Source organism: Streptomyces sp. NPDC048417, from assembly GCF_040651615.1.
Lineage (GTDB): Bacteria > Actinomycetota > Actinomycetes > Streptomycetales > Streptomycetaceae > Streptomyces.
In genome coordinates, this window is record NZ_JBEZKI010000049.1 from 1 (window position 1) to 56,345 (window position 56,345).

The 56,345-nt window shown below is 68.9% G+C and carries 50 protein-coding genes and 6 pseudogenes (1 of these 56 running past the window's edge); 22 read left to right on the plus strand and 34 right to left on the minus strand.

The window, feature by feature from the left end; translation table 11 throughout:
* The 3 pseudogenes from AB0D59_RS47150 to AB0D59_RS47160 all read left to right on the plus strand — a co-directional run.
* Positions 1-198: pseudogene (locus tag AB0D59_RS47150) on the plus strand (transcriptional regulator); the annotation flags it as partial.
* Between the two features lie 303 nt (positions 199-501).
* Positions 502-1,152: pseudogene (locus AB0D59_RS47155) on the plus strand (helicase associated domain-containing protein); the annotation flags it as partial.
* 142 nt (positions 1,153-1,294) lie between these two features.
* Positions 1,295-1,417 (plus strand): annotated as a pseudogene (locus AB0D59_RS47160) (LysR family transcriptional regulator); the annotation flags it as partial.
* 28 nt (positions 1,418-1,445) lie between these two features.
* Here the strand turns inward: AB0D59_RS47160 and AB0D59_RS47165 are convergent.
* The 5 genes from AB0D59_RS47165 to AB0D59_RS47185 form a co-directional block, all read right to left on the minus strand.
* Positions 1,446-3,938, minus strand: a complete 2,493-nt coding sequence (locus AB0D59_RS47165; protein WP_362578109.1) for a SpoIIE family protein phosphatase — start codon at positions 3,936-3,938, stop codon at positions 1,446-1,448.
* Positions 3,939-4,350: 412 nt separating this feature from the next.
* Positions 4,351-4,893 (minus strand): transposase, encoded by a 543-nt coding sequence (locus AB0D59_RS47170; protein WP_362578111.1) that lies wholly within the window; start codon positions 4,891-4,893, stop codon positions 4,351-4,353.
* Positions 4,890-5,177, minus strand: coding sequence for a winged helix-turn-helix domain-containing protein (locus AB0D59_RS47175; RefSeq protein ID WP_362578113.1), 288 nt, complete (start codon positions 5,175-5,177; stop codon positions 4,890-4,892). Before AB0D59_RS47175 ends, AB0D59_RS47170 begins: the two co-directional genes overlap by 4 nt.
* A 357-nt stretch (positions 5,178-5,534) precedes the next feature.
* Entirely contained in the window at positions 5,535-6,308 is a 774-nt protein-coding gene (locus AB0D59_RS47180; RefSeq protein WP_362578115.1) for an SDR family oxidoreductase, read from the minus strand.
* A 72-nt stretch (positions 6,309-6,380) separates the two neighbouring features.
* Complete coding sequence (locus AB0D59_RS47185) at positions 6,381-7,367, minus strand: alpha/beta hydrolase (protein ID WP_362578117.1); 987 nt, start codon at positions 7,365-7,367, stop codon at positions 6,381-6,383.
* A 143-nt stretch (positions 7,368-7,510) separates the two neighbouring features.
* Between AB0D59_RS47185 and AB0D59_RS47190 the strand changes: the two genes are divergently transcribed.
* Complete coding sequence (locus AB0D59_RS47190; RefSeq protein WP_362578119.1) at positions 7,511-8,116, plus strand: helix-turn-helix transcriptional regulator; 606 nt, start codon at positions 7,511-7,513, stop codon at positions 8,114-8,116.
* Positions 8,117-8,157: 41 nt separating this feature from the next.
* Here the strand turns inward: AB0D59_RS47190 and AB0D59_RS47195 are convergent, their stop codons facing one another.
* From AB0D59_RS47195 to AB0D59_RS47205, 3 genes are read right to left on the minus strand one after another with little or no spacing between them, the layout of a single operon-like run.
* Positions 8,158-8,673: a DUF6262 family protein gene (locus tag AB0D59_RS47195; protein ID WP_362578121.1), complete on the minus strand. Its 516-nt coding sequence runs from the start codon at positions 8,671-8,673 to the stop codon at positions 8,158-8,160.
* The gene (locus AB0D59_RS47200) at positions 8,670-11,081 is read right to left on the minus strand and encodes a tyrosine-type recombinase/integrase (protein WP_362578123.1); all 2,412 of its coding nucleotides are present in this window, start codon (positions 11,079-11,081) and stop codon (positions 8,670-8,672) included. The genes AB0D59_RS47195 and AB0D59_RS47200 overlap by 4 nt, the downstream gene beginning before the upstream one ends.
* 59 nt (positions 11,082-11,140) lie before the next feature.
* On the minus strand, positions 11,141-12,250 hold the full coding sequence (locus AB0D59_RS47205) for a tyrosine-type recombinase/integrase (RefSeq protein ID WP_362578125.1): 1,110 nt from the start codon (positions 12,248-12,250) through the stop codon (positions 11,141-11,143).
* A gap of 151 nt (positions 12,251-12,401) precedes the next feature.
* Between AB0D59_RS47205 and AB0D59_RS47210 the strand changes: the two genes are divergently transcribed.
* The gene (locus tag AB0D59_RS47210; RefSeq protein ID WP_362578127.1) at positions 12,402-12,776 is read left to right on the plus strand and encodes a nucleic acid-binding protein; all 375 of its coding nucleotides are present in this window, start codon (positions 12,402-12,404) and stop codon (positions 12,774-12,776) included.
* A 24-nt stretch (positions 12,777-12,800) separates the two neighbouring features.
* On the opposite strand, the gene AB0D59_RS47215 is transcribed toward AB0D59_RS47210, so the two are convergent.
* From AB0D59_RS47215 to AB0D59_RS47225, 3 genes are all read right to left on the minus strand, one after another.
* Positions 12,801-13,409: a hypothetical protein gene (locus AB0D59_RS47215; RefSeq protein WP_362578129.1), complete on the minus strand. Its 609-nt coding sequence runs from the start codon at positions 13,407-13,409 to the stop codon at positions 12,801-12,803.
* The gene (locus AB0D59_RS47220) at positions 13,410-14,183 is read right to left on the minus strand and encodes a competence protein CoiA family protein (RefSeq protein ID WP_362578131.1); all 774 of its coding nucleotides are present in this window, start codon (positions 14,181-14,183) and stop codon (positions 13,410-13,412) included. It abuts the gene before it with no gap.
* Positions 14,184-15,062: 879 nt separating this feature from the next.
* Positions 15,063-17,264: an NACHT domain-containing protein gene (locus AB0D59_RS47225; protein WP_362578133.1), complete on the minus strand. Its 2,202-nt coding sequence runs from the start codon at positions 17,262-17,264 to the stop codon at positions 15,063-15,065.
* Between the two features lie 409 nt (positions 17,265-17,673).
* Between AB0D59_RS47225 and AB0D59_RS47230 the strand changes: the two genes are divergently transcribed.
* Positions 17,674-17,811, plus strand: coding sequence for a hypothetical protein (locus AB0D59_RS47230; protein WP_362578135.1), 138 nt, complete (start codon positions 17,674-17,676; stop codon positions 17,809-17,811).
* A gap of 552 nt (positions 17,812-18,363) precedes the next feature.
* On the opposite strand, the gene AB0D59_RS47235 is transcribed toward AB0D59_RS47230, so the two are convergent.
* From AB0D59_RS47235 to AB0D59_RS47265, 7 genes are all read right to left on the minus strand, one after another.
* Positions 18,364-22,542, minus strand: a complete 4,179-nt coding sequence (locus AB0D59_RS47235) for a hypothetical protein (RefSeq protein ID WP_362578137.1) — start codon at positions 22,540-22,542, stop codon at positions 18,364-18,366.
* A 238-nt stretch (positions 22,543-22,780) separates the two neighbouring features.
* Positions 22,781-23,197, minus strand: a complete 417-nt coding sequence (locus tag AB0D59_RS47240; RefSeq protein ID WP_362578139.1) for a trypco2 family protein — start codon at positions 23,195-23,197, stop codon at positions 22,781-22,783.
* Positions 23,198-23,550: 353 nt separating this feature from the next.
* Positions 23,551-24,102, minus strand: coding sequence for a hypothetical protein (locus tag AB0D59_RS47245; RefSeq protein WP_362578141.1), 552 nt, complete (start codon positions 24,100-24,102; stop codon positions 23,551-23,553).
* A gap of 132 nt (positions 24,103-24,234) precedes the next feature.
* A complete protein-coding gene (locus AB0D59_RS47250) occupies positions 24,235-24,792 on the minus strand; it encodes an XRE family transcriptional regulator (protein WP_362578143.1) in 558 nt (185 codons plus the stop codon).
* Positions 24,793-24,798: 6 nt separating this feature from the next.
* Positions 24,799-27,039 carry a helix-turn-helix transcriptional regulator gene (locus AB0D59_RS47255; protein ID WP_362578145.1) on the minus strand — a complete coding sequence of 747 codons (2,241 nt, stop codon included), beginning with the start codon at positions 27,037-27,039 and terminating at the stop codon, positions 24,799-24,801.
* A 99-nt stretch (positions 27,040-27,138) separates the two neighbouring features.
* Positions 27,139-27,606, minus strand: a complete 468-nt coding sequence (locus AB0D59_RS47260) for a hypothetical protein (protein ID WP_362578146.1) — start codon at positions 27,604-27,606, stop codon at positions 27,139-27,141.
* A 125-nt stretch (positions 27,607-27,731) separates the two neighbouring features.
* Positions 27,732-28,448: a hypothetical protein gene (locus tag AB0D59_RS47265; protein WP_362578147.1), complete on the minus strand. Its 717-nt coding sequence runs from the start codon at positions 28,446-28,448 to the stop codon at positions 27,732-27,734.
* A gap of 89 nt (positions 28,449-28,537) precedes the next feature.
* Here AB0D59_RS47265 and AB0D59_RS47270 point away from each other — a divergent pair, with 89 nt between their 5' ends.
* A complete protein-coding gene (locus AB0D59_RS47270) occupies positions 28,538-28,801 on the plus strand; it encodes a hypothetical protein (RefSeq protein WP_362578148.1) in 264 nt (87 codons plus the stop codon).
* A complete protein-coding gene (locus AB0D59_RS47275; RefSeq protein ID WP_362578150.1) occupies positions 28,798-30,627 on the plus strand; it encodes a zeta toxin family protein in 1,830 nt (609 codons plus the stop codon). The genes AB0D59_RS47270 and AB0D59_RS47275 overlap by 4 nt, the downstream gene beginning before the upstream one ends.
* On the opposite strand, the gene AB0D59_RS47280 is transcribed toward AB0D59_RS47275, so the two are convergent.
* Positions 30,594-30,869, minus strand: a complete 276-nt coding sequence (locus AB0D59_RS47280; RefSeq protein WP_362578151.1) for a hypothetical protein — start codon at positions 30,867-30,869, stop codon at positions 30,594-30,596. The genes AB0D59_RS47275 and AB0D59_RS47280 overlap by 34 nt on opposite strands.
* Before the next feature lie 205 nt (positions 30,870-31,074).
* On the opposite strand from AB0D59_RS47280, the gene AB0D59_RS47285 reads away from it, so the two are divergent.
* Positions 31,075-33,747, plus strand: coding sequence for an ATP/GTP-binding protein (locus AB0D59_RS47285; protein ID WP_362578281.1), 2,673 nt, complete (start codon positions 31,075-31,077; stop codon positions 33,745-33,747).
* Between the two features lie 200 nt (positions 33,748-33,947).
* Here the strand turns inward: AB0D59_RS47285 and AB0D59_RS47290 are convergent.
* Positions 33,948-34,925: pseudogene (locus tag AB0D59_RS47290) on the minus strand (IS481 family transposase); the annotation flags it as partial.
* A 308-nt stretch (positions 34,926-35,233) separates the two neighbouring features.
* Here AB0D59_RS47290 and AB0D59_RS47295 point away from each other — a divergent pair.
* From AB0D59_RS47295 to AB0D59_RS47305, 3 genes are read left to right on the plus strand one after another with little or no spacing between them, the layout of a single operon-like run.
* The gene (locus tag AB0D59_RS47295; protein WP_362578152.1) at positions 35,234-35,479 is read left to right on the plus strand and encodes a hypothetical protein; all 246 of its coding nucleotides are present in this window, start codon (positions 35,234-35,236) and stop codon (positions 35,477-35,479) included.
* Between the two features lie 52 nt (positions 35,480-35,531).
* A complete protein-coding gene (locus tag AB0D59_RS47300; protein ID WP_362578153.1) occupies positions 35,532-35,792 on the plus strand; it encodes a hypothetical protein in 261 nt (86 codons plus the stop codon).
* A gap of 27 nt (positions 35,793-35,819) precedes the next feature.
* A complete protein-coding gene (locus AB0D59_RS47305; protein WP_362578155.1) occupies positions 35,820-36,176 on the plus strand; it encodes a hypothetical protein in 357 nt (118 codons plus the stop codon).
* A gap of 115 nt (positions 36,177-36,291) precedes the next feature.
* On the opposite strand, the gene AB0D59_RS47310 is transcribed toward AB0D59_RS47305, so the two are convergent.
* The 10 genes from AB0D59_RS47310 to AB0D59_RS47355 all read right to left on the minus strand — a co-directional run bounded on the left by AB0D59_RS47310 (position 36,292) and on the right by AB0D59_RS47355 (position 43,448).
* On the minus strand, positions 36,292-36,588 hold the full coding sequence (locus AB0D59_RS47310; protein WP_362578157.1) for a hypothetical protein: 297 nt from the start codon (positions 36,586-36,588) through the stop codon (positions 36,292-36,294).
* Positions 36,585-36,782 (minus strand): toxin-antitoxin system HicB family antitoxin, encoded by a 198-nt coding sequence (locus AB0D59_RS47315; protein WP_362578159.1) that lies wholly within the window; start codon positions 36,780-36,782, stop codon positions 36,585-36,587. The genes AB0D59_RS47310 and AB0D59_RS47315 overlap by 4 nt, the downstream gene beginning before the upstream one ends.
* A gap of 428 nt (positions 36,783-37,210) precedes the next feature.
* A complete protein-coding gene (locus tag AB0D59_RS47320) occupies positions 37,211-37,363 on the minus strand; it encodes a hypothetical protein (RefSeq protein WP_362578161.1) in 153 nt (50 codons plus the stop codon).
* Positions 37,364-37,407: 44 nt separating this feature from the next.
* Positions 37,408-37,782, minus strand: a complete 375-nt coding sequence (locus AB0D59_RS47325) for a PIN domain-containing protein (protein ID WP_362578163.1) — start codon at positions 37,780-37,782, stop codon at positions 37,408-37,410.
* Positions 37,779-38,033 (minus strand): hypothetical protein, encoded by a 255-nt coding sequence (locus AB0D59_RS47330; RefSeq protein WP_362578165.1) that lies wholly within the window; start codon positions 38,031-38,033, stop codon positions 37,779-37,781. The genes AB0D59_RS47325 and AB0D59_RS47330 overlap by 4 nt, the downstream gene beginning before the upstream one ends.
* A 142-nt stretch (positions 38,034-38,175) precedes the next feature.
* The gene (locus tag AB0D59_RS47335; RefSeq protein ID WP_362578167.1) at positions 38,176-38,988 is read right to left on the minus strand and encodes a hypothetical protein; all 813 of its coding nucleotides are present in this window, start codon (positions 38,986-38,988) and stop codon (positions 38,176-38,178) included.
* A 1,154-nt stretch (positions 38,989-40,142) separates the two neighbouring features.
* Positions 40,143-40,802 carry a DUF742 domain-containing protein gene (locus tag AB0D59_RS47340; protein WP_362578168.1) on the minus strand — a complete coding sequence of 220 codons (660 nt, stop codon included), beginning with the start codon at positions 40,800-40,802 and terminating at the stop codon, positions 40,143-40,145.
* Positions 40,799-41,311 (minus strand): sigma-70 family RNA polymerase sigma factor, encoded by a 513-nt coding sequence (locus tag AB0D59_RS47345; protein WP_362578170.1) that lies wholly within the window; start codon positions 41,309-41,311, stop codon positions 40,799-40,801. The genes AB0D59_RS47340 and AB0D59_RS47345 overlap by 4 nt, the downstream gene beginning before the upstream one ends.
* Positions 41,312-42,153: 842 nt before the next feature.
* A complete protein-coding gene (locus AB0D59_RS47350; RefSeq protein WP_362578172.1) occupies positions 42,154-42,828 on the minus strand; it encodes a hypothetical protein in 675 nt (224 codons plus the stop codon).
* Complete coding sequence (locus AB0D59_RS47355; protein WP_362578173.1) at positions 42,825-43,448, minus strand: sigma-70 family RNA polymerase sigma factor; 624 nt, start codon at positions 43,446-43,448, stop codon at positions 42,825-42,827. The genes AB0D59_RS47350 and AB0D59_RS47355 overlap by 4 nt, the downstream gene beginning before the upstream one ends.
* 729 nt (positions 43,449-44,177) lie before the next feature.
* Between AB0D59_RS47355 and AB0D59_RS47360 the strand changes: the two genes are divergently transcribed.
* The 5 genes and pseudogenes from AB0D59_RS47360 to AB0D59_RS47380 all read left to right on the plus strand — a co-directional run bounded on the left by AB0D59_RS47360 (position 44,178) and on the right by AB0D59_RS47380 (position 46,614).
* Entirely contained in the window at positions 44,178-44,774 is a 597-nt protein-coding gene (locus tag AB0D59_RS47360; protein WP_362578284.1) for an HNH endonuclease family protein, read from the plus strand.
* Between the two features lie 105 nt (positions 44,775-44,879).
* Positions 44,880-45,185: pseudogene (locus AB0D59_RS47365) on the plus strand (undecaprenyl diphosphate synthase family protein); the annotation flags it as partial.
* Positions 45,167-45,304: pseudogene (locus AB0D59_RS47370) on the plus strand (hypothetical protein); the annotation flags it as partial. The pseudogenes AB0D59_RS47365 and AB0D59_RS47370, both read left to right, overlap by 19 nt.
* A gap of 17 nt (positions 45,305-45,321) precedes the next feature.
* Complete coding sequence (locus AB0D59_RS47375) at positions 45,322-45,447, plus strand: undecaprenyl diphosphate synthase family protein (RefSeq protein WP_362578287.1); 126 nt, start codon at positions 45,322-45,324, stop codon at positions 45,445-45,447.
* Positions 45,448-45,552: 105 nt separating this feature from the next.
* Positions 45,553-46,614 (plus strand): hypothetical protein, encoded by a 1,062-nt coding sequence (locus AB0D59_RS47380; protein ID WP_362578175.1) that lies wholly within the window; start codon positions 45,553-45,555, stop codon positions 46,612-46,614.
* A gap of 600 nt (positions 46,615-47,214) precedes the next feature.
* Here AB0D59_RS47380 and AB0D59_RS47385 read toward each other — a convergent pair.
* Positions 47,215-49,353, minus strand: a complete 2,139-nt coding sequence (locus AB0D59_RS47385) for a hypothetical protein (RefSeq protein WP_362578177.1) — start codon at positions 49,351-49,353, stop codon at positions 47,215-47,217.
* Between the two features lie 1,238 nt (positions 49,354-50,591).
* Here AB0D59_RS47385 and AB0D59_RS47390 point away from each other — a divergent pair.
* Positions 50,592-51,239 (plus strand): HAD family hydrolase, encoded by a 648-nt coding sequence (locus AB0D59_RS47390; protein WP_362578179.1) that lies wholly within the window; start codon positions 50,592-50,594, stop codon positions 51,237-51,239.
* 4 nt (positions 51,240-51,243) lie between these two features.
* The gene (locus AB0D59_RS47395) at positions 51,244-52,083 is read left to right on the plus strand and encodes a DUF1932 domain-containing protein (RefSeq protein ID WP_362578180.1); all 840 of its coding nucleotides are present in this window, start codon (positions 51,244-51,246) and stop codon (positions 52,081-52,083) included.
* 7 nt (positions 52,084-52,090) lie between these two features.
* On the opposite strand, the gene AB0D59_RS47400 is transcribed toward AB0D59_RS47395, so the two are convergent.
* From AB0D59_RS47400 to AB0D59_RS47410, 3 genes are all read right to left on the minus strand, one after another.
* Positions 52,091-52,654 carry a guanylate kinase gene (locus AB0D59_RS47400; protein ID WP_362578182.1) on the minus strand — a complete coding sequence of 188 codons (564 nt, stop codon included), beginning with the start codon at positions 52,652-52,654 and terminating at the stop codon, positions 52,091-52,093.
* Positions 52,651-53,682, minus strand: coding sequence for an AAA family ATPase (locus AB0D59_RS47405; RefSeq protein WP_362578184.1), 1,032 nt, complete (start codon positions 53,680-53,682; stop codon positions 52,651-52,653). Before AB0D59_RS47405 ends, AB0D59_RS47400 begins: the two co-directional genes overlap by 4 nt.
* A gap of 183 nt (positions 53,683-53,865) precedes the next feature.
* Positions 53,866-54,618, minus strand: coding sequence for a GntR family transcriptional regulator (locus AB0D59_RS47410; RefSeq protein ID WP_362578186.1), 753 nt, complete (start codon positions 54,616-54,618; stop codon positions 53,866-53,868).
* Between the two features lie 329 nt (positions 54,619-54,947).
* Between AB0D59_RS47410 and AB0D59_RS47415 the strand changes: the two genes are divergently transcribed.
* The 3 genes from AB0D59_RS47415 to AB0D59_RS47425 form a co-directional block, all read left to right on the plus strand.
* Positions 54,948-55,736: a hypothetical protein gene (locus AB0D59_RS47415; RefSeq protein ID WP_362578187.1), complete on the plus strand. Its 789-nt coding sequence runs from the start codon at positions 54,948-54,950 to the stop codon at positions 55,734-55,736.
* Between the two features lie 161 nt (positions 55,737-55,897).
* Positions 55,898-56,209, plus strand: a complete 312-nt coding sequence (locus AB0D59_RS47420; RefSeq protein WP_362578189.1) for a hypothetical protein — start codon at positions 55,898-55,900, stop codon at positions 56,207-56,209.
* Positions 56,209-56,345, plus strand: the 5' portion of a protein-coding gene (locus AB0D59_RS47425) for a WhiB family transcriptional regulator (RefSeq protein WP_362578191.1). Its footprint extends 118 nt past the window's final position; 137 of the gene's 255 nt are visible here — the first part of the coding sequence; its start codon is at positions 56,209-56,211; the stop codon falls past the right edge of the window. Before AB0D59_RS47420 ends, AB0D59_RS47425 begins: the two co-directional genes overlap by 1 nt.

Consider the following 56,345-nt stretch of genomic DNA (forward strand, 5'->3'; position numbering starts at 1 on the left):
GAGGTGACCGCGAACCGCGAGGTCCACAAGAGGGTCGATCACCCGTCGGTGGGCCCGGTCACGGTGGACTGCGATGTCCTGACCGACGGCGACACCGAGCTCAAGATTGTCATCATGACCGCCGCGCCGGGCAGCGAGGACGAGACCAAACTCCAGCTCACCACCGTCGTCGGCCCACCGGCCGGCACGCGCAACTGATCCGCCCCGCCCATCGGCCGACCGACGGCTCACGGTCCCCTGTCAATCGCTTGCGTCGTGGGAACCTAATCAGTTCTGGGAGTCGGCCATCCGGCAGACTCCTGGTGGTAGCCGAGCGGCAGATGAGCACTCTGGTTTCCCGGACTCTTGAGTCCTGTTGAAAGACCGTGCCTCTGCCGTTGGACCCGGAGAGTTGATCGCTGCTGGGATGTCGTGCCCGCCACCGATGACCGGCGTGAGCACTGCTTGATTAGGTCGCTGATGGTTCTCCGGCAGGCTGCTGAAGGTGATCGGCATCGAGAGCGGGAGGACGCGGTCTGGGGCGAGGGGGCGAGTCTGGCGACAGGGGCGGACTTGATGCTCGTCGGACAGTACCTGGCCAATCTCCGCAGGAAGGGCGGCCTCGGCAAGGATCCCGAGCGTGCCGCGGCCCGCGCCGCCCAGCTCGCGGCGATCGACCCCGACTGGAACTGCCCCTGGCCGCTGGACTGGCAACGCCACCACCGCGTCCTCGCCGACCTCGCCGCCGACGAACCCCACGGCCACCTGCCCGACATCCAACCCGGGGTGACCTTCGACGGCGACGACCTCGGCACATGGCTCCGCCGCCAACGCCACAACTGGACGCAGCTCTCCGAAGAACAACAGCAGCGGTTGTCAGCGCTGGGAGTAACACCCGCCGAGCAGCCCGCACCGGCCCCGGCGGCCGGGCAGACGAAGGGCCCGAGCAAGGCGCAGCAGGCGTTCCAGCGCGGCCTGGTGGCCCTCGCGCAGTACATCGCCCGCGAGGGCCACCATCGCGTCCCCAGGAGCCACACAGAGGAGATCACGATGAAGGGCGAGACCACGCCGGTCCGGCTGGGCGTGTTTATCAGTAACACCAAACAGCGGCGGGACAAGCTGAGTGACCCGCAACGCGCCGCACTACGAGAACTCGGCATCGAATGGGCGTGACACCGCCACCATCCGCTTGTTGAGCCGGACCGCGCGAGGCCCCGGGACACGATGGTCCCGGGGTTTTCTGCTGCCAGTTGCCACTCGGGGAGCGGTCCCGTGCAACGTGCGACCGGGCACGGGACCGCCAAGCCCCGCCGTCCTGCTGCGCGAACTCAAGCACCGCGGCACCCTGGCGGCCGTCGCCGCTGCCTTGTCCTACGCCCCCTCATCGGTCTCCCAGCAGCTCTCCCAGCTGGAGGCCGAAGTCGGCGTTCCGCTGCTGACTGCTCGTACCATTCGACCAGTGGGAGCTACGCGGGCTCGGGAACCGAGCTCGGACTTGCTGCCAAGTCCGGAAGAGCCTGTTCGGCCCAGATGATTTTTCCCGCCGTGGTGTAGCGGGTGCCCCACCGCCGGGCGAGCTGCGCGATGAGGAAGAGGCCGCGGCCCCCTTCATCGGTAGTACGGGCGTGGCGCAGGCGGGGCGAGGTACTGCTGCCGTCGAACACCTCACAGATCAAGGCCTCGTTCCGGATCAGGCGCAGCCGGATGGGCTCCAACCCGTAGCGGATGGCGTTGGTGACCAGTTCGCTGACGACCAGTTCAGTGGTGAAGGCCAGCTCCTCCAGACCCCAGTCGGCGAGCCGACGGGTCGCGAGGTCGCGGGCGCTCGCGACGACGGCCGGGTCGCAGGCCAGCTCCCAGGAGGCGACCTGGCCCGCGTCCAGGCCGTGCGTGCGGGCGAGGAGAAGGGCGGCGTCGTCGGACGGCGGACCGGTCAGCAGAGTGCCGATCACGTTCTCGCAGACGTCCTCCAGCCTGGGGGCCGGGCGGGCCAGGGCTTGGGCGAGGCTGGTCAGCCCGACGTCGACATCCCGTTTCTTCCCCTCGATGAGGCCGTTGGTGAACAGGGCCAGCATGGTGCCGTCGGGCAGTTCCAGCTCGGTGGATTCGAAGGGGAGGAGACCGAGGCCGAGCGGCGGCCCGATCGGCAGGTCGGGGAAGGTGACTGTGCCGTCGGCGGTGACGATGGCGGGCGGGAGGTGGCCGGCCCGGGCCAGCGTGCACCGCCGGGTGATCGGGTCGTAGACGGCGTACAGGCAGGTCGCCCCCAGCACGGAGGTGGCCACCGCCTGCTGCTCGTCGTCGGCCACCGAGTCTGCGTCCTCCTGCTCCACCAGGCTGATGACCAGGTCGTCCACGTGGGCCAACAGCTCGTCGGGAGGGAGGTCCAGGTCGGCCAGCGTACGGACGGCGGTGCGCAGGCGGCCCATGGTGGCGGCGGCGTGTGTGCCGTACCCGACCACGTCGCCGACGACCAGTGCAACCCGGGCCCCGGACAGCGGGATCACGTCGAACCAGTCGCCGCCCACCGCGTGCGGGGCCTCCGCCGGGAGGTAGCGCGAGGCGACCTCCAGCACGGGCCCCGGGGCCAGCCCGCGCGGCAGGAGGCTGCGCTGCAGAGCCAGGGCCGCCTTGTGTTCCCGGGTGAAGCGGCGGGCGTTGTCCAGGCATACCGCGGCCCGGGCGACGAGTTCCTCGGCCAGGCTCACGTCCTCCTGGTCGAATGGATTCGGGCTCCGGAAGCGCAGGAAGGTCGCCACGCCGAGGCGGACGCCGCGCGCCTGCACCGGAGTGACCAGGACCGACTGGATGCCGGGGGTGCGGACCGTGGCCGCACGGGACGGGTCCTCGGCCATCCAGACGCTGGAGGAGAGATCCGCGAGCGATTCCACCACGGGCACGCCGTCATCAAGGCAGCGGGCAGAGGACGGGGTGGGCAGGCGGTGGAGGACGTCCCCGACTTCCGCGGCCGTCCCGGGGCACTCGTCACGGATCGACTGCTGCCCCGCGCGGCGCAGGATGGCAGTGCCGCCGACCGGCCCCGGAGGAGGTTCCTCCCCGTGCAGGACCGCCTCCAGCAGGTCGACGGCGACGACGTCGGCGAACCGCGGCACCGCGACCTCAGCGAGTTCCTGTGCGGTCCGTTCCACGTCGAGCGTGCTGCCGATGTGCGCGCTGGCCTCGGTCAGCAGGGCCAGGCGCTCTCGTGCCCGCCACCGCTCGGTGTTGTCCACGGCCATGATCCACACGCCCAGAACTTGGCCAGCCGAGTCCTCAAGACGGAAGATGCACTCCCACAACACGTGCCGCCGGGTCGGGTCCGCCGGAGAGGGCACGAAGAATTCGACGTTGAGCGCCGGAGTGCCTGTCTCCAGGACACGCCGAAATTGCAGCTCCTGGAACTTGGCGGCCTCGAGCGGCAGCACCTCCGCCACCGTTCGCCCCAGCCGTCGCTCGCGGGGCACCGCACCGCCGTAGGTCAGCACGTCGTTCACCCAGACCCATCGCAGGTCCGTATCCAGCACTGCCACACCGACCGGCGAGTGCGCGAGCAGCGGCTCGAACATCATCCGGCTCAGCTCTGAGCCCGGCGTCCCCTGCTCACCCAGGGCCAGCACCGCCCACCCCTTACGACCAACCGGATCCAGCAATGGAAAGACCCGCACCGCCAGTCTCAGCCGCCGCCTGTCGCGGTGCCGCACAGCCACCACACCGTCCCAGTCACCCCGAGCGCGGCACTGCTCGACCACGTCGAGTGCTGTCGCCCGGTCCCCGGACCTGTCCAGCAGACTCACGGCAGGCCGGTTCACGATCTCCTCACGCGAGTAGCCGATCAGCCGTTCCGCTGCCCGGCTCCAGCCGGTGACCACTCCCTGAGCGTCCAGCGTCGCCACGGCCATCTGCGCCATGTCGAAAAGCCGCGCCGCCCCGTCGGCCATGGCATCCTCCGGGATCATCATCGTCGACCCGTTCCACCCTCCCGGCCTCCCGCGTATCCTGCCGTCCACCTCCAGGATGCACCGAATCCGTGATCGGGACACGGTCGTGACTCCACACTTCTTCGCCTACTGATCGTGCCCGGCCGTGATCGGGAGCGTCATGAGGGTGGCCTGGACGGCGTCAGTGACAGAAGATGTCCGTCATGCGATATGCCGGGTCGTCCAGCTGGCAGGTCCGAAGCGGGACCTCGCGGGAGCTCGTGATCGGATTGTTCGTGCGCGATGCGGCTGCTCTGGTTCCGCGCACCGACATTGAGGTGCCCCCGCCGATGCCGGCAGTTGAAGTGCGGGCGAGCCTTGCCCGGTTGACAGTCCCGGAAGCATCGGTGCAGTGGGCCCGGTGGTGGAACGGGGAATTACTGACTTCGGCGTATTAGGGTCCGTCCCGTCTATCGAGAGCGAGCCCCGTCCCGGCGAGGAATCCGCCGAGGATGCCATGCCGGTACTGCAGCGCCTTGAGCCGCCTGCGGAGCAGAGTCTCCAACTCGCTCAGGGTGCGGGCAGCCAGGTTGGCCAGGCTCCGCTTGATGTGCGCCCACAGGCCCTCCACCGGGTTGAGGTCGGGCGCATACCCGGGCAGCAGGATGACGGTCAGCCAGTCCCGCTCGGCAACGAGTGCCTTCATCGTCTTGGAGATGTGGGTGCTCAGCCGGTCCCACACCACGATCAGCGGGGCCTTCAGCAGTTGGTGGGCGCCGTCCAGCAGGCGGATGTAGTCCGTCTCGCCCAGCGAGCGACGCTCGCCCTTGCGGCCGGTATGCCGACGCAGCCGGTAGCACAAACGGGCGGGCAGGCCCGGCCGGAAGCACAGCAGCCCGGCCACCGAGAGCCGTCCCCGGCTGCGGCCGGAGACCTTGCCCCCCGGGGTAATGCCGCGCCGGCCCCAGGTGCGGCCCTTGGGCGGACGGCCGGTCACACCCGCTTCGTCCTCGAAGCAGATGAACGCGCCGGTCGCCGCCCTAAGGGTTTTACCTCCCGCCAGGTCGCCTCCCGCCATGCGGTGATCGCGTCCTCGTCGCGTTCGGTGGCGGGCCGGGCGGGCACCTGCACGCTGTAGCCCATCCGGTGCAGCAGCCGAGTGACCCCGGAGACGCTGTAGGAGATGTGGAACTCCCGCCCGATCAGCGTGCGTACCCTTGCCGCGGTCCACACCTGGTCGTCCACCCATCCGTGCGCGGCCGGCCCCTCCTCCAGCCACATCGCGAGCTTGGCCTGCAGGTGGAGACCGAGCTGCGATCTCTCGCTTTCATGTCAGTGCGTAACCTGCAGACCTCTCAGCATGACAGTGGACAAGCCCTGTTCTCTCACTGCCACAACAGTGAGCACGAATGGCAGAACCCCATCCTGACCTGCACCTCAGCCCAGTCCAGAGCAGAACTGCCACTGTCACTCACCCCAATGACACGAAACCGAGAGATCGCACACGATCCGGTTCACCACCACGCTCTGACTCTTCAAGGACCTCGAAGGGCTGACGGACTCGGACTGACGCATCCCGCCGGCGGGTCCCCTCGGGCGGGAAGTCACCGCGGGGTGTTCCCACCCGAGGAGAGAGGCTCACAGCCCGGAACCGCCCGTCGCGTCGATCACCTGGCCGGTCACCCAGCGTGCGTCGTCGGAAGCGAGGAAGGCCACGATGTCAGCCACGTCTTCCGGCTGCCCGACCCGGCCCAGCGCGGTCAGGGACGCCGCGTGGGCTTCGGCCTGCGGATTGCCGCGTAGCCAGCTTGCGTTGACGTCCGTGTCGATGACGCCGGGCGCCACCGAGTTCGCGGTAATGCCTCGGGGCCCCAGTTCCTTGGCGAGGTTGAGGGTGAAGGTGTCGAGCGCGCCCTTGGTGGCGCCGTAGGCGATGAACTCTGGCATGGCGAGGCGAGCCGTGACGCTGGAGATGTTGATGATCCGACCTCCGTCGCGCAGCCGCTCCAGCCCTTGCTGAACGATGAAGAACGGTGCGCGGACGTTCACGGCGAAGACCTCGTCGAAGCTGTCCTCGGTCAGCGACGCCAGATCAGAGCTGCGGCCGATGCCGGCGTTGTTGACGATGATGTCGACGGCTCCGCCAGGGGTGTATTCGGCGGCATGGGAGTCGAAAGCCGCCCACAGGGAGGCCGCGTCACCGTGCCGCCCCAGCTCCGCGTGCAGGGCGAAGGCCCGGCCGCCGTCCTTGCGGATGCGTTCAACGACCTCGTTCGCCGCTGTCTCCTCGCGGGCGTAGGCGACGGCGATGGTGGCGCCGTCCCGGCCGAGACGTTGCGCCACGGCCCGGCCTATGCCGCGGCTGCCGCCGGTGACCAGTGCGATCTTTCCCTCAAGCGTGCGTGTTCCCATAGCTATTAGCCGCTCCTCACTTTATTGATCGATCTCTTACCGGCACCCCAAGCCCCGGCCGCGCCTGGCGGTTCAACCCGTGAGGGTGTTGAGCCAGCCGGTCAGCAGACGGTTGATCTCCTCGGGGCGTTCCTGCTGGATCCAGTGGCCGCAGCCCTCTACGAGGTGGGAGGCGGTCAGGCCGGGGAGGGTGGTGGGGAAGGCGTCGATAGCGTCGGACATCCAGGTGGTGGAGGCGTCCAGGGCGCCGCCGATGAACAGGGACGGCTGCTTGATCGGGGCTCCGCGGTGGGGGGCGAGGTCCTCCCAGTCGCGGTCCACGTTGCGGTAGCGGTTGAGGGCGCCCGTCAGGCCCGTGCGCTCGAACTCTCCGGCGTAGACGTCGAGGTCGTCTTCGGTCAGCCAGGCCGGGAGGATGCCGGCGGGAAAGCGGTCACGCAGCTGGCCGCCGTGGGCGACGAAGTGCGGGTCGGGCTCGCCCTGGGCGGGCATGGTGTCGGCGGACAGGGCGGCGTAGAAGCCCGCGAGCCAGCCCCGCACGTCAGGCTCGATCTCCGTCTCGGCGCGGCCGGGCTCCTGGAAGTAGGAGACGTAGAACTCCTGCTCGGGGCCGCCGATCTGGCCGAAGATGTCGGTGGGGCGGGGGCCGCCGGGTGGCGCGTACGGGACGCTCAGCAGGGCGACGGCCCGGAAGACCTCGGGGTGGAGCAGGGCGGAGGTGGCGGCGATGTTGGAGCCCCAGTCGTGGCCGACGACCACCGCGTTCTCCTCGCCGAGGGCGTGCACGAGGGCGACGTTGTCCTCCACCAGGTCCAGCATCCGGTAGGCGTCGGTCTGCGCAGGCTTGGAGGAGCGGCCGTAGCCGCGCACGTCGAGCGCCACCGCCCGGTAGCCGGCCGCGGCGAGGGCCGGGAGTTGGAGGCGCCAGGAGTACCAGGACTCGGGGAAGCCGTGCACGAGCAGGACCAGCGGGCCGGTGCCCTGCTCGACCAGGTGCAGGCGCCCGGCCGGGGTCTCGACGGTGCGGTGGCGGAGTGCGGCGGACGGCTCGGGTTGCATGGGGTCTTCTCTCGGTTCTCGGGTGGACGCAGGTACGCATCGATCATGCGGCGCAGCGACCGTCCACCGCGATTATCCTTGCCAATCTGGCAAACTTGCAGGACAGGATGGTGGAGTGGCACGTCCGGAAGGGGGCAGAGCGGGTGACAGGCGACGACGTGGCCGACGCGCTGGCGGCGATGGGCCCCCGGCTGCGGGCCGCACGCGAACACCGCGGCTCCACGCTCACCGGCGTCAGCTGCGCGACCGGCATCTCCCCGAGCACGCTGTCGCGGATCGAGACCAGCCGACGCAAGCCCACCCTGGAAGTGGTGCTGCAGTTGGCGAAGGAGTACGGCGTCTCCCTGGACGAGCTGGCCGGCACTGCTCCCGCCGCCGAGCCCCGCACCTCCGCGCTCCAGCGTTTCGGCGACGACAAGGCGGTGCTGCCGCTGACCCGGTACGTCGGGGGCCTGCACGCCCACAAACACGTCCTGCCCGCCGTCCAGGAACCGCCCGCGCGGCCCCGGCAGGTCTCCCACGACGGCTGGGAATGGCTGTGCGTCCTGTACGGGCGGCTGTGGCTCGCACTCGGCGACCAGGACCTCGTCCTGAGTGCCGGGGACGTCGCCGAGTTCGACACCCGCAATCCCCACGGGGTCGCGAACACGGGCCCCGGCGGCCCGGTCGAGTACCTGATCATGTTCGGACCGCAGGGAGAGCGCCTGCGACCGCGCACCCCGCCCGCCCCCGGCCCCAGGGCCCGGTAGCAAGCAGCGAACAAACGGCCCACGCTCTGCCGTAGATGGCGTCAGCGGGCCTGGTTCAGTGCCCGGGTCAGTTCCCGGTTAGCCGCCCGCGCCGCATCGAGTTCCTCGGTCCGCTCATCGAGCTGGCCCCTTATGTCGGCCAGGTCTTGTTCGAGCAACGTGATGCGACGTTGAAGCTGATCAATGTCGGCAGACGCGCCAAGGCCGGATTCCTTCCATGCGGTTTCACCGAGGCTCTCGGACAGACGCTTCTCCAACTGCCGGACCCGGACTGTCAGCCGCCTGTTCCGCTCCAGCGCGTTGGTCAAGTCTGCCCGCAGCGAGGCCCGGCTGACGGCCGCGATCCGGCCTTCTTCTGGTGGGGCTGCTGCGGCGGCGTGGACGCGTTCGAGGAGATCGCGGTGCCGGTAGAGGTAGGTGCGGTCCACTCGTGCGGCGCGAGCCAGTCCGGAGACTGTGATGTCCTGGTCGCTTCGCAGCAGGACGTCGAGGGCTTTGAGAACTCGTTCGCGGCGGCGGGCCGAGTCGGCCCGCCGCCCGTCGATCATGCTGGTCATCCGGCTCTCTCCGGGCGAAGGTCGGGCAGGGGCTGGCGGACGCGCGGCATACCCAAGGACACGCCGCGGCTGCGGCGGACCACCGCGACCGCCTCGCGAATCTGGGCCCGGTCCTCGTCGGTGAGCTCGTCGAGGTCCTGGCGCACCCGCTGAACCAGACGGCGGACACGAGCAATCTCATCGTCCGATGGTGTGGCTTCCGCCTTGGCCCAGAGGTCGGCGTCGGCGAAGGCGGCCAGACGTTCACGGTTGCGCAGCAGGTCGGCCAGGTATGCCTCAAGGTCGGGGAGGTAGGAGACGTCGGTGCGGAAGTGTCCGCAGCCCACACAGCGAAAGCGCACGGGGCAGTCGTGGCCGCCGGCCGCAACGTTGGAAGGCTCAGTGCAGGTGCCGTAGGGGACTTGGACGGAACCGATGGCACGGCGGGCGTGTTCGGAGTCGAGCAGGGTCTTGGCCTGGCGCCAGACGCGTGTGCCGTGCCGGTCGAACTGCATGGTGGTGACCCGCTCGACAGCTTCGCGGCGGCGTTTCTCGCCGACGCGGTAGTACCGCTGTGTGGTGCTGGCTTCGCGGTGATCCATCAACGACTGCAGAACGTCCTGAGGGACCCCGGCGTCGGCATGCCGTTGTGCGTAGGTGTGCCGGTAGGCGTAGGGGTAGATCTTGTTCTTGTCGAACGGCAGCATCGTGGTGACCCGGTTGCCGTCTTCGACGATCACGGTGGGGACGAGGAAGTCGGGCAGGCCCTTCACCCAGGCTCGGTGCTTTGCCGACACCCACTCGTAGGTTGTCGCCTTCGTGCCGTGGGGGTTGGCCAGGCTGGCGGGGAAGAGCTTGAGCTTGTCGGCCGGGGTGTCGGGGAAGCGGGCGCGGGCGCGTTGTTGCTGCTTGATGATGAGCGCGGCGGTCGCACCGGGGATCGGTAGCCGGCGAGCGTGCCGAAGGTTCTTGGTGTTGTCGTAGACAAGGACGGGGCTGCCGTCGCCTTCCCGGTCGAGGCACTGCCATGGCAGTTTGCAGATCTCGTTGGGACGCCTGCCGGTGTCGATGAGCAGCTCGATGGCCGTGCGGACGTCTGTGGAGCTGAAGGTCTCAAGGGAGTCGAGGTTGGCGCAGAGCTGCCGCATGACTTCCGCAGGCAGGTCACGGCCGGCTTCGGAGTCCTCGGGGTCGTCGGGGATGTCCTCCTGGCGGAGGGCGAAGTCGTCCGCCAGGCCGTGCAGGGGCTGGCCGGCCTTGGCCAGGCCCAGGGTCCGGAGCCGGGTCAGCACGCGTCTGGTGTCGCGGACGGTCATGTACTGCGTGCAGCCAGAGATGTCGCCGCGTTCGATGAGGAAGCTCAGCCGGCCCAGGAAGGCAGTGATGTCGACGCGGCCGAGCACGGGCAGGTCGACGCCGTGGTCATCCCGGCTCAGGTGCAGGCTCGTGGAGAAACGGCTCAGGGACTTCAGGGTGCGTTGGACGGTGGTTTTGCCGCTCTTTCCGCGGCGGCGGGGGATGTCGTCGAGGGCCCAGGCCTTGGCTCCTTCCCTCAGCCAGGGCTGGGTGATCCCGGTGAAAGAGAAGGAGCCGCCGAGGCCGAAGACGCTCGCGTCCCAGACGTCCTTGTGGCGTTCGGTCTCCGGGCTCAGGCCGAAGCGGCGGATGTGCTTGAGGAAGCCCCTGGCCTGGGTCCTGTCGGTGCGGGTGAGGACGTCCAGGTCGAGTTCATCGAGTGAAGTGACTTGCTGGGCACGGGCGTTGGTGGACAGATTGCGCAGCTGGTAGTCCTTGTGCCGGAGTCCCTGAGCGATCCGTTCCTGGAGGCCGTAGAGGATCTCGGCGACCACGCGGTCGGGCAGCCCGCGCAGGCTGACCTTGCGGGACTCTGCGATGGCCGGGGTGGTCAGCCGCCAAAGATCCTCGTCCTCCAAGGCTCCTGCTTGGCGGAGGTCACGGCATTGGTCGGCGTGGGGCATGCAGTACCCGTCCCTGGTCTCGCCTTGCCGGTCACAGGCAGCGACCTGGCAGGGCCCCAGGGCGGGCAGCGGCTGTACTTCGGGGTGGGCGAGGAAGTCCTCCAGCGGGAGCCCGTAGACCTTGCGCCTCTGGTAGTCATGCGACGAGCACAGGAGTGTCGCGCGTCTGCCCGGCCGCTCGCAGTGCGCGACCTGGCATGGGAAGTACCCGACCATCCGGCCCGACCGCCTGATGGTGACGAACTCGTCGAAGGGCAGGTCGCTCTTCTTCCACCGCTCGGTGCAACCGGTGCACATTCCCTTCTGGTGGGCGAAGTAGGACATCTTGTCGCAGCCGGCCACGAGGCACTCCTCACCGCTGAACTGGGGGTGCGAGCGCGGCAGCAGCAGAACCCGGACGTGAGGATCCCAGCTGAGCAGCTGCAGGAACTCCGGTTGGACGGCGCCCATGAGCCCAGCGGTGACCGTGTCTTCCCCTGCCCCGTGTCGGGGCGTTGCGAGTGCCAGGTTCACCGGGCCTCCCCCTCAGTCAGCCGGGGCGAGGGCACACGCTCAACGGCCGCGCGCAGGCGTGAGCGGTCCGGATGCAGGTAGGGACGGGGTGACGCCGGGTTCTTCTGGCCCAGCAGGGCCTGAACCTCATCCAGCGTGCCGCCGGCATCCACGACGTTGCTGGCCATCGCATGCCGGCACATCCGCGGCCCGACCGGGCGGCCCAGCCCCGCCCGTGCCGACAGCGACTCGCACAGCTCCCCGATCGCGCCGGTGGTCACCGGCGAGCCATAGGGCGGGCGGAAGAGGTTGACCAGCAAGAAGTCGCTTCCTCCCTCCCCGAGGATCTCGTACCGCTCCACCGCGTACTGGTCGGCGGCCTGCACCACCAGGAAGTCCACCGGCATCACCCACGACTTCCTCGACTTCGACCAGGCGCCATTCACGTTCTGCCGCCGGATCACGTGCAGATGGGGCCCCTCGACATCGCACCCCAGCGAGCGCGAATCCATCAGCAGGTGGACATCACAGCGGTGCAGCCCCGCGACCTGTCCCGGACGCAACCCCACCCGCGACAGCAGCAGCACGATCAACCTGTCCCGGGCCGACCGACAAGCCCGCAGCATCGCCACGACTTCCTCGTCGCTGGCCCGGTCCACTTCCGTCTCCGGCTCCTGCAGCCGGTGACGGGCCCGCAGCCGATACCGCATCCCACCGCTCTCGCCCCGTGCCTCCACCGGCAAGTCGCGGTCATCCCCCAGCTCGTAGAGCTGCTCAAGGACCCAGGCTGGCGCAGCCTTGTTGACCACCGCGTGCAGCAGGAACATCCGTACTGCGGTCAGCACCTTGTTGATTCGCGCATCCCCGCGGACCGGCTTTCCTCCCGGCCCCGGGACCACGGCCTGGCGGTGGCCACCGTTGCCCGGCGCCCAGCGCAGCCACACCATGAACAGCCCCATATCCCGGGCCGCTGTCGACCAGTCCCGCCCGGTGCCCGCGCACCAGCGCAGGAACAAGGCCACCGCCTCGGCGTACGCCTTCGTTGTCGTCTCTGCCCGGCCCCGGGCCAGGCGCAGCTCTCTCAGGAAGCGGTCCGCCTCTTGGACTACCTCCAGCTCGTCGTCCACCACGGTCCAGTACCGGGTCCCTGACGGCATCAAGACAGGAAATGTTCCGTACATTTGTTCCCATGCTCCGTATGTCGATCGCAACGATCCACTACAAGAGCCACACCCCCGGAGAACCGCCGTAATACCACAAACGACAGCAACAGGCGCAATGTCACACCACAGCCATCAAAACCCCAGAGAACCCGACGATCTCCTCAAGGCGCAGCAGGACCTCAACGAGGTACGCGCCAGCCTCAAAGCCCTGGTCAAGAAGCTGCCGTACTCCGTGGTGCCCATGGAGGCATGGGAGCGCCCCGACGGCTACTGGCTCCCCGCCTCCCCCTCGTACCCGGCCTCGGAGGGCTGGACGGAGCAGGAGCAGACCGACGTCACCACGCTGCGGGAGCGGGAACGCGACCTCGCCGCCGCGATCGTCACGCACGCGTTCTGGAACGAGATCGCCGGACCCGACCGTCCCGATGCCCGTTCCCAGCTCCGGCACGCCCTCGACAGTGGAGACGGCGAGGGCCAGGAGGCCGCGTAGCCGTGGCGGATAGCGCGCTTCGCCTCAGTCCATGGTGAGCTGCTCATGGTCGGGCAGGTCAAATTGGGTGATGCGGTCGGCCAGTGTCCCGTCGAACTCTCTCATCTCCTGGGCGTTGCGCACGAGGACGCGGTGATACGCCAGCTGAGGTGAGAGGGAGGCCAGCTCAGGGCACGGACGCACGACTCCGTACAGCGCGTGGTACCGGCCTCGCGAATACACGGGCACTCCATAGGCGAAGTGGACGGCCATGCTCGGCTTCTCGGGAATCTCCACCCGCAGCTGCTCCTCACGCCAGGCCCGATCAGCCACCGCGGCGAACAGCTCCTCCATCTGCTTCCGCGACAGCCGGTTCCACCATGCCGTCGCCGTCTCCAATGCCTTACGGTCCTTCTCCTCCTGCTCAGCCTGTTCACGCGCACGCCGGGCCACCTCCTCAGCCCGCTGCTGACGCATTTTCTCCATCCAGACCCGGTGATCTTCTTCCTGCACCTCGCGGCGGCGGGCGGCTTCCTCCACACGGCGACGCCGGTCCTCCTCCTCCAGCTTCATACGACGGCGTTCGGCCTCGGCTTTCAGCTCCTTCTTACGCGCCTCGGCCGCTTCCTTCGCTTCCTCCTGACGCTGGCGCATCTACTCGTGTTCGTTCTGAGCCCGGGAGGACTGCCGGGAGGTCCACCACAGATCCCGCCGGAAAAACCAGTACTGGTCGTCGACGACCCGGGTCACCTGCCGGTAGCGCGGCAGACTCCGGCACGGGGAGAGCTGCCCGTGCAGAACCCACCGGACGAACTGCTGCAGTTCCTCCTCCCGGAAAGCCCAGCCGCCGGCGGCGAAGTCGAACCCGGCGACTCCGTCGTCGACCACCCAGGGTTCGTCCTCTTCCGGAGCACGCACGCGAACAGCGGGCACGGCGCCGATCCACTGCGGCGGCTTCTTGTGCGGAGACACCCAGCACACGGTGATTCCTTCGGCGCGGTATCGCGCCGTCCGGGCACGGATGTCCTCCACCGTGATGGGCGAGAGCTGAGCCTCCCACGCCATGCGCTGAGCACCGTCGGGCGAGGACGCCATCACGTCGGCACGCCATGAGCCGTCTTCGGCCGGCACCTCGAGTTCGGCGTACCAGCCGGCCGCACGGATCGCACCCGCCAGCTCCAGCTTGAGCATGTGGTGTTCCCACGACTCATTCGACAGCTCGCACGAAGGCGGCCTGGCCGGGTCGTGACAGAAGAACCGCACTCGGCTCGGGGAGTGCTTCGCGTGGACGCCCCATCCGCACTCGGGACAGGAGAGGTCTACGCGAGGGCGGGCCTTGTGGACCTGAGTCCAGTCCATGCCGCAGCCGAGATCGGGCAAGGTGGCATCGAGGCGTCCGGCCTCGGGGTGCAGAGCGGTGAAAGGCATGAATCGCATCTCCTTGCGATCCGGCGCGTATCGCGGCGTATCTGACACGACACCAGATAGCAGGAGCCACTGACAGTCCCTTTCTCGCCCGCTCCTGGAGGACGGTGAGGAGAGCAGAGTTAAAGAGACGGCTCCGAGACGTGCTCGCAACGAAGTCGAACCGCTCCGCAACTCTCGGAAGAGAACTTCAGAAGTCTCTCGCGGGAGAGTCGGATGCTCTGATCTTGTTGAAACCACCTTCTCCGGCGAAGAGGTCGATGACGGTGTTGCTCAACATCGTGTCGGAGGGCGTTCCAAGTCTGCCTTTTGGGAGTTCGTCGACGGTGCGCGAGAGGAGTTTGGGAGAAGTCTCAACGCCTTATCGGCTCGCCTTCGGCATAGCCGGGATTCGCCGTCCACATGCGGATTCCCCCACCGCTGACATCATCGCCGCAGGTCGGAGGCTTGCCGCCCTCGCTGAGGTGACAGCTTGAAGCTCCTAGCACGTCTTCATTGACTCCGCTGGGGTGCCTTCCCCGGGCCGGTTCGGCCTATCGTGCCTTTCACCGCCGGAGGGAACGTCGCACCGTTGTGTGCGTAGGCTTCTGATCCGACGACAACAGCGGAGCCCGTGGGCTCCGCAGCCGCTCCAACGGTGTTGTCATCACCGCGTAGTTCGAGGAACCGACGAAATGCCAACCGCTCGGTGGCGAAATGAGGTGGCGTTGGAGTCGGCGGAGGCGCCAGTGCGACGATGCGGCTGGCGATTGGCGTTTGACGCGCATGCCATTGGCCAGGACCGCGAGACCGAGCCGGACGGGTTCGTCGATACGGGAGGTGCTCTTGATGGTCGCCCCGAGTAACGCAGCGGCAGCGACGCCCTTGTTTCGCATGACCTGGTCAGGGTTGACGGCGTTCCCATCCGCTCCACCCGTGCCGGTCTTGTTGTCTGCCGCGGGTGGCCCCTGTGGGGCGTCCTGGCCGTCGGTGGCCTTCTGCGAGGCGCCGCTGGAGGTCGATGTGGCGGAACTGGTATACCGCTCCCGCCTGTCGCAGTACGCCCCGCGCGTGGGCGTCGTCTAGGAAACTCATGAAGCGCCAGGGCACACGCCCCAGTATCGCCAGTCTGATCCGCGCCGCCAGGTAGTCCACCCACACCGACCGAGCGAGTCCGAGCATGAGGCCGATCGGGTACCCGACGACGACCGCAACCCCGAGCACGAGGACGCCGATGCTGATGCTCAACGCGAAAAAGAACCCGGCCACGCTTACGAGCGCCACCGCAACCGTGCACATGATCCAACCCAGGAGCGTCATGCTCCAGAATGTGCGCCGGTCCCAGGCTAGGACCACTCCTGGACCCACTGCCTTGTCCAGGTCGGGGTGTACCGGCTTGACCCCGGCCAGAAGCCCGGATGTGAGCCCACTGGCCAATCCGACCATCAGTCCGACCTGGAGTCCGTAACCGCCCCCAACCAGGAGTCCGAACAAAAGTCCGAAAGGCAGCGCGATGGGTAGCCCGAAGGTGAGCAAGGATCTCCCGCTCCAGCCCCAGCGAATGCCCGAACTCGGGCTGCCTCTTCCGCATGAGGTGGTGAACCCCCCAATCGCTGCGCACGGCACGCCGGTCACGAATCCGAGCCAGAGGACGGCCGCGATCTCGCCGCTTGTGAGTTCGATGAGGAGCGCGACTGGGAGACAGCCCATGAGCCCGGCTGTCAGCACCGTGAGACCGCGTCCAGGAAAGGCTTGGCGAAGTTGCCACCAGGCCATGTCGGGGGTGCCGTCAAGGTGGTGTTGAAGGTGGCTGGCGAGGAAGGTGAGGGTGCGCTGTGCTTTGTGAACGCTCCAGCGTGTGTGGTAATGAGGGTGGGGGCGGTAGGCAGCGGGGATGAATGCGGCGAACAGATGGGTGTCGAGGTCCCGGCGAGTGGGGTAGCGGGCCTGGTCGAGGAGTTCATCGGGGTCGGGAAGTGCGGCGACCTCTTCGTCGGGGCGTGGGTTGTAGATGGTGCGGGCCAGGAACAGGCCGAGTGGGGTGCTTAGTGCCTCGGAGGCCGAGTTGTCGGTGCCCAACGCAACGGTGATCCGTCTCCAGCGGGCTGCGGCCGGGGTGCCGGCGCCTCCGGCATCGCGCTCTAAGTAGGCAGCCGCTTTTGCGGGATCAAGGGGCAGCAGGCGGATTCCTGCCGCTCCATTCAGAAGCACACTGGTCCCGGATGGAGCGGTAAGGGCGCTGCGGTACTCGGCGGTGCGGCTGGAGAGCACGAGCGGTTGCCCTGCGGGTAGTGCCTGGTTGATGGCATGCAGGGCCCGGGCCCGTACGGCTTCAGGGAGTTCATCCAGGCCGTCGAGGATGGGCAGGATGAGCCGCTGCTTCAGCAAGGCGCGTGCCAGGGTGCCGGTTGTGGTCGGTGGGCGATCGGCAGGTACGGGGTCGCGTAGAGCAGGGTGGTCTTGCTCGAGGTGCAGGGTCATCCATGTGTACAGGTCCTGCCGGGCTGGGTCCCAGGAGGCCAGTGGAAACAGGACCGGGACGGGGCCCTGAGGAGGGCGGCGTTCGAGCAGGGCCAGGAGCAGGCGGATCAGCAGCATGGTCTTGCCCCCACCAGGGTCGCCGAGGACCACTAGACGGCGGGTGGGAACATGCTCGAAGGTCTTGGCGATCTCACCCCCCTCGCCGGCCAGTCCCCTGGGACTGACAGCCCACGCGGAGGCGGCTTCCGAGGAGTGGCCAGGCCAGCCTTCGGCGAGCTCCCTCAAGTGCGGCCACGACTCCACCAGGTCCGCATCGGCCGCGACCCATTCGACCGACAGCGGGAAAGGGTCATTGAGGCGGCGTACCTGCGCCTCGGCCTCCCACTGTTGGCGCACCCCCTGGGCAAGTTGGTCGGCCACCTCCCCCAGCCGGACAGGCACGGGCTCGCTCTTGCCGCGGTGAAGCACGCCAATCACTGCGGCAGGTAGTGCCAGCAGACCGGTGAAGGCGGACACGAAAGTGACCAGATCTTTGACCTGGTAACCGCGAGCGACGTACCACGCCAGGAATGCTCCGACCATGACTACATACAGCAGTCCAACCCACTTCAGTACACGTCTCACACAGTGATCATGCGGGACTGCAAACAGCATTCCCATGATTTGACGTCGTCGACACATCGTCGGGCCGGCAGGGAATCTGGCGGTCCCATCACGGGATCGCTACACGAGCGAAGCGCCGTAGGACCCAGGCCAGCGAGTTCCGTCGGTAGCCCAGTTCGACCGCTTCAACCGAACTGGAAGGAGACAAAGCGGTGGCCCCTTGCTCCAACAAGGGGCCACTCGCGTAGTCCGACAGCTCCACCCCGTACCAGAACGCATTCCAAGATGGGAGTAGAACCATCAGGTCCGAGCCCGAGCCTACGGGGCACCGCGTACTGCCGTCGAGTCAAGACGGCACAGGAACGCCCGCAGGCATAGCCGAACAAGCCCGTCAACCCATCTCCTGCACGACCGCGGAGAGGCGGGTTTCGTGAATGACGACCAGATCAGCGTGCGCATGGTGGTGCTGTTGCTGGTGGGCGCGCTCACCGTCGCCGTCGCCTTCTACCGGCCCTCGGAACGGCGATCGGTGTCGGCGTCGTCGTTGTCGCCCTGCTCAACGAGCTGATGAGCAGGTAGCCGCCGACCGCCCGAACCCGGCGGACACGCGAGCGAGGCCCGGCCCACCCGGGCCGGGCCTCACCGCTGTCCGGCGAGCTCTCCGTCCCGACCCTGGCAGGGCACGCCCGGGCCAGCATCGGGCAGCCGCACGAAAGATCGATCGGGTGTGCGGATTGGAGACGCGCGCTGTCAGACCTCGCTGTCACCATCCGCTGCGAGGAAGCGCCCGCCGGAGCGCCGGTACTGACCCTGGACTAGGCCCTGGACGCCGCGGAGCATCCGGGCACCTGCCTGTGTTCCCTGTGCGGCGCGGAGCAGGTTCTGTAGCGACGAAGCTGTTGTAGTAGGCGTGTGCTTGTTGCGCTGCGGCCTACGCCCGCCGCGGTACTCCAACAAGGGCTGGCTGCGCTGTGAGACCGCGAAGATCGTCGGTGTCTGGCAGTCGGCCTGTCGGCTACCGGACATCAACTTGACGCCTTGTCCTTGACAGCGTGAAGTGTCTGCGGTGGTGTTCCGGCTCAATCGTCCAAGATCCAGAGTGGGCTATGGTTCCGTGGTACTACGACAGCGGCGGGGCCGGTACGGCCTTCCGTTCCCGGTACCGGCACAGCGCTTCCTCGACTGCCAGCCGACCCCAACTCTCGCTGTCGACTGCCGCCAACCACGCCTCGGCGTGGGCCGCCACGGTCTCGCCGTCCTCGGGAGCGATTTCGAGCCGGTCGAGCAGAACGGGCAGGACGTTGGAGGCATCGGGATGGGTCCCGTACGAGCCCAGCCATTCCAGCGCTCGGCGGGTGGCGCCTGCCCGGTACAAGTCGTCCACCCTCGGGTTGCCGAGCACCGATCCCAGGAGCTGGCCCAGGCTTCTGGGATCGGTTTTGTTGATCCAGTGCGCGGCCCACTCCAAAGCCTCCAGAGCGCCGGCGAGCTGGTCGGCCCGGAGGTCGTCGCGTTTCAGTAGGACGTCCACCACGCCGATCTTCGTGGTCCGGGGGGCAGGACTCTCCAGCCAACGGAAGGCCAAGCGCACGGCCCGGCACTGGTGTTCCGGGCCGAGGGTGAGGCGCAGCAGGCCGATGACCAGCCCACGGTCGGACGGTATCTCCTCGTCCTCCAGGACGCCGAGCGCGTACTCGGCGAGGCGAGCAGCCCGGCCCGGATCCAGGTCGCGCCGGAACCGGACCCCCTTGAGCAGCGCCGCGGCGGGCTCGGGCTCGGCATCGAGCAGTGCCAAGAGCCGGTCGATGCACCGAGCGTACTGGTCGAGGTCGATGTCACGGCCCGCTGTCAGCGCCGACACGACGCGGGAGGCGCCCTCGGCGGTGGGGTTCTTCTGGAGCCAGCTCAGGGCCCGGTCGATGGCGTCCTCGGGTTGGTCGGCATCGGACCGCTGTAACAACGGGGCGATGACGTAGGAGGCGTACGGGTGGTCTCCGTGGAGCCGCAGCCATGTGAAGGCGAGCGTCTGGACGGGCTCAGGCCAGTCGCGGGCATGCTGGCGTTGCTGAAGCAGCTGGGAGAGGACGAAACGGGCGTTCTCGGAGGGCAGGTGGTCGGCGATCCATTCTTGCGCCGCTATCTCAATCGCCTCGGCCTCCTCGTCCGTGAAATCGGCCAGTCCGAGAAGCGGGTACAGGACGAAGGAGGCTTCTGGCCGTGTTCCGTGGCGGTCCAGCCATTTGAGCGCGAGGTCGACGGCCCGGGAGGTCTGCCCGTCGAGGAATCGGCGGCGTTCCAGCAGAGCCCCCAACACGTACGACGCCTCGAACTCCGGTCCGCTTTCCTCCAGCCAGTCCAGTGCCCGATCGACGGCATCGCGGAGCGTATTGGGACCGACGCCGCGGCACCGCAGCACATGCGACAGCGTGCTCCGTACCAACACGGGGTCATAGTTGTCGTCCAGCAATGTCAATACGGTGCGGGCCGCTTTGTCGACGTGGCTGCCGGCGGCGTCGGGACGGAGAAGTGCGGCCACGACATATAGGCCGCCGTTGCCCAGCCCGTGACGGGTGAGCCAGTTCACCGCGTCCTTGGCCAGCTTCTGTGCGGCCTCCCGGTCGATGTCGGAGCGGATCAGCAGGGAACTGAGCAGGAACTTAGCGTCTCCGACCAGACCATGCGCACGCAGCCATGTCTGGGCGGCATCGACCGCTGTTGCCGCCCGCCGGGTGCCGAGGTCCTCGCGGAGGAGCACTTCGGCCAGCACGTAGGTCGCCCGACCGGAGGACGCATGAAGGCGCAGCCATCCGAATGTGTGGGCGAGTACGGCTCGTGGGTCCGCGGCCCCCCGTCGACACCGTTCCAGTAATGGATCCAGGATGAACGAGGCGTCGATGTGAAACCCATACCTCTTCAGCCACGCGAGGGCGCACCGAGTCACGCGCTCTGCCTTATCGGCCTGGAGGTTCTCGCTGCGCAACGCGGCATCCAGTACCAGGGCGGTCGCCGAGGGCTGTGCCTGAGCATCGAGCCATGCCAGGGCCCTCTCGACTGCGTCGGTCTGACGCGTCTCGTCGAGATCCTTGCGGAGCAGCAGCGGCCGCAGCACCAAGCCGGCGTCGGGATTCCGCTTGCTCCGCCGCATCCACGCAAGGGAGCAGTCGATCACCGCGACGGCACGGTCGACGCCGAGGTCTTTCCGCCGGAGCAGGGTGGCGAGCAACCGAGCGCCCGTCTTGGTCATGGTCCGTTGCTGTTCGAGCCACCTGAGCGCGTATTCCGCGGCCTTGTCGCAGTCCCGGGCGGAGACTCCGTCCGCCTCGAGCAGACCTCGGAGCAGCTGGCTCACGTCACGGGTCGTCCACTGCCGGTTCACCCACGCGAGGCAGGCGTCCGCAAGGTGTTCCGACACGCCACCGACGGAGTTGTGCACGGCGCTGGCCAGGACGATCGCCGCTTCTCCGGGATCGCGCTGCTCGGTCTCGTCCAGCCAGGGCCTGACCAGCCGGTCCCAGGTGTCGTCCATCCCCTTGCGCCAGGGCGGGCCCGACAGCATGGTGAGCATGATGGACTGGCCGACCTGTGGTTCGCCGGCCACCAGTGTGGCCAGCTGATCGGTACTGCCCACGAGCCAGTTCGCGCAGGCGCGCTCCAGTGCCCTGCGGTGCGTGTCCCCGAGGTCGGCTGTCCACCGCCGGAGGTGACGGGTGGCCACGCTGAAGGTCCGACCACCGGCGAGGAACGCAGACAGCAGTGCCTTGAGCACCTCACCGCGGACCGTGCTGCCATCCGGGATGACGGACATCCGCAGGAGTTCGTCCGTGACGATGTCGTGGATGACGTCGATGCCTTGACCGGATTCCACCAGCCAGCCCAGGTGCAGCAACCGCCCGACCACACCTTCGGGTCCGTCCCGGAAGGTCGGATCCGACCAGATGACGAGAAACCGCTCCACGGCCGTCTCGACGGCGTCCTGGTCCTGCTCGCAGGAGGCCGCGGCGACCGCCGAGGCCAGCAGCAGAGTCTCCCGTGCCGGTTCGCCGAAGTCCTGCTTGGTGCGCTGCTGCAGCCAGAAGAGCAGGTCCTCAGGCCGGGGTGGGACGAGATCCAGCTCGCTGAAACCAGCCTTGAGCCGGGACTCGAGTTCCCGTGCGATGAGCAGGGCGATGATCGGCCGCTGCCCACACACCTCCGAGAGCCGATCCGCGCCCCAGCCTTTGGTTTTCAGCATTCCGGGCGCGACGTCCACGAAGATCTGACTGATCACCTCCGCCGTGTGCTTCCGGTCGCTTCGGAGGGGAACCTCGTCGAGCAGGAGTCCGACGCCGTTTTCCCTGAGCTTGCCGAGCATGCCCGGCCGGACCGACGCGACGCAGGCGACGCGGCCCTCCGGGTCATCCGTCCGCAGTGCCTCCCCGAGTGCTTCGAGGTTCAGGGCGTCGTAGCTGTCGAGGTAGTCAAAGATCAGCAGTACTCTCTGCCGTCCGGCTTGTTCTCGGACGACCGCCATGACGTCGTCGGTCGACACCTCGGGGGAACGGGCGACGTGCAGCACCTGCCAGGGCGCGCGCTGCTCGAGCGCGGCCTTCGCGATCTCGAAGCACGTCCGGGTCTTGCCCGCTCCTGCCGGGCCGATCAGTAGGACGCCCCGCTTGGACTCCTGCTCCGACGCCGAAACGGTCAGCCGGTCCAGCCTCCTGAACAGCCGTTTCGGGTCCGATTCGTCACGCGGGCTGACAAACCGGAGCCTGTCCTGGTTCAGGTACGAGCCCTTGCCCCGAATCCGCGCCAGCTCGTCGGCGTGGGTGCGGATGTGCGGCGAAAGCCGGGCCCGGTTCGCGACCCCGTCGGCGGTGACTTCCTCGAGCGTTGTCGTGGTTCCGGGGTGCCCGCGCTTGGTGACGAGGTCAGCGAAGCCGGGCAGGCTCAGGGCCTCGTGGACCGGGACGGCGTGCAGGCGTCGATAGCCCATGGTCTGGTTGTCCTCGGCCACCACTCCGACCAGACAGCCGTGGCAGAAAATCGCCGACCCCGATGCGCCCTCCCACGGGCGTTCTTTGCCGCGGCCGGGGGCTGGCCAGACGGGGCAGTTCAGCACCCACCCCGACGACGAGGTCGAGACGGCCGGCAACTCGCCGCGCAGGTACTCGAAGTGTGCCGGGCTTCCGGCGTCGGCCGCGAAGGCGGGGAAGCCTGCCCCCTCGAACGGCACCGGCACGATCCCGCCCGGCCGGCCCCAGCGCACCGGCGCTTCGCTGGTGTCCACCGGCTCGTCCAGCCACAGCAGCGCCACGTCCACGGCGTCGGCGGGCGGGGTACGCCTTTGCGGGTCCGGCCAGCACACCTGTGCACGCCGGTCGACCGGGCCGGCCCCGTAACGGGGATGCCCAACTCGCACTTCAACCCTTCCTGCCCACCGTCTTTCGGGGCGCACGACGTGAAGAGCGGTTAAAACGAGCTGCGGGCCGATGAGATAGCCCGAGCCGCAACCGCCCGGATCACCGGTGCGAACCAAGGCGAGGCGATCCGGATCCACCTCATGACTCCCACGGCCGCAGCGGAGCCCCCTTGGAGTCATCAGGTGTTCCATCCGACGCTTCAGCATCGGTGCTCCGCACCTGGGCGTCGTCCGCGTCGGCGAGGCCTCCGCCAGCGCGGCTGATCTTGGCCCGCGCGCCTCCCAGCGCCTCGTCGTGAACCTGAAGTGTGAGCGTCAGCGTCTGACGGCGGGTACTTCCCAGGCCACCTCCGACCTCACCGTTGGTCTTGGCACCGGGAAGCCCGACCTCGACCTTCACACCACCCTTGCCGTCGCGGCGGAACTCCACATCCAGCGTGAGCTGCGCCTGCTCCACCTCGAACCGCAACTGTTGGCCGGAACCCACGTCCTGCGCCGCATACAGCTCCCGCCTCAGCTCCTGCAACGCCTCGCTCAGTGAAATTCCCGCGTCCACAGCTTCCCCTCGAACTCCGGCGCCCGGCTCCGACGCCCCGATGGCAGTCTGTCCCATCCAGCCTGGCCCTCGCTGAGTTTCACCACACCAAACCCGCGGAGCGTCTCCACCTACAGCTCGATCTGGAGTACTCGATGCCAGGCGAGGGCCAGCCGAGGGCCCGGCTCGCGCCGTCTGTTGCAGACCGTTCCTCACCAGAAAGCCGCTTCCAGCCTACGCCGGGGCCGTCCGCTGATACCACGGCCAACAACAAGTAAAGAAGGCGACATAACGGCCGAACTGGACCCGGTGCTGAAGGGCCTCGACCGCGAGTTCAACGACGGAGAGCAGCCAGGCCCGATGAGTGCGGGACGTTAGCGGCGGGTGACGGTGAAGCCGGTGTCGTTGACCGCGCGGGTCCACACGTCCCGGTCGAACCACTTGCTGATGTCCGGCTGCATCTCGGTGATGACGCGCATCCGGTGCTCCCAGTCGTGGCCGGACGGGCCGCGGCTGCCGCCGCAGCTGTCCTCGCCGTGGATGTGGCCGGCCATCCAGGCGTTGACCGCCACGTTGACGATGGCGCCGTACAGGTCGCCGCCGGTCTGCGCGAGGGCGTTGGGAACACCGGCGAGGATCAGCGCCAGCTCCGGGTTGTCCACCGACGGCATCGGCGCCTGGCCCACGCCCTTGCGGGCGCTGCTCTCCTCGAAGCTGCGCGCGCTGTCAGCGAGGCGGCCGGCGAGCGCGGCCGCGTCGAAGTACCGCCAGGCCGACCGCACGTGGATACCGAGACGGTCGGCCGTCGTGCGGATGTTCTTCTCGATGGTGTCCTCGACGGTCACCGGCGCGAGCGTCACGCCCCGGTGGGCCAACTCCGCCAGGGTCTGGGCAACGGCTTCCTTGAACGCCTTCGTGTTCCGCACGGCCACAGCGTAGGGGAGCGCCGCCTACCCTCCTGGCCAGAACTGAGAGTTGCTGGCCGCAGGCTGTGACGTCGCGGATACGCGAGCGCGCCGGACTGGCTGGTCCGGGGCGCGCGGCGTGCTCGGGGACGTCTAGAGGTCGAACTCCAGGTGCTGGATGTCGGTGAAGCGCACCTCCTCCAGCTGGCCGGCGCGGCGGCCGTTGTCCTGGAAGTACACCTCCTTGAGCCCTTCGGCGGCGATCTCCTGCAGGCGCTGGTCGGTGGCGCCCTGTTCCTGGGCTTCGAAGAGGCGGGCGGCGTACTGCGGCGGCAGCGCCACGGTGAGGTGACGTAGCCGGTCCTCGTCAGTCGAGCCGATCGGCGCGGTGTATCCGATCCGGGCCTGGGTGTCGATGACGATGCCGCCGGTGGTCGCCGCCTTCTGCCGCGCCTGGGCGCGGATCTGGGGCTGCCACCGCTTCTTCACCTCAGTCTCCAGCCGGGCGGCGAGGTCCGGGCGGGGCTTCTTGATCTGGTCCTTCACGTACCGCTCAACGGTGCGCTGGGAGATCCGCAGCATCTGGGCGACCGCCTTGGTGCCCTTGAGCTGCTTGACCAGGTAGCGCATCTGCGCACCCGCGCTCTTGGGCGCCGGCCGGGTGAACGCCTTCTGCACTGCCTTGTCCAGGCCGTCCCCGAACACGCTCATCAGCTGCTACTCCCCGTCGTCCTTGTTGGTGACCTCACCGGTCTTGATGTACCGGGCGAGGTTGAGCTCCGGCGCCTCGAACCGCTCCCGGACCTCTTCGGCCCACAGCACGGTCTGGGTGCCCTCGTGCTTGACCAGCCCGGGGTTCACTCCGAGCTTCCAGCCGCCCGGGAGCGGCTTGCCGTCCTTGTAGGGCAGGAAGTCCAGCGGCGAGGGGCCGTCGGAGGCGTACACCACGCAGTCGGAGAGGATCGCGACCGGGTACTGCCCGGTGTAGGCCGCGTGCTTGACGATCTTGCGGTGCATGTTGATGCGGGTGCGTGAGATGACGGCCGCGCGGATGTCCGGGCGCCACGTCGGCCGGGACAGGGCCCGCCACGGCTCGCCGGACTTCCAGCCCTCGCCGCGCGGGCGTTCGCGCAGCTTGCCCAGGCCGCCCTTGACGGTCGCCTTGACCGCGGAGACGACGATCGCCAGGTTGGGGTCGCGGTCCTTGTAGCCGTCCATCGCCTTGAGGAACTCCTGCGGGCTCACGTCGGCGGGAACCCCGAGGTCGGCCATCGTGTCGACGTACGCGTCACGCAGCCGGTTGTACCAGGAGTCCAGGTAACGGCCGTTCTCGTAGCGGACGTTCGCCTCGATGGGGGCGACGTCGTAGCCGAGCTCCACGGCGTAGGCGACGGTCCGCGTCTCGTACCAGGCCGGGCCGGTCGGCCGCTCGCCGGTCGGCGTGAACGGGCTGGGCAGCAGGCTCGCGTCCAGCTCCACCCACTCCTTGCCGACCTTCACGCGGGACAGGTCGACGTGGGAGAGGTCGACCAGCCAGGAGCCGGGCAGCTTCGCATCGAACACCGGGTTCTTCACGTTCGTCAGCTCACCGAGGCCGACGACCAGGCCGTTCGCACCGGCCGCGAAGGCCATGTTGACGTCGATGCCGACCAGGTACCGCTTCGTGCATTCGTCGTCGGTGAGCGGCCGTGCCCAGTCGAGGATTTCCTCGAACAGCTTCTCTGCCGGGGTGCGGCGGTGGAAGCGCGGCAGGTCCTTCAGGAGCGGGTGCCCGTCGGGGACCTCGCACGGCGCGGGGTTGACGGGGTCCTTGCCCAGGCTGCCGGGGTTGTGCTCGCTGTGCCGCTTGCCGTTGGCGTCCGGCTCGGAGGCACGGGTCGGCGGGTGGAAGGCGGTCATCAATTCCAGGCCAGTGACGGCGGCCGATCCGCGCGGCGTCATCACCCGCGACGCGTACGTGCCCAGCAGCTGGGCGAGTTCGGCCGGTGGGAGCTGCCCGGCATCCCCCCAGTGGCGGGTGTCGAGGGCGTTCCACGACGGGATGCACAGCTGCACGCAGTTGCGTTCCGAGCCTTGCGCCGGGCGGTAGATCCGCGCCCACGGCCCGAACCCGCGCTTCGTGAGCTTCCAGTCGGCGCGCGCCAGCTGCTTGATGACCTTGTGGCCCTCCGGCAGTCGCCCGGCGAGCCGCTCTTCCTCGGTGAGGGCGACCGGCAGGCCGTAGCGCTCCAGCGCGGCCTCGGTGAGCACGAGCAGCGGGTCGGCGTCCTTGCCCGGACCGGACAGCTTCGGCTGCCCGAGCTTGGCCTCCTTCAGGGTCCAGTCGACCAGGGTCGGAATGGACTTGGCGGGCACGTCCAGGACCAGGCCGCCGACGCAGTACGCGAGGACCTGGCCGTCCTCGTCGACGTCGACGACGGCGAGCGGGCCGTTGACGAAGCGCGGGTCGGTACCGGCCGGGGTGTTCGCCGGGGCCGCCTTCCGCGCGGCCGGGCGCCGTGACGTCGACGACGGCCTGGCGGCGGGCGCCGGACGCGACGCGGCCACCGGTGCGGCGGCGGAGCGCGACGGGGTGTCCTGTCCGGTCGGCACGGCTGCCGCCTCGGGCGCCGGGCCTGCGGATACGGGCCGTGCTTCCGGCGCCGGGGCGGGAGTGCTCGCGAACGTTGCGGGAACGGCCGTGTCCTGGACGGGAGTTCCGGCGTTGGCATCAGCGGGGTAGAGCTCCGCGAGCTGCTTCAGCAGACGGGCGTATGCCTCGCGCTCCTTGCCCCGCGGCTCGGTGGCCTTGGTGCTGGACTCCCAGCCGCTGACCGTGGCCCGGCGCACCTCAAGCGCTTCGGCCACCTCATCCAGGGTCAGGCCGTGCGCGGTACGCAGCCGCTTGCGCTCCGCTGGCGGCGGCAGCGGGGACCGGGACGCAACCAGCGCATCGACCCGGTCGAACAACTCGGACATGGAACACCTCCTGTCTCTCAAGCATAGCGTTAACCGTACGGATCGCGTACCAAATTCGTACGGATCGCGCACATATTGCGTGATCGTGCCGCTAGGGCGTCAACCGCCCCGGCCGGTCAGGCCCGTACGAGCGGGCCCGCTGCGGGCGACGAAGGCGTTGTGTGCGGCCCGGGCGAGGACTGCGCGCCGGTCGCGGTTGGCCCGGTCGGGGGCCTCGTGCAGGGTGAAGGTGACGTCGACGACCCGGTCGGCGAGCGCCCGGACGCGCGGGTCATCGGTCAGCAGCTGGAGCTCGGTGAGGACCTCGCCCACGGCGGTGCGCGCTTCGAGCACGGCCGCCTTGGCCGCCGCCTGGTCGCCCTCGGAGGCGCCGGAGCGCTCGTGCTGCAGGCGGCGCATCGCGGCGAGCCGGGAGAGGGAGCGCACGAACGCCTGCCGCAGCTCCTGGCGCTGCTGGGCGAGCCGGTCGCGGCGGGCGGCGGACCGCTCCTGCAGACGGAAACCGAGCACGGTCGCCAGCAGTGCTATCAGGGCGGCGACGGCGGACGAAGCCGGTTCCATGGTCATGTCTCCCCGGTGCGGAACGAGGTGGGGGGCGAACGGCGAACCCCCGGCGTGCGGCCGGGGGTTCGGGCGGGGCTACCAGGAGTTCGGGGCGTACTTCTCGATCAGGCCCATCAGCCAGGCGGGGGTCACGTCCTCGTCGATCCCGCTGCGCAGCGTGACGGTGCGGGCGTCCATGTCGACGACGCCGTTGGGCAGGACGCGGTGGCCGGAGACGGCGGCCTCCCAGGTGGTTCCGTGGCGCCGGCCTCGCGCCGGTAGGTGATCCACGCGACGTACGGGGCGACCTTCAGGTCGAAGGTCGGGTCGGCCAGGTGCGGCCGATCCGCAAGGCGCAGAATCTCGATGTGCTGCTGGGCGAGCCGCTCGCCGGGCGCGACCTCGGACCGGATCCGGGCCGCGGTGGTCACGCGGGTGGCGAGCTCGCAGAAGTACCGGTCCTGCGCGGTGCCGGTCTTGACGCCGGCCACCATCAGGTCACCGAGGAACCGGCAGAACGCCCAGGGGCTCAGGGCCTGCACGTACTCCAGGGCGGCTCCGGTGGCCTTCTCCAGGTAGATGAACCGGTGCCAGGCGCAGGCAGCGCTGTAGCCGGCCGCGATGACGTCGTCGCCGTCCAGCGCGGCCTGGTCCCGGACGCGCTCCCGGGCGAGGCGGATGAACTGGTCGGCGCGGCGATGCTGGTCGCGGCCCTGGTGGAAGCGGGGCGTGTCGGGGGTCAGTGCGAGCAGTCCCCGCAGCCATCCCGCGAAGTCCTCGGCAGTCTCCCGGTCGGCGGTGCGGGCCGCCTCGTCGGCGAGGGCGGTCGTTTTCGTGGGTGTGGAGGTGCCGGCTGTCCGCTGCATGGGGCTCTCCTATCGCACATAAAAGTGGCTTGCCACTAATGTAGCCTTCGCCCTTGAAAGTGGCAAGCCACTTATGTGATGATCTCCCCATGAGCAGTCAGCATCGAGAACCGGCGCTTACCATCCGGCCGCCAGCGGACCTGAGACAGGCCGTGACGGGGGAGTTGAACGAGCGGAACCTGGAAGTGCAGGCGTTCGTCGTCGCCTGCTTCCACGCTCTGTTGGCCGACCCCGAAGGGTTCCTGGGGAAGCTCAGCGAACACTGGCCCGACAAGAAGCCGCGCGGTCGCCCCCGCAAGAACGACCAGGCCACAACGGACTCCGACACGGAAGCGCCTCAGGAACGTCAGTGACTGAACAGAACAGCGGCCCGGGCTCGCTGCCCGCGCAGGAGAGCCTCGAGGTTCTGCATCGCGTGATCATCCCCGGCACGGCACGGGCAGCCGTCCGGCAGGACCGGCCGGTCGTGGTCGTTGTTGCCGGACAGCCAGGCGCCGGCAAAACGGGGATCGCCGACCTCGTCCAGGCGGTGCTGGACCGGCGCGGTGGCGCAGTGCGGGTCCGCCGCGACATGTACAAGCCCTTCCACCGTCACTACGCCCACGCCCTGGCGGCCGACGTCCGTACAGCCGGCGCCCTTGTGCGCCCCGACACCGTTCGCTGGCAGGCCGGCGTCGAAGCACACGTCCGCGAGATGGGCTTCGACGCCGTGGTGGAGTCAGCGCTCGCCGACCCCGAGGACTTCCGCGCCTCCTCCAGCGCCTACCGCGCGGCCGGCCACCGGATCGAGGTCGTCGCCGTGGCCACCCCGGAGGCCTTGAGCCAGCTGGGCATCGTGGACCGCTTCCTCACCGAGGCCTCCGACGGAGGCTGCCGGTACGTGTCCTGGGAGAACCACGACAGCTGCGCGAAGAACCTGCTGAACACCCTGGCCGTCATCGAGGCCGAACAGCTCGCCGACCGCGTCACCGTCGTACGGCGCGACGGCGCCCTGCTGTACGCCAACGAGCTCACGCCCGACGGCGACTGGCGTCGCCGCCCCGCGGCGGACCGGGCGGTGCGGGTGGAACGGACGCGGCCCTGGACCGCACCCGAGACCGCCCTCTTCCGACGTGAACTGGCCCGCACCGACCGGCGCGTGCACACCGAGCTGTCCGAAGAGGACCGGCGGCTGGCTGTACAGCGCGACAGCGAACGCGCGGCCGCCTGGTCCGAACCGGTCCGCCGCACCGCCCAGCCCACACCGGTGCCGCCCGGGGTCGCCTACCATCGGCTGTCGGCCGACGAACACCGCTGGATCTTCGACGAACTGATCACCCCGACAGTTCTGGCGAACGTCACGCCCCGGGACGATCCGCGCGCCGTGTACGTGATCGGCCAGCCCGGGGCGGGCAAGCTGCTGGCCGCCAGGATGGTCCTGCGCGCGATGCGGCCCGGCACGACCAAGCTGGTCGGCGACGACTTCAAGGCCGCACATCCGGACTACCGCCAGATGCTCCGTCAGGATCCCCGCGGTGCCGGCGCGGCCATCCGCACCGACTACAAAGCGTGGTTCGCTCAGGCGGAAGAGTACGTGCGCACGCGGCGCGGCGACCTGCTCATCGAGTCCGCCCCAGGCGGCGCGGACGATGTCCTCGACAGCGCCCTCGCCTGCTCCCGGGCCGGCTACCTGGTGGAGCTGGTTGTGCTGGCCGTCCGGGAAGCGGACAGCCGCCTGGCCACCGCCCTGCGCTACGCCCGGGCCCTGCAAGCCGGAATCACCGGACGGTTCACCACCCACGCCGGGCACGATCGCTGCTACCGGGCCGTCGCCCACCTCACGGCGGCCGCCGAAACCCACCCGGCCATCACCGCGGTGACGGTGATCCGCCGCGACGGCCACGCCCTGCTGCGCCAGGAGCAACCGCCCGCACCCGGCCGGGCCTCATGGGCGCTGGCCGCCGAACGGCAGCGCCCCTACACCGAGCAGGAAGCCGCCCACTTCATCCAGCTCTACCAAGGCCTGCGCAAGGCCCTGCCCCAGCACCGCAACGAACTGGACGACATCGCCGCCCTGGCCCACCCCCTGATGCCCGCCGGGTTCCAACGTCTGCGGATCGCCGCGCACCGCCCGGACATACGGCTGCTGCCCCTGCCGCGGACGGTCTACGACTCCAGCTCCCTCAGCCGCGCCGCGTAGAGCGCAGCAAGGCGGTCCTCCTCCTCCGCGTCGGCCTCGGCCAAACGCTGCAGGTCCTGGTAGGCGGCCGTACGGCCCGCCGTCAGCTGGGCAAGGCGCTCCTCATCGGGCAGCGGGGCCCGCCGCTCGGCAGCGATCTGCTCGGTATACCAGTGCACTACCTCCTGCACGATGTCGGCCGCGTGCTGGTCCTCGCCCCCGCCCAGGCCGGAGAAGTCAGGCTGATCCGATGTACCGGGCATGGCAAATCCCTCATTGTTCTGATCTTGATTGTTTGGGTCATTGTCCTCCCGGCCCGCCTGCCCGGTTCGGTGCCGCCGCGGCGCCCCGAGGTGCGGGCAGGCCTGAATCCGTCGGCCGGCCGGGCCGTGGCAGCGGGGCGGGCTCCCCAAATCGTGCAGGGCGGGCATAGGTTGACCTGCGAGTGATCATTTTTCGGGGGTGGATGTGACAGGCGGCCGGGATCTCAGGGCACTGTTCAGCACGAACGACCGCAGCGTGCAGGCTGTGGAGGCGTTCACGAACCGGGCCTCGCAGTGGGAGACGGTTGCGGCCGCGCTCACCCAGCACCTCCACCACGTCGGTTCCCCTGGCTTCGACCCCGAGGACCTCGAGGCGCCCCGCAATCACATCCTGGTCTTCCACGGCGTGGGCGGCATCGGCAAGACGACCCTGTCCCGGATGCTGGAGGCGGCGCTCGCGGACGCCGTGCGCCGCCCGTCCCAGTGGGGCGAGCCGGGCTGGCCGGCCGACCGGATCCTGCCCGTACGCATCGACCTCGCCCGCTCCGCCGGCACCGACTTCGAGCAGATCGTGCTGACGATCCGCGCCGCCCTCACCCGGATCGGACGGCCGCTGCCCGCCTTCGACCTGGCGCTGCGCCGCTACTGGGAGGCCAACCACCCTGGCGAGCCGCTGGAGGAGTACCTGCGCCGCGGTGGGCTCGGCGCCCGGTTCGGGCAGGCGCTGCCGCAGCAGATGCAGTCCGCGCTCGCCGACGTCGCCCAGGCGCTCATGCTGCCCGGCACCATCGGCTCGGCCGTCGGCCAGCTCACCGGCGCCCTCGTCAGCGCGCTGCGCGAACACCACCGGACCGTACGCGCCCTGGCGGGCTGCGTGCGGCTGGCGGACCTGCTGGAAGCCGAACCCGACCTGGACACACTGTCCTTCTACCCGCACCTGCTGGCATGGGAGCTCGCCCATCTTCCCGAAGGCAAACGCGTCGTCCCGGTCGTGCTGCTCGACACGTTCGAGGACACCGGCGACCGAACCCGCCGGGACCTGGAACGGCTCATCCAGCGGACAGTGTGGCTGATACCGAACGCCTTCTGGGTGATCACCGGCCGCTCACGCCTGCAGTGGGCCGACCCCGCCCTGCAGGGCCAGCTCGACTACACCGGCCCCGCCGCCTGGCCCGGCCTCGCCCACACCACCGTGCCCGCCGCCCGCACCCCGGGTCGACCTGCCGCCGGACGGCAGGTACTGGTCGGCGACTTCTCCCCCGAAGACTGCGACGACTACCTCGCCCACCGCCTCACCCGCGACGGGCAGCCCCTCATCGGCGAGAACATCCGGCAGGTCATCACCGCCCGCTCGCACGGCCTGCCCCTCTATCTCGATCTGTCCGTCGCCCGCTTCCTGGAACTGCGCCGCACCGGCAGCAGCCCGCAGCCCAGCGATTTCGACCACGACTTCCCCGCCCTGGTCGCCCGCACCCTGACCGACCTCACCCCCGACGAACGCCACGTCCTGCGCTCGATCAGCCTGCTGGACGCCTTCGATGTCCCCCTCGCCACCCGCGCCGCCGGCCTCACTCACGAAGGACCCGCCCTGCGGCTGACCGAGCGCCCCTTCATCCGCGAAGACCCCTTCGGCCTGTGGCCCTTCCACCTGCACGGCCTGATCCGCTCCGCCGTACGCAACGCCGACGACACCACCGACGACCGCTGGAGTGAGACCGACTGGCGGCAGGCCGCCCAGCGCGCCTTCACCGCCCTGGGCGAACAGCACCACAATCCCTCCGGCCCCGGCCGGCTGCTGCTGATCGCCTGCCTGCGCCAGGGCCTGCGCCTGGCCCGCGACCACCGCCTGGACCTCGACTGGCTCACCGAAGCCGCCTGGACCTATGCCAGCGACTCCGTGTGGGAGCCGCTCGCCCCACCCGACACCGACACCGCAGCAGACCTCGACACCGCCGCCGACGCCCTGGTCGAACTCCTCAGCGCGCTCGCCCGCCGCCAGCACGAACACCGGGCTCGCACCGTCAGTCGGCTCACCGCCGTCCTCGCCGCCGAACTGCTGCCGACTGACCTGCAGGAGATGGCGCTCTACTACCGGGCCAAGTCCCTGCGCGACACCGGCCAGGCCGCCCCATCCCGCCGCGACTACCAACAGGTCGCCGACCAGGGCGGCCGCCTCGCCCCGGCCGCCCGCCGCGGCCTGGCCCACGCCGCACGCCTGGCCGGAGACTTCCCCACCGCCCTCGCAGCCGCCCAGAACCTCGGCTGGGAAGGCCGCCACCAACGTGTGATGGGCGACCTGTACTGGCTCCAAGGCCAACCCGAGCGGGCCGCCGCGGCCTACCTCGCTGGACGCACCGAAGCCGAACAGCATGGCAAGGCCGGCGAGGCCGCCCACAACCAGGCCCTGCACGCATTCGCCATCGCGCTCTACGCCCCCGACCAGGCCACCGCGGAAATCGACCTCGCCCACCAGCTCTTGGCCGGCCTCAATCTGCGCGCCACCACCATCAACGTCCGCCGGGCCGAACTCATCCGCGATGCCGGCAGCGACAGTGTCGACGACCAGATCGCCACGCTGCGAACCGAGCTCGATATCGCGGGCCTCGCCTCGCTGACACCTGCGATCGAGCTGGCCGGGGCCTTCCACCAGGCCGTCCTCGACGACCGCATCGCGCTGAACGCCACCCTCATCCGGCTACGAGAACAGACGTCCGCCGAAGATCACGCCTACTTCGTCGACATCGCCCACTTCATGGCCGGCCTCCCGCTACCTGCCGACCACACCGCGCCACACTGGCTCGACAGCGCAGCCGCCACCCGTGAGCGATGGCGTGCCCTGGTCATCGCCCGGCGCCACCGCCTCGGCATCTCCCAGTAACCGGCTTGTGAAAACGTCTCGAGCCTCATCCCGGTGACGGCGAGATGAGGCTCGGAGGCGACCCGGCAGGTCGTGGCCGGTCTAGATGTGGTGTCTCAGGACGTTGGTTCCACGGCGTCTTCGAATGTCAGCTGCTGCGGAAGGATGTCGAGCGGTTCCGGCGGCTGGTCGAAGGTGACGCGGTAGTCGCTGCCGGCGGTCCGGCTGATCGGCGGCTTCCCGCCCAGGACGGCGTGCGGCCGCTCGTGGTTGTAGTAGTTGAGGAAGTTGGCGAGCGAGACGCGGCGTTCATGCTCGGAGGTGTAGTCCCGGACATAGGCCCATTCCCGGGCCAGCGTGCCGTTATAGCGTTCGACCTTCCCGTTCGTCCGTGGCGTGTAGGGCCTCGTGCGCTTGTGCTTTGTGCCCGCCGCGGCGAGTGCGTCGGCCCAGGTCCGGGAGCGGTAGCAGGAGCCGTTGTCGGTGAGGACGCGATGGATCGGCGCGATGCCGTGGGCGGCGAAGAAGGCGACGGCACGGTGCCAGAAGGCGACCGCGGTCACGGCCTTTTCGTCCTCCAGAGCCTCGGTGTAGGCGAGCCGGGAATGGTCGTCCAGCGCGGAGTGCAGGTAGGTGTAGCCGACCTTCCCGGTGCCGGGACCGGTGCGTTTGGAGGCGCGGGCGGCGTCGGTGCCCACGCCGTGCATGCGCCAGCCGCCGCCTTCGGGGATGCGTCCGAGCTTCTTGATGTCGACGTGGACCATGTCGCCGACCCGGTCGTGTTCATAACGGATGACCTCGCGCAGCTGCTCGCCGGTGGACGGGTCCAGGTCGCGGAGCCGGTTGAGTCCTCGCCGCACGAGGATGCGGTGCACGGTGGCCGGCGCGACCGTGACGCCGTGCAGCCGTTGAAGGTCGGCAGCGAGTGGCGCGGGCCCGTGCTTGGTCTGCCGCCGCAGCGCTTCCACCAGGTCCACGATGTCCTCCGCGGTGCGGGCCGGGCTCGTGGCGGGCCGGGAGGAGTGGTCGAGCAGGCCGTTCTCGCCGTGCGCCCGCCATCGGGCGTACCACTTGGCCAGGCAGCGGCGGGAGATTCCGGCTTCCGCCGCGACGTGCGCGATCGGACGCCCGGTGTCCACGCGCTCACATAATCGGCGACGCCCTTCTGACGTCAGCGGGGCGTTGGGATGCCCGGCCATATCAGCCCATCAAGGGACCAGCTCTGAGTGCCCATCAGTTTCAGCGTGCACCCAGGCACTGACAATGACCGGTCCAAGCAGGTCAGGCAGGACGTGACCTGCTGCTGGGCCATGCCGAGTGCCAGGTGGAGTCCCTTGCGAGTCCTGTAACGGGTTGAGCAAGTGGGGGCACCAGAATCCCGGCCGGTGTCGCATGGTTCAGGCGGCAGCCCGGGGCAGGGAAAGCACTGGTCAGGGGACCGGACTAAAAATCTTAATGACTGTACCCCCCTAGGGTTGACTGTACCCCCCTAGGGAGGTACAGTCATTTGTGTAAGGACGACAACAGCAGAGAGGGCAGCGAGATGACCACCTACCAGATCGAGATCAAGAACTCCGACAAGACCCCGGTCAAGCGCTTCTACTTCGACGTCGACGAGGACACCGCCTACGAGATGTTCAACGAGTGGGCCGCCCGCTACGACAGCACTCACAAGCTGGAGCTCAGCTACCGGCGGACCGGCCGGTTACTCCCCGAAGGCCGACAGAGCGGATTCGCCGAGTTCATGAAGTAGACCAACCCCAGGGGGCCGGGAAGCCGGCCCCCTCCCGTTCGAAGGACCAATCATGACGGCCGCACTGAACGACCTCATCGCCTCGCTCCAGCAGCTTGCTGCGCTGCCCCCCGTCGAACGGGCCCGGCAATGCCCCTCGCTCATCGACGGAGCCAAGGCCGCGCTCGCCTTCGAGCGCGGCGCGGCCTTGGCCGAAGCCGTCGACAGCGGTGACTGGACCCAGGCCGAGATCGCTCGGGAGCTGGGCAAGTCGCGGCAGAAGATCCACGACATGATCGCCGCCTACCGAGAGCAACTCAAAGTCGAGTCATGAAGACGACTCCTGCCCAAGGAGAACGCGATGAGCACCGAAACCACCACCTTCCTCGCCTACGGCGTCCACATCCCGCTCCCCGCCAGGACCGACATCGGCGACGAAGCCGACCGCGTGGAAGACGCACTCCGCGCGTGGAAGGAGCAGTGCCCCGACGTCCGCTGCCTGACGGCCGAAACCCTGACCGGCGACCACCTGTTCCTCACCACACGCTGCGAACACATCGCCGCCGGCACGTTCAGGACGAACGTCACAAGCAGCGTCATCAGCGAACACATCGCCGACTGGAAGCGGCAGCTCAACACCGCCGTCCACGCCCTCGGCTACCACCAGTTGCCCGGCCTGTCCGAACCTGACTGGATGGTCGTCAACGACTACAGGTGACCGCCTGTTGCCCCCCGCTGTCCCGAACGGGAGCAGGCTGAACCCACCCGGACACCGTCCGCCGCCGTGCCGCCTCCAGCCGCTGAGGCGGCACCAACCTCATACGACAGCACATCTAGAGGTCCTGGACGGCGCGCAGGGCCTGGTCCACCCGGGCCATGGCCTCAGCGGCGACGGGGCCCAGAAGCTTCGCCCCCTCGAACCGGTTGACCCTGAGCTGCACGATGTTGACGGCGACCGCGGTGCACGGGAGCGGATCGCCAATCACCACCGACATGGCCGTGTCCGGGAACCGGCCGCTTTCGTGCAGCACGATCACGAGGACGGCGCCGTACGTCTCTTCCAGCCCGGTCAGGCTGATGATCAGGACGTTGCGGCCGTCGGGGAGTGCCCAGATCTCACCACGGTTCACAGGGTGTCGCCCTCGCCCGCCAGGTCATCGCCGAGACCGAGCGCGGCCAGCTGGCGCGCGGCATCGAGGGTGGCAGCGCGGCGGGCGGCACGCACCACATACGCGTTCACGCTCATGCCGGCCTCCAGGGCAGCTGCCTTGATCGAGGGTGCGAGTTCCTCGGGGATGCGCAGGGTCATGGTGGTGACAGACATGGTTGCAGCTTAGCCACCGGTTTATGGTGGCGGTAGTCGATAGCACAAGGTGGTGCCAGACAGCGGTACCGACTGATCCGGGAGGCCCGGCCGTACACCACCGGTTCGGTCACGCATCAAAAGACGCGGCAGCTACGGTCCTCGTTCCTTGCCTGTGCTGGCCGGCGGCCGTACGGCCGCCGGCGGGCGCCCTCACGCGGCCGCGGCCCCGAGGGGCTGTGGATGAACCGATCCGACTGCTCAGTCCGCCCTTGCCCCACTGCACCCCCGACGGACTCCTACTCAGCACGGACACCGTGGCCCGCCGCCACCGCCAGGCCCTCGACGCCACTGCTGCGGCGCTGCACCCAGAGATGGTCTGACCAGCTACAACGGCTGCGGCCCCGAACACCTCGGTATTCGGGGCCGCAGCCGTATGCGGGGCAGGTTCAGAGGGCGTCCGGGTCGAGGCCCTGCGCACGTGCGAGAGCGAACAGGACCCGTTCCATCTTGTCCAGACGCTGCGCGATCGGCCGGTCCCCCGGCGCTCCGACGGCGTCGGCGAGGGAGTCGGTGAAAGCGGCCATGGTGTCCTCAGGCACTTGAGACTCCAGCCATCATGAATGGAAACGGCCGTCAGGCCAGGTCAAGTTGGGTTCAGTGGAGTAATGCCGGTGCCCGCATACAGTTCGGGCTCCAGGGACAGGACCGTGAACGGGTCGCCCGCCTTCACGGCTTGCCAGGCGATAGCCGCGGCGTGCGCCACCGGCCAGTCAGCATGCGTCCAGTCCATCGCGTCCACAGCGTGCGCTGCGCTGAACGGCACGTGCTCCGCGAACCGCAGGGACGCCGCGTGCCTGCCCGCGCCGGCAACCTGCCGCTCAGCGGCCAGCACCGACAGGGAGGGAATGATCACCCGTCCGGTACCGCGCGAGGCCTCGATGTAGAGGCCGGTGAAGAAGGGATCCGCACGGAACAGGGCGGCCAGAGCGGTGTGGTCCAGTACAGCCGTCAGGTTCATGCGGCGGCGTCGCCCTGATGGGCCCGAATCCTCGCCCAGGCGTCCTGGCCGGCCCGCTGGACTTGGCCGGTGTACTCGATGCCGAGCTCACGGGCCGCCTCGGCAGCCCGCTGCTCCCGCTCGGCTGCCGTGAGCTCGCGGGCGGCGAGTTCTTCCAGCAGTTCCGTGATGGTTGTGCCGCGCTCGTCAGCGAGAACGCGCAGGCGGTCGCGTACTTCCTCGCTGGTCTTGATGCTGGTCGGCTTGCTCATACGGCCGATTCTACCGCCGGTAGACCGGTCGCGGAGCGGTGACGGCTGGCACCACTACGCTGCCGGCTGGGTGGCCTGCCAGTCCACTTCATCTCCGGGACTGGCGAGCGCCCGGACTTGGTGGTCGATGGGTCTTGGCTTGCTACTGCGAGTCGCGGTGAAGGTCACTGATGGCGTCGGCCAGGTGGGGGAGGTCGGACAGATCAATGTTGCGCGGGTTCGCCGCGTACCTGACCAGACCGAGCAGGCGGTGCAGGATGTCGGCTTCCTGTTGCTGCCGGTGCCAGTCCGGCCCGTCCGGGTCGCCGTCGTCAGGGGGCTCGGGCGGGGCGTTGCGGAACCGCTCGTCCTCGGCAACGCAGTCCCGCAGAGCGGTTGGCCACACAAGCGGGACCGGTTCAGGGGTGCCCTTGGTTTCGGAACCGCGGACCGCCAGGATGACCCGTGCCTCCTGCGATCGGTCGACACGTCCCTGGAGGTCACCGACAGCGGCCAGTTGAGCTGCAATGCGGCGGATCCGCTGCGCATGCTGGCGTGCCCACTCCCGTTCGGCGCGCCGGCTGCGTCGCTCGCGGGCCTGTTCGACGCGCTCGCTCTGGGTGCGCGGAACCGTGCCGTCTGGTCGGGTATAGGCCCGGCTGAGCTGGAGGTGTCGTCGTTCTGCCGCCTGGCGCCCGCTGAGTTCCTGCCATTGGGCGATGCGCGCCCACGTGATCTTTTTGCTGCGGGCGAGCGAGGTGAGTTTGAGTTCGTCATGGTCAAGCTTCTCGCGCAGCATCCTGATGACCAGAAGCGCGGCGAGCACGTCGGCGTCGGTGGCGTCGGGCAGTAGGGCGCCCTCGGCCCGCTGACAGATGCGGTCGTAGTTCCGGGCGATGTCCATCAGCCGCCCCGGCGAGCCGCCGCTGCGCGAGGGGAGCCGGCGGCCGCCCGAGGGAGCCTGGGTGAGCCGCACCCATGCCTGGTCCCGGTTGTGCTGCGTGTCCGGGCGCCGGTCTCCGGAGTTGGATGTCGTCCTCATGACGACTCCTCACGTCGTCTCGAGGATGACGTGTCCGGCGCCTGAAGTGGCGCGGGATCTCGCTCGGCCTGTGCCTGGACAGCTAAGACGGCTGGCTGCTGCGGCCATACGGCCCGCTCCCGCCCCTGACGGCGGCGCCTACGGCGCCAGGCGGTACGGACAGCGCCAGCGATGGCTGCCGTGAGAGCGAACATCACGGCAGCGATGTACTGGGCGCTGACGTCATGGATAAGGGATGTCGACATGGCTGGATCGGCGCACGTCATCGGTGTGCGCCTCGCTCCTCGTGAGAGTCGGCGGTACAGAAATCTGCCGCTTGGCATGCGCGAAGCTGCCATGACGGCGACGTCCACGCACAGCAGGAACGGCTCGGGACGGCCCCATCGCGGCTTGTTCCCGTGCGGAAGTCTGCCTGGCGCAGCCCAACTGCATATGCACTCTGGCCGCTCCCGCGCCAAGCGCCACCTTGCGCCACCCCGCCTTAGAGCGCATATCCGACAAAAGGATGCCCAAATCTCAAGGGGAATGTCGTCCTCCGGGTGCTCTCAGTCACCGCACACACCCACATCCCACCCAACTGCCCTCCATCTCCAGCCGGTTGCTCCGCACCCCGCGCTATCCCGTGCCGCCGCAGCACGCGCCGACCGGAGTCGGCGCCGTACTCGGACGGCCGCGACACGCCCAGCAGTTGGGGGCGATGGCCGTTGGCGGGTCGGCGGCCTCACGGCCTGTTCGGCTGCCTCCACTGATGGTCTGACTAGTTCGCCGAGCGGATGAACCCGCGACCGATCGCCCTCCGCAGCGACGCCCGGACCACTACGAAGATCCCAACCTGTTTGTGATCTTCGAAACGCAGCCCCGGCTGTGCGCCTCGTCCGTACCTGACGCTCCCTGATCGCCGCGCTGTTCGCGCCGCTCGCCCTGCTCACCCCCACCACCGCCCACGCCGCCACCGCGGCCACCGAGACTTCTGGCTGCGAGTGAGGCACCCGCGAACGACGGGCACGCCCCGTTCCCCGTCCGGCGCCGCCTTCATCGGCGCCGGATCCGGGCGGACAACCAGGGCCCGTGCGCGGTGCTTGAGCCGGCTACAGCTTGCGTAGTCCGCTGAGCACCCTTTCAAGGAGGGTCACATCGGGGATGTTCCCGGCCTCGGTGGCCATCGGCGCGTGAACATCAAGGAATCCACCTTCCACGAGATCTGCTACCAGGATGCGGGCCACTCCAAGGGGCATGCGCAGGAGCGCCGCGATCTCCGCGACGGACTTGCTCTCCCGGCACAGGTTGCCGATCCGCTGATGCTCCGGCAGCATCCCTGCCCACTGGGAAGGCTCGGCGACAGTGGTGATGAGCGCTTCGATGGCCAGCTGGTAACGCCGCAGCTCGCGTGCGGGTCGGTCGGTCGTGAAATCCGGTGCGATGCTCGCGGGGCCGGGTGTGCGACCTGTTCCGGTAACAGCAGCTGCAAGTGCTGCCCGGGATGCGGGGTAGGCCTTGGTGTCGGCTGCTCCACTGCCTTGCAGGCTCTGCAGACGAGGGCGGTCGCCGTACGGGTCTCTCTCGCGGCCGGCATCCGCAGCGTCCCCTGCCGCTTCCCGGTCTGCGGCCCGGCGGCGGGCTTCGGCTGTGACTCGTTCGAGTGCAGCGGACAAGGTCTCGGGTGCGGAATACCGTTCGACGAGCCGGTCGTAGGCGGCACCCTGATCGACCGACTCGGGCGCCCTGATGGGGGTCGGTTCCATCTTCATGCCTCCCTGTCCATCCGCATGGCGTTTCTCAGGGCTCGGCGCGCGTGGGTGAGGTTGGCCCTCGCCTGTGCGGGGGTGCATCCGAGGGCCTCCGCGATCTCCGAAGGCGTCATGTCGACCAGCGTCAGCGTCATGACCTGCTGCTGGCGCCGGGGCAGAGCCGCGATCGCGCTTCCTGCGACCAGTGCGAGCTCTACCGCGATGAGGTCCTGCGTCGATCCGCGATCAGCGAGTTCCCCTTCGGGCAGCCCTGACTGCCGGTCTTTCGCCAGTTGACAGGCCACCCGGAACGCGACCGTTCGGACCCAGGCCTGAGGTGCCGCCACTTTCGCCCAGTGCTCCACCAGCCTCGTCATCGCTTCGGCGGCGGCGTCCTGTGCAATCACCTCAGCGAAGCCCCGATGGGCGATCAGCATGGCGATCACCCGGGGGTAGTGGCTCTCGAAGAAGGCCGCGAAGCCGTCGGGCTCACTGTCCACTCCGATCGCCTCTCCGGCCCAGGCGCGCATCACGCTCGTTCCTGCGCTTCATGACCACAATCAGCAAGACCAGTGCAGCGGAAGCGAGCGTGAGGGCCAGCGAATTGGTGGTCGCGTACAAGGTCCCGAGACCTTCCAGAACGATGTTGATCACCAGCACTAAGCCAGCTGTCTCGCTGTGTTCCGAGCCCGAGGCCGGTTCAGGAACCGGATCTGTCCGGTCGGGCTGAGGGGGGCTTTCCGTCATGCCTACCTAGAGCCCGAAGAGCGCCCGCACGCAAAAAGTGAAGCGGGTCACACACGAGGGGCGCTGTGATCGCCAGCATCCGGGGGTGAAGGTCTGGCCCGCCGCTACGGGGGAAAGCGACAGGCCAGCACCACCACCCTGCCACAGCGACACTCACGCCGTACGACATGACGGCGAAGTGAAATTGCTCGCCGGTCGCAGAAGCGGACGTGGCCGCTGGAAGGTTCCTGTGGCCACGTCCACGGGTCACGGCCGAGGAAGTCGCATCGCCTTGACGCTGCGCGGTCGGGCGGCCTGTCGAAGTGTGTCCGCATCGCTCGCCCCTCGAACAGAGATGGCAGGCGCGTGCATCGGCGTGATCTGGGGGCACGGATCGCAGCAGGGTTTGGGGCAGGCCAGGAAGACCACCAGGCCGATGACGTCGGATTCGGTACGGCGGGTGCCGTGCAGGATGCGGGCCGGGGCGGTGCGCTGGTTCTTGCGTGGCGAGGGTGGCTGGGGGCTAGGGTGCATGGAAGGCGTCCCTTTCGTGTGGCGTCGTGGTGGGGAGTCCGCCCGGCCGGTGGCCTCGGAACCGGTGGCCGGAAACGGGACTCCCCTCCTTCTTCTCGTACTGCGCGCCGGTTCAGCGGCCAGCGGCGAACTCTTGCAGTTCGTCGACCAGTTGCCGGTCGGGGCGGGCCACGATCACGGAGCGGCCGGGTGCCCGTGCGGCGAGCCGGTCGACCTCGTGCTCCAGGCGGCCGGTGGGTGCCAGCGCGCGGGAGCCGTTGGAACGGACGTAGCGGGCGAACAGCTCGAGGCCTTCGAGGAACGCGGCATCGGGCGGCGTGGAGTCGGCCATGGAGTGGGTGAGCTGGTAGAACCAGTGCCAGGACCTCTTGGACTCGCCGAGCGCCAGGTGGTGCAGGTGCAGGCAGTAGGCGGCGGCACGGCTGCCGGCGCCCGCGGCGAGCTGCCACCAGAACTGGGCGGACTCGGGGTGGCGGGTGAGGTAGAGCAGGCAGGCGAAGGCGAGCGCGCCGTCGACGTCCAGGTGGTCTTCCGTCAGGGGTCCGTGGGCGGGGCCTTCGGCGATCTTGGCGACGTGGTCGGCGACGGCCGGCTCGTTGAGGACCCACCGGCACACCACGCCCAGGCGCTGGCCGGCCTGCGCCGCGCGGGCGATGTCCGTGGTCGGGGTGGGGCGGCGGGCGTCGGCGGCGAGCCGGCGCAGCCCGGCGGCGACGTCGAACCGGCGCGGGACGGTGACGGGCAGCCGGATCTCGTCGAGCAGGGCATCCAGGGTTGTGGTGGTCACTTTCGTTCCCCCTTCTGCTGGGTCTTCTTGCGGTCGTCGGGCAGGCCGAGTTTGAGGCGCAGGCGTTCCTTGCCGCGGCGCAGGTGGTGGCCGACGGTGCGGTCGTCGATGCCGACGTACCAGGCGATTTTGGCGACGGGGTAGCCGAGGATGTAGCGCAGCACGATCACCTCGAACTGCCGGTTGGGCAGTTCCGCGATCGCCTCGTACACACCGCTGGCCGACTCCATCTTGTGGAGCTTGTCCCGGGCCGTTGCGAGCGCCGGTGCCAGCGCCTGTGCGATGGGCCCGTTGATGACGAACGCCGGTGCGCGGCCCTCGCGTTCGAGACGGTCGTGCACGGCCCGCCGCATGATCGCCCAGGCGCCCTGTTCGAGGGAGCCCGAGCTCAGCAGTTGCGTCCAGCCCGCGAGGATCTGCAGGAACACCTCGTGTATGACCTCTTCGGCCACCTCGCGGGTACCGAAGTGGGCCTCCGCGTAGGCGTGGAACGGTTCCTGGTGGCCGAGGTAGAAGGCCTCGAAGTCCAGCGGCAGGTCCAGCGGCTGGTACATGGACTGTGACAGCCCCGCACCCTGGTCGGAGGCTGGGGCGTCCTCCTGGGCGTCGTCGTGACTCACGCGGGCCTCCCGGCGGAACGGCACATGGGCAGGCTCTTCCTCTCCATCGAGGGTCGGCTGGACCGGCGCCAACTCGTGCGCGCCGACGGCCCGTTGGGCCTGCCACCTACCTAAGTGATTCGCGGGACGGATCACTCATGGCCCATAGAAAAAATCACCGAGCGTTCCGCCCTCACCGCATGCTGCAACCTTCAACAAGCGCTGCTAGTCACCCTCGGTAGCTTCCTGACCAGGCCGAACACGACCGGGGGACACCGCGAACATGCCTGCGCATCCCGACGGTGTTCTGCATCACACCAGGTCCGTCACCCGGCGCACGCCCGGCACGAGTCGGCGTGCAAGCATCCCGTGCACGCCCCTGAGCTTCACTAAAAGTGACTGTATGACTGTCTGCCGAATTGAGGCTGGGGTATCCCGCGGCGTCCCCGCCCCTCCCGGCCTGCGCTCCCCCGCCGGGTATGAGCCCGTCCTGCAGCCCGCGCCTGCCCACCCAGGCACGGGCCGTCCCCGCTGATGGTGTGACTAGTTCGCCGAGCGGGTGAACCCGTTGCCGAGCAGCCGACACGGCGCCGCCCCGGCCGCTACGAAGATCACGACCACTTGTGATCCTCGAGAGGAAACCGGTCCGTGCGCCTCGCCCACACCCGACGCACCCTCGTCACTGCGCTGTTCGCGCTCACCACCCTGCTCATCCCCACCACAACCCAAGCCGCCGTCGCCGCTCCCCCGCTGCAGCGGCACGCGCCCGGCGAGACCATCATCCTCCCGGTCCGCGATGCCCTGGCCGCGCTGACCGTGGCGGACGAAAACCGCACTGGGTACTCCCGGGACAAGTTCCGCCATTGGACGGACGCCGACAAGGACGGCTGCAATACCCGCGCCGAAGTCCTCCTGGAGGAAGCCGTCACCGCCCCGGACGTCGACGCGAAGTGCCTACTGACCGGGGGCAGCTGGTACTCCCCGTACGACGACCAGTACCTCGACAGTGCCCGCAAACTTGACGTTGACCACCTCGTCCCGCTCGCCGAGAGTTGGGACTCTGGCGCCTCCGCCTGGACACCGAAGGAGCGCGAGGCCTATGCCAACGACCTCGACGACCCGCGCGCGCTGATCGCGGTGTCCGCCGCCTCGAACCGGTCGAAGGCCGACAAGGACCCGACCGAATGGCTCCCCCCGTACGCCGGCTACTGGTGCACATACGTCACCAACTGGGTCGCCGACAAAACCCGCTACCAGCTGACCGTCGACCCCGCCGAGCGGACCGCCCTGGCTGAGCGCCTCGCCGCCTGCCCCGACCAGTCCATCACCGTCACCCTCGCCCGCTGAGCAGGCGTCTGGCCTGTCACCAGGCGGAAAGGTGGGTGACGGGCCAGACGGAGAGGACGCTACGCCCCGGGGGCAGAGGCTCGGCGACGGCGCCCCCACGGCACCACCGTCGAAGAAGGCATCCGGCAGGGCGCGGCCGTCGTCCACCAGGTCGTCGACCACTGCCGGACCCTCGGCGTCCAGACCGCCAGCGTGTTCCTGATGTCCGACCGGAACTTCCGGCGCGACGCCGGCGAAGTCGACGTCCTGGCCGACCTCCTCGAAGCCGTAGCCTCTACCGGCCCGCTCCGCGTACTGACCACCACGAGCCCCTGCACTCTGCTCCCGCCGCGCCTCGCGGCCGCGATACGCCGCGCCGAGCAGACCACCGACGATCGGCCGGGGATGACGGTCTGTCTGGGCATCGGCTAGGACGTCCGCCAGGCCGCCACCCGCGCCCTGAGCGCCCCGGACTACGACGAGCCGTCGAGCGGTACCTGTCCACGGCAGGCCTGCCCGACCCTGACCTGATCATCCGCACCAGCGGCGAGCGCCGCCTGTCAGCTTCCTGCTCTACCAGGCCACGGATGCCACCCTGTGCTTCCAGGACCGGTACTGGCCCGACTACACGCGCTTTGCGCTTGGGCGGGCCATCGCCGAACACGCGGAACAACGACGCACCTTCGGCCGCTGAGATCTCACCGGCAGTTGTGTAACAAGCACATCCACAACCTCAGGGGCGTTCCCAGTCCTCGGTACGGTGCTACCCACCTACGCAGATGACACCAGGAGAGGCGACGTGTGGAGCTACATTCGCTGGGCTGATTCAAAGCTAGCCCAGTGGTTAGAGCGCAATTGGCCAGAGGAGCTCAATGCAGCCGCGTGGACTACCACCACGACTTTCCAATACGCCATGGCTGAACTTGCCGGAACAGCGTTCAGTATTTCATCTCACGTATTAGATGCTATTCGACTGGATGCGTACAGGGAGAGGCTCCATCAAAAAGTCATCCGGTGCCGTCTTGCAGAGGTGGCGGCGCTGGGGATGCTGCTGACTTTTACGCCGTATGCTGCACCGCTCCTGCGTCACGCCTACAGCTCGGCATTTGAATGGTGGCCTGAATTCTCTGCGAACCCCGCGATTTCGGTGTTCAGGTCTACTCCCCCGGATGAAGGATTATTTTCAGACGTCTCGTATGTTGGCTTTTTGTTATTGTTCGCTACGATTCTGCTCGAAGTGGCATCCCCTAGGCATCGCTTCAAAATTCCCCCTGACCGGCCTGGCTATAGCTCAGTACCCTACGCTTGTGCGCTGGTGGCAATTTTCTGCGCTGCGGCAAAACAAAACATCCCCAGTCGCAAGAAAGAACACCTCAAGCGTGTTGACCTCGCCGTATCCCGCCTCGCCGAGGAGTTGCTGAAAAACTCAGGTGACAGGGCCCTATTCCCAAGAAGGTCGCCGCGCACGAAGGCGGCACGCGACCACGCTGCCCTGGTCGCCGCGGCTGTCCACAGGGCAAGTCTTCAGATCGACGTTTCCCCCGAGGCAGCATTCACGGAACTCGGCAACATGGCGATGAGGATCTGCGAGGCGTACGTTGACTGCCGCTGGGGGCGACTCCTTGAAGAGAGCGAGTTGACCGGCCTGGTGCCCGAGCGGAGCCGTGAACCGCTGCGTCTCGCTATCGCCGGGTGCCTCACCATCGCAATCGGGGTTGCAGGAGCGTTCCTCGGTGTCCCCGACGGAGCCCTGCCGATGCTGTTCGGGCTCGTCGGGTTGATCTCCTTCACGCTGCTCATGGGCCGCACGCCGCGGTCCCTGGAACTGCTCGACGCTATGAGGGGTGTTCAGCGGCCGTAGCTCGAGGGGCGTCTACCCACTTGGCCGTGATCATTTTTGCCCAATGGGCAACTCCCTGGGCCCCGTACGAGCGACACACGGGGCCCTATCACGGGGTGGACACCGTACCGATACGGGCTCACTGCCTGGAACGGTGGCACGGTCTGACTATCGTCACTCTCCTGACATTAACCACAGCGGGCGCCTCGCCTGCACGAACTACTCGCACGCCAACTTCCCGGACCTGGCACGGTCCCTGACTCACCGCTGTCGTCCCGCCCTCACGCCGTGCTCCGGTGCTGCACCGGACCAGCGCCGGCCACCGCGCCAGCATTTCGTTCCGCTCGCTCTTCACGGGCCCGGCGCAGGGCCGCCATCCGAGAGGCCTCGCCCTCACGGCGCCGGGCACGGGCCGTCGCGAGCGCGGCCGGCGCATCGTCGGGCATGGCCTCGGGCTCGGGGAACGTGCGGGCCTTGAGCTCGCGCGCCCGTCGCGCCGGATGGCCGACGTCGTCCGCGGCTTCGGCTTCGCCGTACGGATGTTGCCTCCGTTCTTGCGCGCCGCCTCCAGCGCGGCGCGCAGCGCGACCCGGGCCAGGTCGACGCCGGACACGTCGCCGCTCATGCCGACCCCCAGGGGGTGTAGCCGAGATTCAGGTGCCCGAGGCGGGACAGGCGCTGCACCGTCGCGACGAACTCCCTGGTGAACAGGCGCTGTGCTGACGTCTCGCCGTAGCGGTCGATGTGGTCGAACACGACCTGGTGGTCGTGTGCGGCGCGGGTGCGCCAGTCCAGGACCTGCTCGCGGGTCAGGTCCTCGAGGACCAGCTCCTGGTCGACAGCGACGTCCCGCGGTGCGGGCACGGCGGGTGCCGGGCGCGGAGTGGGCAGCACGGCCGGCGCCTGCGAGCCGGCCAGCTCCTCGAGGGACGGGTGCGCGGCCGCCGCCGCGGCACGGGCCTTGGCGGCCGCCGCCTGCCGGGCCCTGACCTGCTCCCACCGGTATTCGCGGGCCCACGCCTGGGCGGTCACGTCCTCGTGAAGCTGGCGGTCGACCGCCGCGCGGCGTTCCTCCGCCGTGGCGTACGGCATCGCGTCGTCGACGGCGGCCGCGACCGCACGGCGCCGGGCAAGGCTGTTGGCCTGCCGGTCCTCGCACCGCGGGCAGTCCCCGCCCGAGTCGAGCAGCATGCGGTCATCGCACAGCGCGTCACCGCACTCCTGCCGCTGGGGCAGCGCCTTGCTGATCAGCCAGCCCACCGGGTCCTTGACCGGACCGCCCCGCAGCAGCTGTTCGGACAGGCGCCTGGCGACCCGGTCGGCGAGGACCTGCGGCGCATCATCCCGGCCGACGAACCCGCTCAGCGTGGCCAGCTCGGAGCGGGCGGCGGCCTCCACCAGGCGGCGGGCGGCGGGACGCTCCAGACGCCCCCACACCAGAGAGACCGGCGCCAAGACCACCCGCAGATCCTCCGCCGGCAGAGCCGTTCTCCCTCCCTGCTGCCTGCCCTGACCCGCCCCGGCCACGACCCGCACCGGCTTGCCGGCCACCGGCCCGCACCCGGCGTTCTTGCTGCTCATCGACTCGGACTCCTGCCGCTGTTCCCCGCGCAGCGGGTCGCCCGCGCCACGGTCAGGCGACGGCCGGACGTCAACCTCGCCGTCGACGGCCTGATCCTCGCGCGCGCACGCGCCCTCCGGCCGACGGCCGTCCGCACCACGGCCTTCGCCGGAACACCCACCAGAAAGAGCAGCAGACAGGACGGGAACAGCCACGGGAGGGTGATCAGCGTGAAGGGCTGCCGTCAGCGCGGGGTCTGCCACATCAGCCTCACCGGGCACCGGCATCTCGCCGACCTGCAGATCTGCCTCCGGCTCGGAGGTCCCACTACCCCCTGCTGCAAGCGCGGGGTCTGAAAACGCGGGCTCGACAGCCTCCAGACGGTCCTCCCGGGCGTCGGCGATCCCGTCCCGGCCGTGGGCGGCCGCGACCGCCGGCACCACCAGCCGGGACCGGTGTCGCAGCCCGGATGCCGTTCGCACCCGGACCCGTACCACCAGGTCCTGGTCCTCCAGGCGCTCCAGTACCCGCTCGCCCGCCGATGCCGTGCAGCCCAGCAGCCGGGCCACCGTCGCCGCCGCCCGACCCCGTCGGGTGTCCACCGTCCCGCCGCACTGCCGCACCCGACCGGTCTCCCGGGCCTCCAGCACCAGCAGCAGCAGCGCGAGCCGGTCCGTCGCCGCCGCCCGGCCCGTGCGCGGCCCGAGCAGCCCGGCCGGAGTCACCCGGCCGTCCCGGTGCGCCCAGCCCGGCGCCATCACGGCCTCGAGCAGCCGCAGCAGCGTCGCCAGTTCCTGCTTCGCCAGGGCCAGCGGATGCCCGACCACGCCGTGCGCGGCCCACATCGGCAGCACCTTGCACTTCAGCCCGATGTCCTGGCCGGACTCGCCTTCCGCCGTCTCCACGCAGACCACCCCGGACCGGCGCAGACCTGACACCACTTCCGAGGCGACGTACGAGGCGGACAGCCCCAGCCACCGCGCCAGCTCCGGCGTACGGATCTCCACCACACCCGACTCATACGGCGTGCGCGACGCCAACACGATCACCGCGAGACGCACCGCGTCGGTCATGCCGTCCAGGCCGGGGGCATCCAGCAGCGCCCGCACCGCACCGCCCAGCCGGGCCCGGGCATCCCGTCCCAGCGCCAGCGGGTGCGCCGGACCGCGCACCGGCACCGGGCCTGCCTGCGCGGGCACCGACCGCAGCCGACGATGCGGAACATCACCACGGGGGGTGTCGACGAACCCGGAGCGGGCAGCGGGGATAGCAGCCGACGCCGCGACCACACTCACTGCCCCTCCCCTACCAGTACGTCCAAAGAGATCATCCGGAGATCGTCACCCGGGTGGTCTGTGGACAGATTCCGCTGCGCGGAGGCGGGCCTGTGGACAACAGACTGCTGAGGCAGAGAGCAGGCGGCCGTCGCCACGCGAAGCGTGTGAAGAACTTGCTGTTCCGCCGGACTTACGGCACGAATCGGGCTGTGAAATCCGTCAAGACGCGACTTCGCAGACGCCCAAATGGGGGTAAAGCGGGTGTATGTGGGCTGGCGAAAGCCCAAGCAGTCGTGCAGAATGACGACGTCCTCCTTCGTTGAAGGCGGTCATGACGAAGCGCCTCTTGAGGTGCTTCGGGTTCTGGTGAGAACCGAGATCGAACCGCTCGCAGCCGGCGGCAACCGGGGCGGGCAGCTCCTCCAAGAGGTCGGCAAACCTCACGGAGAGCAGATGGGCGTGGAACCTGGTGACGGGCAAATCACCGGGCAGACGCCCGGGGCGGCCAGAAGACCTGCATCGCAGGCGCCGCCCCCGAACGACCTACGTCATCCGGACCTCCTCAGCAGAGGGGTGAACCGGGGTGCCCGCGGACAGCACGAACGCCCCGTCGACGGACCAGCAACCGGCATGGCTGCTGACCCCACGGCGGGGTGCGGTGTGTCGGGTGACGGGTACGGGTACCCTGATCACGTCGGCACCTTCCTTCTCGCGAAAAGGGTGCTCGGCAGGCTTTCGGACCCCCACTACAAGGTCCGTCGGCCACGTGGCCCCTCCCGGCTTGTCCAAGGCCGGTCGACGGGGCCACTTTTTTTGATCAACGCTGAGGATCACCCTACCGTTCCTGCTGAATTCCGGGTGCCCCAGGTCTGTACGTGTCGCAAAGCCGGTCGGCCGCTGACGGCACATCATGGCGAGGCCCCTTCCAGCCCAGTTCGCAGCCAACGATGATCACCTGCATTGACCACGTGGCACGTACTCCTGATCCGAACAGGGACCGGCCCCGAATCCAAGGGAGTTTGCATGACTACCACCGCGAATCCCGCCGGAAGGGAAACAACTTGCTGAACCGGCCCGCCGTACGGGCCGAGCCAACACCCAGCCGTCCAGGAAGCGGGCGCCGACGCAGTCCGTCCGACGCCGTCGATACGCTCGCTGACGTGCAGCAGCGCCTCGCCCTCTTCGATCTGGACGGCACGCTGGTCGACCGTCAGGCCGCCTACAGCGACGCCGTCGCTGCCCTGTGCCGCAACCACGACCTCGGTACCCCGGCCGAACAGTGGCTGCTCGCCCGGCTCGCCGACCGGGCGAACCCGAGTGACTTCGCCGAGCTGCGCACCGTCTACGGCCTGACCGAGTCCGCCGAGGGGCTGTGGCAGGAGTACGTCGACCGGATCGCGGCCGCCGTCACGTGCCGTCCCGCGGTCCTCGAAGGCCTCGCCGAACTCCGGGGCGCCGCCTGGACGATCGGCATCGTCACGAACGGGTCCTCCGACACCCAGCGCGCCAAACTCGCCGCGACCGGCATCACCGGCTTGGTCCACGGCATCGCGGTCTCGGGCGACCTGGAGATCCGCAAACCCGACCGGCAGCTCTTCGAACTCGCGGCCGCGCGCTGCGGCCTGTCCCTCGCCGGCGGCTGGATGATCGGCGACAACCCCGCCGCGGACATCGGCGGCGGCCACCAGGCCGGCCTGCGCACCATCTGGCTGCGCGGCCGCCCCTGGCCCGACACCCTCCCGGCCCCGCACCACACCGTCGACGACGTCACCGACGCCATCACCATCCTGCTCAGCGAGAGGCACTAACACCGTGGACCAGCCCACCGTCGGCATCCTCCACCCCGGCAGCATGGGCGCCGCCGTCGCCGCCTGCACCGCGACGCACGCCTCCTCGGTCCTGTGGTGCGAAGCTGGGCGCAGCCCCGCGACCATCGCGCGCGCCGAGCGGTTCGCCCTGACCGGGGTGACCACGCTGACCGAGCTGCTGGACCGCAGCGACATCGTCCTCAGCCTCTGCCCGCCGGCCGCCGCCGAGGACCTGGCCCACGAGGTCGCCGAGCACGGCTTCACCGGGGTGTACGTGGAGGCGAACGCCATCAACCCCGAGCGGACCGTGCGGATCGCCGAGCTGCTCGGGGCCACGGCGACCGTCGTAGACGGAGGGGTCATCGGCTCCCCACCCGTGGGCGGCAAGAGCCCGACCCTGGTCCTGTCCGGCCCCGCTGCCGCGGTCACCGAGGTCGACGCTCTGTTCGCGGGTACCGATGTGCAGACGGGGATCCTGGGCGCGGAGGTCGGGAAGGCGTCCGCGCTGAAACTGTCGTACGCCAGCTTCCAGAAGACGAGCCGTGTGCTCGTGGCGCTCTCGGTCGGCCTCGCCCACGCGTACGGCGTAGACCAGGAGCTCCTCCAGGTGGCAGCCCGGCGCAGCGACTCGTACCTCGCCGAGCCCGAGTACATCGCCAAGACCGCGGCCCGCGCCTGGCGCTGGGGCCCGGAAATGGATGAGGTCGCCGACACGCTCGCCGCGGTCGGCCTCCCCCCGGAGATGCTGCGCGCGGCCGCGTCCACGCTGGCACGGTGGAACGACGCCAAGGACGACGGCGAGCTCACGCTCACCGACGCCCTCGACAGGCTCGCCCAGCCGTAGCCCGCGCTCATGCCGACGCCGCTCCCACCCGCTGCACCAGCAGCTGGTCGATGAGCCGCGCCGGCTCCTGCGGGGAGACCGCCGAGGTGTCCACGGTGAGGTCCCAGACCATGTCTGGGTGCGCCTCCAGGTCCTGCCAGGTCGCCTCCCACGCCGCCAGCCGCGCAGCGGTGTCGCGGTCACCCCGCGCTTCGGACCGGTTCGCGGTCATCTCCTTCGGGCACCACAGCAGCACCGTCGACCAGACGGCCGGATAGCCGCCGACCACCGCGCAGACGCCGTCAATCTGCCCGAGGTGCAGCACCGGCACCCCGTTCGCGAACGCCGAGGCGAGCCCGGGCCGGTCGATTGCATAGGTGTTGCCGTACCGCCGGTTCGCATAGACGACGTCGCCCGCGGCTTCCAGCGCGAGCAGCTGCTCGGCGGTCCCCATCCGGTAGCCGTGGCTCTTGCCCGAACCGACCTTCAGGCGCTCAAACTGCCTGTACTGAGAGGAAAGTTGCGCCAGGGCCCGGGTGACCGTGTCTTTGCCCACGGCCGGCGGCCCGTAGAGGACGACACCGTGCTTCATACCGCCACCGTCCCGATCGCCTGGCGAGCTTGATCGGCCAGCGAGATCGCGGCGCCCATCCGGTTGTCCACCACGAGATGTGGGACGGACGGACGGAGATTCACGTCGACGGTGGCGATGTACTCCTCCCACCGCTCCAATTTCCAGGCGTCCCGAGCCGCGCCGCGGTGCGAGATGTACTCGTGCATCGACTCCACATCGCACTGCACCCAGATCGGCGCGACATCAACGCCATGCGACGCGCACTTGTTGATCAGGCGCTCCATCCACTCCTGGTCCGTGAGCTCGGCGATGAACGGCGCGGTGACCACGGTACTGATGCCGCACGACACGTTCGAGTAGACGGCCTGCATCAGCGCGGCGTACTCAGCGGGCCGGACCCGCTCGCGATACAAGTCGGTGTGCCGGTCGTGTGCCTGCGACCCCAGAGCGGTCAGCAGCGGCTCCACCAAGGGACGGGTCAGCGGGTCCTTGTCAACCAGCGGCCAGCCCGTCAACTGCGTAAGGAACCTGGCGAACTCGGTCTTCCCTGAGCCAGCGAACCCGCCCACCAGCACCACACACGGCTTGTGAGGATCGCCGCCGGTACGACGCCGCTTCCACGCCTCCATCACTCGCTGCTGCCAGCTGTAGCTGTCGAAGCCGTCCCCGTCCGCGATCCGCGTCAACGCCCGCTCGACAGCTATGACGTGCAGACCATTGCGCTGTTCAGGCAGCGGGGTGACCTCGAACTTCGTCTCCTCCCCCGGCAGTGCCGGCCGGAAGCCCAACGACGGCTCCGTCGCCCCGTACAGCAGGCAATAGGCCCGGCGGTACGGCGGCCCCGGGTAGCTCTCACCCGTCTCGTGCTGCGACAGCGTCTGAGGATTCGCGGCCGGCACATCTTTCAGCCCGGCCTGCTCAGCAACCAGCCGCAGCCGCTCACCGGCTTCCTCGAGCGTCAGCCCGTGCCGTTCCCGGTGCTCCCTGAGCTTGTCCGGGCGCCACCCAGCGCGCTTACCCACCCCGTCAGCCTCCGTCTTCACCATGATCCGGAGCCTAAGCGCGGGCCCCGAAAAGCTGTGTGTAGTTACTCGTTGAAAACGCGTTGAGGAACTCGTGCACGGAAGTGACGAGCTCTTCGTGATGTTCCTGAGAGCCCCATCCGGGTGTGATTGCCCCCACAAAGCGAAGGTCTTGGAGGGGGCAGATCAGTGGCTATTCACCAGGCGTCAGGAGCGGCCGCCATGCCACACTCCAGGACGGAGAATGTCCTCCCACACCTCCAGCGGGCCTTCGTCATCGGAGTAGAGAGTCCGCAGAACGAGTACTGGGATAGGAACGTCTGGCGGCACGTCGATGCCGAACTCATCGAGTTCGTTGTTGGAAGCAAGCCGCGCGGTGCTCTGCTCCGGCCCCGCGGTGATCGTCTTGCCGGTGCGCTCGGTGTACAGGTCGTGCCGGAACTTCGGCATCGGTCCCGCGTCGAGCAGCTCCGGCAGAGGGCCCAGAGCCCGCATGTGAATCATGTTCAGAGCCAAGACCGTCGGTTTGCCGTCCTGCATAAAGGTTCGGCTCCGCAGCACGATCTCGTCGTACAGGTCGATCTTGAGGAGGTTCGCAACCTCGGGATCCGCGCACGAGCGCAGTACGGAGCGAGAATTCACGTAGGTTTCCCGGGGAGCCAGCGGCCTGCCAGTGCGGCGAAGACGCTCCAAACGTGCGGCGCCGGTGAGGATCGACGGAGGGATGTCGCTGGGGCTCAGCACAGTGGTGCCGCTGCCCTGTGTCGTGCGAATCAGCCCCTCAGCCTCCAGAGCTTGGTAGGCGCGATGGACCGTCGCTGTTGCTCCCTTGCCTTCGGCGACAAGGGCCTGGACCGACGGAAGCCGGTCGCCAGGGCCGTAGTCGCCGTTCTCGATCTTTCTCGCGATCTCATCTGCGATCTGTCGCCACTTTGGCGGCTTCGGAGCCGGGGCTGGCATGGCGACTCCTCTCGACTCGGCTGTGCCAAACAGTCAACCACATTCTAGAAGACCTTGACATGTCTTCTAGAAGACTTCATTGTTGTGTCTGCGAACGGCGCTAAAGCCCTCCGCATCAGTACGACCGCAGGTAGTCGTCCGCCTCTCGGGGTGGCCGGGGTTTCAGAGAGCTTCACCAAACTCCCCCGGGCCTGACCGCACGACGACTTGTGTGCACCTCGCAGCGCAGTGCGCTGTCTGTCCTGCGGGACGCCGGCCTTGCCGTGCGGCCTGGAGGGCGGAGAGAGCATCGCGACGCATTCCGTCCTCTCCGTCCATAAGGAGTTCACGTGCCGGCTTCGACGCCTGAGTCCACCGCCCGCCTCCGCAAGAGCCGGACCCGCTCCCGGAACATCAACCCCCGCCCGGCACTCGCCGTCTCCAGCCTCAAGCCTCACCAGTACGACCTGCACCCCTCCTGCGCGTCGCTGATCTGCCCCGACTGCAAGACGTGGGTGCCGATCACGGGACTCAGCGCCAAGAAGCGGAAGCTCGTTCCGCACGACACCGGCGTCGCCGGGAAGGACGTGGCGGTGCGCTGCCAGGGCAGTAACCGTCTGGTCAGCATCGACGTCCTGGTCAAGGCGTGGCAGGGACGCATGGAGGTGGGCGGTCCGGAGGCCAGCGGCCGCCGTTCGGCCCGCCAGCACTACAAGCCGCTTCCGGCCCCGGCCAAGCCCGTCACGAAGATGACCCCGGAGCCCGCGAGCGCGGACGATGCTCTCACTGCCTACCGCGAGCACCTCAAGAAGTGCCGGAACAGCACCGTGGCCGGCCACTGCGGCGGCACCCACCGCTGCGCCGACGGCGCCCGGCTCGCCAAGCTGTACGAGCAGCTGAAGCGCGCCGAGCCGCTCCGTCAGCGTGAGGCCCGCGTCGACGCGCTGCTCGCTCGCCACCGGTCGACCAGGACGTGGGCTACGCACAGCGCGGCCACGGAGAACGTGAAGGCGACGGCCAAGCGCAGCGGGACGACGGTCGAAGAGGCCAACAACTCCTGCCGGGTCCGCGTGGCCGACACGGTCTCCGACTACCGCGGCCCCCAGGTGCCGCTGCAGCCGCTCCGGATCGGTGCCTGACCCCAACTACGCACGAACGACCACGGCCCCGGCCATCCCGAGCGATCGGGGAGGCCGGGGCCGTGGCTGCTCGTACGACCAGCCAAAACGACGACAGCCCCGGCGACTTGGAACCCCCCGGGGCTGTCCAGGACCTGACTGGAGGACCTGTGCAGACCAGCATGACACTCCCGGCGCCCGCCGCCGAACCCGACCCGATGATCCTCGAAGCCCTCCGCCGGGTCGTCGACGACCAGATCGGCCCTCGCACACCGGGCTCCATCTACCAGAACGTCGACGGCGCCTTCGAGGTCCTCGCGGTGATCCGCGACCCGCAGCGTGCTCGTGAGTTGCTGGGGCGCCGGGGCGCGCAGTGGGCCCTGGTCGTGAAGGACGTGCTGCGGCCCGGTGCCGAGCCCTTCGCGATCGGCTCCGTGTGGACGACCTCGGACTACCTGGTCCGTGAGGCTGCGGCGACCGGAGGGGTGAAGTAATGGACTGGCGTCACAACGCGGTCTGCCGCGAAGAGGACCCCGAACTGTTCTTCCCGATCGGCAACGTGGGGCCGGCGCTCCTGCAGATCGAGGAGGCCAAGTCCGTCTGCCGCCGCTGCCCGGTCATGGACCAGTG

What these genes read in the sequence shown, in the direction of transcription:
- AB0D59_RS47180 (WP_362578115.1), bottom strand. Translation starts at nt 6,308, where the DNA reads ATGGGAACACGCACGCTTGAGGGAAAGATCGCACTGGTCACCGGCGGC.
- AB0D59_RS47175 (WP_362578113.1), bottom strand. Translation starts at nt 5,177, where the DNA reads ATGTGGCTGGAGGAGGGGCCGGCCGCGCACGGATGGGTGGACGACCAG.
- AB0D59_RS47280 (WP_362578151.1), bottom strand. Translation starts at nt 30,869, where the DNA reads ATGCCCGGTACATCGGATCAGCCTGACTTCTCCGGCCTGGGCGGGGGC.
- AB0D59_RS47200 (WP_362578123.1), bottom strand. Translation starts at nt 11,081, where the DNA reads ATGGGCGCCGTCCAACCGGAGTTCCTGCAGCTGCTCAGCTGGGATCCT.
- AB0D59_RS47420 (WP_362578189.1), top strand. Translation starts at nt 55,898, where the DNA reads ATGACACTCCCGGCGCCCGCCGCCGAACCCGACCCGATGATCCTCGAA.
- AB0D59_RS47195 (WP_362578121.1), bottom strand. Translation starts at nt 8,673, where the DNA reads ATGACCAGCATGATCGACGGGCGGCGGGCCGACTCGGCCCGCCGCCGC.
- AB0D59_RS47400 (WP_362578182.1), bottom strand. Translation starts at nt 52,654, where the DNA reads ATGAAGCACGGTGTCGTCCTCTACGGGCCGCCGGCCGTGGGCAAAGAC.
- AB0D59_RS47300 (WP_362578153.1), top strand. Translation starts at nt 35,532, where the DNA reads ATGACGGCCGCACTGAACGACCTCATCGCCTCGCTCCAGCAGCTTGCT.
- AB0D59_RS47260 (WP_362578146.1), bottom strand. Translation starts at nt 27,606, where the DNA reads ATGACCATGGAACCGGCTTCGTCCGCCGTCGCCGCCCTGATAGCACTG.
- AB0D59_RS47165 (WP_362578109.1), bottom strand. Translation starts at nt 3,938, where the DNA reads ATGATGATCCCGGAGGATGCCATGGCCGACGGGGCGGCGCGGCTTTTC.
- AB0D59_RS47410 (WP_362578186.1), bottom strand. Translation starts at nt 54,618, where the DNA reads ATGCCAGCCCCGGCTCCGAAGCCGCCAAAGTGGCGACAGATCGCAGAT.
- AB0D59_RS47215 (WP_362578129.1), bottom strand. Translation starts at nt 13,409, where the DNA reads ATGCGCCAGCGTCAGGAGGAAGCGAAGGAAGCGGCCGAGGCGCGTAAG.
- AB0D59_RS47210 (WP_362578127.1), top strand. Translation starts at nt 12,402, where the DNA reads ATGTCACACCACAGCCATCAAAACCCCAGAGAACCCGACGATCTCCTC.
- AB0D59_RS47340 (WP_362578168.1), bottom strand. Translation starts at nt 40,802, where the DNA reads ATGAAGATGGAACCGACCCCCATCAGGGCGCCCGAGTCGGTCGATCAG.
- AB0D59_RS47250 (WP_362578143.1), bottom strand. Translation starts at nt 24,792, where the DNA reads ATGAGCGTGTTCGGGGACGGCCTGGACAAGGCAGTGCAGAAGGCGTTC.
- AB0D59_RS47345 (WP_362578170.1), bottom strand. Translation starts at nt 41,311, where the DNA reads ATGCGCGCCTGGGCCGGAGAGGCGATCGGAGTGGACAGTGAGCCCGAC.
- AB0D59_RS47305 (WP_362578155.1), top strand. Translation starts at nt 35,820, where the DNA reads ATGAGCACCGAAACCACCACCTTCCTCGCCTACGGCGTCCACATCCCG.
- AB0D59_RS47330 (WP_362578165.1), bottom strand. Translation starts at nt 38,033, where the DNA reads ATGAGCAAGCCGACCAGCATCAAGACCAGCGAGGAAGTACGCGACCGC.
- AB0D59_RS47220 (WP_362578131.1), bottom strand. Translation starts at nt 14,183, where the DNA reads ATGCCTTTCACCGCTCTGCACCCCGAGGCCGGACGCCTCGATGCCACC.
- AB0D59_RS47255 (WP_362578145.1), bottom strand. Translation starts at nt 27,039, where the DNA reads ATGTCCGAGTTGTTCGACCGGGTCGATGCGCTGGTTGCGTCCCGGTCC.
- AB0D59_RS47270 (WP_362578148.1), top strand. Translation starts at nt 28,538, where the DNA reads ATGAGCAGTCAGCATCGAGAACCGGCGCTTACCATCCGGCCGCCAGCG.
- AB0D59_RS47265 (WP_362578147.1), bottom strand. Translation starts at nt 28,448, where the DNA reads ATGCAGCGGACAGCCGGCACCTCCACACCCACGAAAACGACCGCCCTC.
- AB0D59_RS47405 (WP_362578184.1), bottom strand. Translation starts at nt 53,682, where the DNA reads ATGGTGAAGACGGAGGCTGACGGGGTGGGTAAGCGCGCTGGGTGGCGC.
- AB0D59_RS47325 (WP_362578163.1), bottom strand. Translation starts at nt 37,782, where the DNA reads ATGAACCTGACGGCTGTACTGGACCACACCGCTCTGGCCGCCCTGTTC.
- AB0D59_RS47185 (WP_362578117.1), bottom strand. Translation starts at nt 7,367, where the DNA reads ATGCAACCCGAGCCGTCCGCCGCACTCCGCCACCGCACCGTCGAGACC.
- AB0D59_RS47315 (WP_362578159.1), bottom strand. Translation starts at nt 36,782, where the DNA reads ATGTCTGTCACCACCATGACCCTGCGCATCCCCGAGGAACTCGCACCC.